The sequence below is a fragment of the Blastocatellia bacterium genome, from assembly GCA_035275065.1.
Taxonomy (GTDB): Bacteria; Acidobacteriota; Blastocatellia; order UBA7656; family UBA7656; genus DATENM01.
This window is the reverse complement of the sequence record DATENM010000102.1, coordinates 1-57,671: the sequence shown is the minus strand read 5'-3', so window position 1 is coordinate 57,671 and position 57,671 is coordinate 1. Positions and strand designations below refer to the sequence as shown.

General features: G+C 61.6%; 51 protein-coding genes and 1 tRNA gene (1 of these 52 running past the window's edge). 33 read left to right on the top strand and 19 right to left on the bottom strand.

What is annotated here, in order from left to right; genetic code table 11:
• From VJ464_22725 to VJ464_22685, 9 genes are all read left to right on the top strand, one after another.
• Positions 1–1,776 carry the 3' portion of a VWA domain-containing protein gene (locus VJ464_22725; protein HKQ07959.1) on the top strand. The gene continues 252 nt to the left of window position 1, outside the view, so the window shows 1,776 of its 2,028 coding nt (coding positions 253–2,028); its start codon lies off the left edge, out of view; it ends in the stop codon at positions 1,774–1,776.
• 91 nt (positions 1,777–1,867) lie between these two features.
• Positions 1,868–5,767 carry a DUF4175 family protein gene (locus tag VJ464_22720; GenBank protein ID HKQ07958.1) on the top strand — a complete coding sequence of 1,300 codons (3,900 nt, stop codon included), beginning with the start codon at positions 1,868–1,870 and terminating at the stop codon, positions 5,765–5,767.
• Positions 5,768–5,873: 106 nt separating this feature from the next.
• The gene (locus VJ464_22715; protein HKQ07957.1) at positions 5,874–6,998 is read left to right on the top strand and encodes a hypothetical protein; all 1,125 of its coding nucleotides are present in this window, start codon (positions 5,874–5,876) and stop codon (positions 6,996–6,998) included.
• A gap of 272 nt (positions 6,999–7,270) precedes the next feature.
• Positions 7,271–8,143, top strand: a complete 873-nt coding sequence (locus VJ464_22710; GenBank protein ID HKQ07956.1) for an FRG domain-containing protein — start codon at positions 7,271–7,273, stop codon at positions 8,141–8,143.
• Positions 8,144–8,194: 51 nt separating this feature from the next.
• Complete coding sequence (gene proB / locus VJ464_22705; protein HKQ07955.1) at positions 8,195–9,376, top strand: glutamate 5-kinase; 1,182 nt, start codon at positions 8,195–8,197, stop codon at positions 9,374–9,376.
• A gap of 82 nt (positions 9,377–9,458) precedes the next feature.
• Positions 9,459–10,784, top strand: coding sequence for a glutamate-5-semialdehyde dehydrogenase (locus VJ464_22700; protein HKQ07954.1), 1,326 nt, complete (start codon positions 9,459–9,461; stop codon positions 10,782–10,784).
• 25 nt (positions 10,785–10,809) lie between these two features.
• On the top strand, positions 10,810–12,309 hold the full coding sequence (locus VJ464_22695; GenBank protein ID HKQ07953.1) for an N-6 DNA methylase: 1,500 nt from the start codon (positions 10,810–10,812) through the stop codon (positions 12,307–12,309).
• An 84-nt stretch (positions 12,310–12,393) separates the two neighbouring features.
• Positions 12,394–13,146, top strand: a complete 753-nt coding sequence (locus VJ464_22690; GenBank protein HKQ07952.1) for a hypothetical protein — start codon at positions 12,394–12,396, stop codon at positions 13,144–13,146.
• A 576-nt stretch (positions 13,147–13,722) separates the two neighbouring features.
• The gene (locus VJ464_22685) at positions 13,723–14,142 is read left to right on the top strand and encodes a response regulator (protein HKQ07951.1); all 420 of its coding nucleotides are present in this window, start codon (positions 13,723–13,725) and stop codon (positions 14,140–14,142) included.
• A 57-nt stretch (positions 14,143–14,199) separates the two neighbouring features.
• Here the strand turns inward: VJ464_22685 and VJ464_22680 are convergent, their stop codons facing one another.
• The 8 genes from VJ464_22680 to VJ464_22645 form a co-directional block, all read right to left on the bottom strand.
• Complete coding sequence (locus VJ464_22680) at positions 14,200–14,796, bottom strand: hypothetical protein (protein ID HKQ07950.1); 597 nt, start codon at positions 14,794–14,796, stop codon at positions 14,200–14,202.
• Between the two features lie 64 nt (positions 14,797–14,860).
• A complete protein-coding gene (locus tag VJ464_22675; protein HKQ07949.1) occupies positions 14,861–15,925 on the bottom strand; it encodes a lysylphosphatidylglycerol synthase transmembrane domain-containing protein in 1,065 nt (354 codons plus the stop codon).
• A gap of 17 nt (positions 15,926–15,942) precedes the next feature.
• A complete protein-coding gene (locus VJ464_22670; GenBank protein ID HKQ07948.1) occupies positions 15,943–17,712 on the bottom strand; it encodes a glycosyltransferase family 39 protein in 1,770 nt (589 codons plus the stop codon).
• Between the two features lie 271 nt (positions 17,713–17,983).
• The gene (locus VJ464_22665) at positions 17,984–19,594 is read right to left on the bottom strand and encodes a PDZ domain-containing protein (protein HKQ07947.1); all 1,611 of its coding nucleotides are present in this window, start codon (positions 19,592–19,594) and stop codon (positions 17,984–17,986) included.
• Positions 19,595–19,657: 63 nt separating this feature from the next.
• Positions 19,658–20,383 carry a hypothetical protein gene (locus VJ464_22660; GenBank protein ID HKQ07946.1) on the bottom strand — a complete coding sequence of 242 codons (726 nt, stop codon included), beginning with the start codon at positions 20,381–20,383 and terminating at the stop codon, positions 19,658–19,660.
• 25 nt (positions 20,384–20,408) lie between these two features.
• Positions 20,409–21,038, bottom strand: a complete 630-nt coding sequence (locus VJ464_22655) for a sigma-70 family RNA polymerase sigma factor (protein HKQ07945.1) — start codon at positions 21,036–21,038, stop codon at positions 20,409–20,411.
• 245 nt (positions 21,039–21,283) lie between these two features.
• Complete coding sequence (locus tag VJ464_22650) at positions 21,284–22,312, bottom strand: homoserine dehydrogenase (protein ID HKQ07944.1); 1,029 nt, start codon at positions 22,310–22,312, stop codon at positions 21,284–21,286.
• An 80-nt stretch (positions 22,313–22,392) separates the two neighbouring features.
• Positions 22,393–22,608: a hypothetical protein gene (locus VJ464_22645; protein HKQ07943.1), complete on the bottom strand. Its 216-nt coding sequence runs from the start codon at positions 22,606–22,608 to the stop codon at positions 22,393–22,395.
• Between the two features lie 153 nt (positions 22,609–22,761).
• On the opposite strand from VJ464_22645, the gene VJ464_22640 reads away from it, so the two are divergent.
• Complete coding sequence (locus VJ464_22640; GenBank protein ID HKQ07942.1) at positions 22,762–23,664, top strand: fumarylacetoacetate hydrolase family protein; 903 nt, start codon at positions 22,762–22,764, stop codon at positions 23,662–23,664.
• Between the two features lie 14 nt (positions 23,665–23,678).
• Here VJ464_22640 and VJ464_22635 read toward each other — a convergent pair whose 3' ends face one another.
• Positions 23,679–23,906 carry a hypothetical protein gene (locus VJ464_22635; protein ID HKQ07941.1) on the bottom strand — a complete coding sequence of 76 codons (228 nt, stop codon included), beginning with the start codon at positions 23,904–23,906 and terminating at the stop codon, positions 23,679–23,681.
• Between the two features lie 164 nt (positions 23,907–24,070).
• On the opposite strand from VJ464_22635, the gene VJ464_22630 reads away from it, so the two are divergent.
• Both VJ464_22630 and VJ464_22625 read left to right on the top strand, forming a co-directional pair.
• Positions 24,071–25,135 (top strand): N-6 DNA methylase, encoded by a 1,065-nt coding sequence (locus tag VJ464_22630; protein HKQ07940.1) that lies wholly within the window; start codon positions 24,071–24,073, stop codon positions 25,133–25,135.
• A complete protein-coding gene (locus VJ464_22625) occupies positions 25,132–25,800 on the top strand; it encodes a hypothetical protein (GenBank protein HKQ07939.1) in 669 nt (222 codons plus the stop codon). The genes VJ464_22630 and VJ464_22625 overlap by 4 nt, the downstream gene beginning before the upstream one ends.
• Here VJ464_22625 and VJ464_22620 read toward each other — a convergent pair.
• Positions 25,797–26,621, bottom strand: coding sequence for a CbbQ/NirQ/NorQ/GpvN family protein (locus VJ464_22620; protein HKQ07938.1), 825 nt, complete (start codon positions 26,619–26,621; stop codon positions 25,797–25,799). The genes VJ464_22625 and VJ464_22620 overlap by 4 nt on opposite strands.
• 147 nt (positions 26,622–26,768) lie before the next feature.
• On the opposite strand from VJ464_22620, the gene mnmA reads away from it, so the two are divergent.
• From mnmA to VJ464_22605, 3 genes are all read left to right on the top strand, one after another.
• Entirely contained in the window at positions 26,769–27,887 is a 1,119-nt protein-coding gene (gene mnmA / locus VJ464_22615; protein HKQ07937.1) for a tRNA 2-thiouridine(34) synthase MnmA, read from the top strand.
• A 198-nt stretch (positions 27,888–28,085) separates the two neighbouring features.
• Positions 28,086–28,502 (top strand): nitrous oxide reductase accessory protein NosL, encoded by a 417-nt coding sequence (locus VJ464_22610; protein HKQ07936.1) that lies wholly within the window; start codon positions 28,086–28,088, stop codon positions 28,500–28,502.
• 100 nt (positions 28,503–28,602) lie between these two features.
• Complete coding sequence (locus VJ464_22605) at positions 28,603–30,981, top strand: cytochrome c biogenesis protein CcdA (protein HKQ07935.1); 2,379 nt, start codon at positions 28,603–28,605, stop codon at positions 30,979–30,981.
• A gap of 120 nt (positions 30,982–31,101) precedes the next feature.
• On the opposite strand, the gene hpnE is transcribed toward VJ464_22605, so the two are convergent.
• Genes hpnE through hpnC form a run of 3 tightly spaced genes read right to left on the bottom strand, consistent with a single transcriptional unit; the run spans position 31,102 to position 34,240 of the window.
• Positions 31,102–32,427, bottom strand: a complete 1,326-nt coding sequence (gene hpnE / locus VJ464_22600) for a hydroxysqualene dehydroxylase HpnE (protein HKQ07934.1) — start codon at positions 32,425–32,427, stop codon at positions 31,102–31,104.
• Entirely contained in the window at positions 32,424–33,299 is an 876-nt protein-coding gene (gene hpnD / locus VJ464_22595) for a presqualene diphosphate synthase HpnD (GenBank protein HKQ07933.1), read from the bottom strand. The genes hpnE and hpnD overlap by 4 nt, the downstream gene beginning before the upstream one ends.
• A complete protein-coding gene (gene hpnC / locus VJ464_22590) occupies positions 33,296–34,240 on the bottom strand; it encodes a squalene synthase HpnC (protein HKQ07932.1) in 945 nt (314 codons plus the stop codon). Before hpnC ends, hpnD begins: the two co-directional genes overlap by 4 nt.
• Before the next feature lie 396 nt (positions 34,241–34,636).
• On the opposite strand from hpnC, the gene VJ464_22585 reads away from it, so the two are divergent.
• Positions 34,637–35,026 carry a hypothetical protein gene (locus VJ464_22585; GenBank protein ID HKQ07931.1) on the top strand — a complete coding sequence of 130 codons (390 nt, stop codon included), beginning with the start codon at positions 34,637–34,639 and terminating at the stop codon, positions 35,024–35,026.
• 44 nt (positions 35,027–35,070) lie between these two features.
• Here VJ464_22585 and VJ464_22580 read toward each other — a convergent pair whose 3' ends face one another.
• Both VJ464_22580 and typA read right to left on the bottom strand, forming a co-directional pair.
• Positions 35,071–35,826 (bottom strand): hypothetical protein, encoded by a 756-nt coding sequence (locus tag VJ464_22580; protein HKQ07930.1) that lies wholly within the window; start codon positions 35,824–35,826, stop codon positions 35,071–35,073.
• Positions 35,827–35,956: 130 nt separating this feature from the next.
• Positions 35,957–37,777, bottom strand: coding sequence for a translational GTPase TypA (gene typA / locus VJ464_22575; protein HKQ07929.1), 1,821 nt, complete (start codon positions 37,775–37,777; stop codon positions 35,957–35,959).
• Between the two features lie 154 nt (positions 37,778–37,931).
• Between typA and VJ464_22570 the strand changes: the two genes are divergently transcribed.
• The 5 genes from VJ464_22570 to VJ464_22550 all read left to right on the top strand — a co-directional run bounded on the left by VJ464_22570 (position 37,932) and on the right by VJ464_22550 (position 41,247).
• Positions 37,932–38,528 (top strand): hypothetical protein, encoded by a 597-nt coding sequence (locus tag VJ464_22570; protein HKQ07928.1) that lies wholly within the window; start codon positions 37,932–37,934, stop codon positions 38,526–38,528.
• Positions 38,529–38,595: 67 nt separating this feature from the next.
• Positions 38,596–40,098 (top strand): Asp-tRNA(Asn)/Glu-tRNA(Gln) amidotransferase subunit GatB, encoded by a 1,503-nt coding sequence (gatB, locus tag VJ464_22565; protein HKQ07927.1) that lies wholly within the window; start codon positions 38,596–38,598, stop codon positions 40,096–40,098.
• Positions 40,098–40,700, top strand: coding sequence for a peptidylprolyl isomerase (locus VJ464_22560; GenBank protein ID HKQ07926.1), 603 nt, complete (start codon positions 40,098–40,100; stop codon positions 40,698–40,700). Before gatB ends, VJ464_22560 begins: the two co-directional genes overlap by 1 nt.
• 1 nt (position 40,701) lies before the next feature.
• Positions 40,702–40,971 (top strand): EutN/CcmL family microcompartment protein, encoded by a 270-nt coding sequence (locus tag VJ464_22555; protein ID HKQ07925.1) that lies wholly within the window; start codon positions 40,702–40,704, stop codon positions 40,969–40,971.
• A gap of 3 nt (positions 40,972–40,974) precedes the next feature.
• A complete protein-coding gene (locus VJ464_22550) occupies positions 40,975–41,247 on the top strand; it encodes a EutN/CcmL family microcompartment protein (GenBank protein ID HKQ07924.1) in 273 nt (90 codons plus the stop codon).
• Positions 41,248–41,270: 23 nt separating this feature from the next.
• Here VJ464_22550 and VJ464_22545 read toward each other — a convergent pair whose 3' ends face one another.
• Positions 41,271–41,480, bottom strand: a complete 210-nt coding sequence (locus tag VJ464_22545; protein HKQ07923.1) for a hypothetical protein — start codon at positions 41,478–41,480, stop codon at positions 41,271–41,273.
• A gap of 216 nt (positions 41,481–41,696) precedes the next feature.
• Between VJ464_22545 and VJ464_22540 the strand changes: the two genes are divergently transcribed.
• Positions 41,697–43,256 carry an HD domain-containing phosphohydrolase gene (locus VJ464_22540; protein HKQ07922.1) on the top strand — a complete coding sequence of 520 codons (1,560 nt, stop codon included), beginning with the start codon at positions 41,697–41,699 and terminating at the stop codon, positions 43,254–43,256.
• Positions 43,257–43,291: 35 nt separating this feature from the next.
• On the opposite strand, the gene VJ464_22535 is transcribed toward VJ464_22540, so the two are convergent.
• Positions 43,292–43,846 (bottom strand): hypothetical protein, encoded by a 555-nt coding sequence (locus tag VJ464_22535; GenBank protein HKQ07921.1) that lies wholly within the window; start codon positions 43,844–43,846, stop codon positions 43,292–43,294.
• A gap of 56 nt (positions 43,847–43,902) precedes the next feature.
• Between VJ464_22535 and VJ464_22530 the strand changes: the two genes are divergently transcribed.
• Positions 43,903–44,550, top strand: coding sequence for a hypothetical protein (locus tag VJ464_22530; GenBank protein ID HKQ07920.1), 648 nt, complete (start codon positions 43,903–43,905; stop codon positions 44,548–44,550).
• A 60-nt stretch (positions 44,551–44,610) separates the two neighbouring features.
• Here the strand turns inward: VJ464_22530 and VJ464_22525 are convergent, their stop codons facing one another.
• Together VJ464_22525 and VJ464_22520 are read right to left on the bottom strand one after the other, a co-directional pair.
• The gene (locus VJ464_22525; GenBank protein ID HKQ07919.1) at positions 44,611–45,180 is read right to left on the bottom strand and encodes a hypothetical protein; all 570 of its coding nucleotides are present in this window, start codon (positions 45,178–45,180) and stop codon (positions 44,611–44,613) included.
• Between the two features lie 90 nt (positions 45,181–45,270).
• Positions 45,271–45,344, bottom strand: a tRNA-Glu gene (locus VJ464_22520).
• Positions 45,345–45,898: 554 nt separating this feature from the next.
• Between VJ464_22520 and VJ464_22515 the strand changes: the two genes are divergently transcribed.
• From VJ464_22515 to VJ464_22470, 10 genes are all read left to right on the top strand, one after another.
• Positions 45,899–46,561, top strand: a complete 663-nt coding sequence (locus VJ464_22515) for a cytochrome c3 family protein (GenBank protein HKQ07918.1) — start codon at positions 45,899–45,901, stop codon at positions 46,559–46,561.
• Positions 46,562–46,608: 47 nt separating this feature from the next.
• Positions 46,609–50,070 (top strand): TAT-variant-translocated molybdopterin oxidoreductase, encoded by a 3,462-nt coding sequence (locus VJ464_22510; protein ID HKQ07917.1) that lies wholly within the window; start codon positions 46,609–46,611, stop codon positions 50,068–50,070.
• Positions 50,071–50,074: 4 nt separating this feature from the next.
• Positions 50,075–51,472 carry an NrfD/PsrC family molybdoenzyme membrane anchor subunit gene (nrfD, locus tag VJ464_22505; GenBank protein ID HKQ07916.1) on the top strand — a complete coding sequence of 466 codons (1,398 nt, stop codon included), beginning with the start codon at positions 50,075–50,077 and terminating at the stop codon, positions 51,470–51,472.
• A 21-nt stretch (positions 51,473–51,493) separates the two neighbouring features.
• Positions 51,494–52,042, top strand: coding sequence for a DUF3341 domain-containing protein (locus VJ464_22500; GenBank protein HKQ07915.1), 549 nt, complete (start codon positions 51,494–51,496; stop codon positions 52,040–52,042).
• A gap of 138 nt (positions 52,043–52,180) precedes the next feature.
• The gene (locus tag VJ464_22495) at positions 52,181–52,855 is read left to right on the top strand and encodes a cytochrome c (GenBank protein ID HKQ07914.1); all 675 of its coding nucleotides are present in this window, start codon (positions 52,181–52,183) and stop codon (positions 52,853–52,855) included.
• A complete protein-coding gene (locus VJ464_22490; GenBank protein ID HKQ07913.1) occupies positions 52,855–54,072 on the top strand; it encodes a hypothetical protein in 1,218 nt (405 codons plus the stop codon). The genes VJ464_22495 and VJ464_22490 overlap by 1 nt, the downstream gene beginning before the upstream one ends.
• Before the next feature lie 63 nt (positions 54,073–54,135).
• Positions 54,136–54,693: a hypothetical protein gene (locus tag VJ464_22485; protein HKQ07912.1), complete on the top strand. Its 558-nt coding sequence runs from the start codon at positions 54,136–54,138 to the stop codon at positions 54,691–54,693.
• A 65-nt stretch (positions 54,694–54,758) separates the two neighbouring features.
• Positions 54,759–55,682 (top strand): SCO family protein, encoded by a 924-nt coding sequence (locus tag VJ464_22480; protein HKQ07911.1) that lies wholly within the window; start codon positions 54,759–54,761, stop codon positions 55,680–55,682.
• Between the two features lie 2 nt (positions 55,683–55,684).
• Positions 55,685–56,785, top strand: a complete 1,101-nt coding sequence (coxB, locus tag VJ464_22475) for a cytochrome c oxidase subunit II (GenBank protein HKQ07910.1) — start codon at positions 55,685–55,687, stop codon at positions 56,783–56,785.
• Between the two features lie 100 nt (positions 56,786–56,885).
• The coding region (locus VJ464_22470) for a cbb3-type cytochrome c oxidase subunit I (protein ID HKQ07909.1) at positions 56,886–57,671 on the top strand (786 nt) is incomplete at its 3' end.

Sequence of the window (57,671 nt, the reverse complement as noted above, 5' to 3'; positions counted from 1 at the left end):
AGCACACAAACCAGTAGCGTCATCCTCATTGATGGGTCGTACAGCATGCGCTATGGCGATGTTTTCAACCGCGCACGGCAGGCGGCGCGCAATGCCATAAGCGACGCGCCCGCCGGTGAGCAGTTCGCCATCGTCGAGTTCTCGCGCAGCTATGATGTCGTGATGCCGTTGAAGCCGAGCCGCGACGAAGCGCTCGCCGCCGTCGCCGGTCTACAACCCGGGTTGGGCTCGACCGATTACCTGCAAGCCGTACAGGCCGCCATCTCTCTGCTCAAAGACGCTGGCGGGCAGAAGCGCATCCACCTGATCTCTGACTTTCAAGACGCCGGCTGGAATCGCGGCGCGCCGCCGGTCAAGCTGCCCGCGGACATCAAGCTCGTCCCCGTCGACGTGTCCGACGCGCAGCCGACGAACCTTGCCGTCCTCGAAGTCAAAGCCGACCCGGTCGTCTATCAGCAAAAGTACGCCGGCAAGCTGACGGCGCGCGTCGCCAACTTCGGCGCCGAGCCGGTGAGCAACGCGACGGTAGATTTCAAGCTCAACGATCTGACGGTCGAGCGGCGGCAGTTGAAGCTCGACGGCGGCGAACAGGGAGTCGTCGAGTTCAGCGGCTTCAATGTGCCTGACGGCGCTAACCGCGCTTCGGTTGAAATTAGCGGCGACGCGTTCACACTCGACGATAAATTCTATTTCACGGTGCGCCGCGAAGATCAGAACAAGGTGCTGGTGATTGACACGGCAGTGCGCGGGCGCGGCGAGAGCTTCTTCCTGCAACAATCGCTTGCCGCCGGCGAGAACAATCAATACGCGCTGACCGTCAAGACCGCGGGCACCACCAGCCCCGGCGAACTGGAAGCCTATCGCGTCATCATCGTCAACGACGCCGGCAGCCTGAGCGAAGGACTGGCGGCGGCGATCAAAGCGTTTGCCGAGCGCGGCGGCGGCGTCATCCTTGCCGCTGGCCGCCACACCGACGCCGCGGAATTCAACCGCGCCTTTGCCGGCCTGGCGCCGGCGCAGATCGGCGAGGTCGTGCAATCGCGCAGCTATGCGCTGATGAGCCAGATCAAGAGCGACCACCCCATCTTTGCGCCCTTTCAACGGGGCGGGCGGCTGGCTTCGACGCGAGTCTATGGCTACCACCGCGCCACGGCCAATGATGGGACGACGACCATCGCCGCGCTCGACGACGGCAACCCGATCATTGTCGAAGGGCTTACGGGACGCGGCAAAGTGTTGCTGATGACGACGACGCTCGACACCACCTGGAACGACCTGCCGCTAACGCCGATGTTTCTGCCGCTGGCGCGACAGATGCTCGAATACCTCGGCGGGCGCGCCCAGCCTGCGGCTTACACCATCGGCCAGGTGATCGCCGCGTCGGCCGATACGGATGGCTCACAGCCGGCGATTGATAACCCGGCGGGCGGGCGGCTGAACGACGCGCGGCAAAATCCGACGGGCGAGCTGGCGTTCGATGCCGCGGAGATTGGCTATTACAAATTCCGCTATCGCAACCGCAACGAATTCGCGGCGGTCAATCTCGACACCCGCGAGTCGGATTTTGCCAGGATGAATGTGGACGACTTTGTCGCCAGCCTGACCAGCGCGCCGGGCGACCGCGAGGCCCAGCCCATCCAATCGCCGCACATGACCGCCGAAGAGACCGAAGCGCGGCAGCGTTTGTGGCTGCCATTACTTTTGCTGTCACTGGCCCTGTTTGTCGCCGAAGCGGCGCTGGCGCGGCGCATCCGCCTTGTTAAGTTAGTCGGATGACGGCCGGGAACCTTGCGGGGGCGACAACGAAGGGTCGCCCCTGCAAAAGAAATTGTCTATACTCACTCCATCAGCGAGAGGAGAACGCGCGATGAGTTCACACGAAAAGAGCCTCAATCAGTTAATTGCTCAAGTTCGTTCGCGCATCCGGGCGCGGCTGGCGCTTCGCGGGCTGGCGATCACCCTGGCCGTCTTCGCCGCGTCGCTGGTGCTTGCGGCGCTGCTGGCCGGGCGCATACATCACAAGCCGGGCCTCTTGCTCCTGCTGCGGTTGCTGCCTCTGGCGCTGGCCTGTGCGGCGGGCTTGCTGTTCATTCTTCGCCCGTTGCGCGGGCGGATTGCCGACCGGCAGATCGCCCGCCTCATCGAAGAAAAAAGCGCGCTTTCGGATCGCCTGTCGACGGTCGTCGAGTGCAATGAGAATCTCGGCGGCGCGTCGCCGGCCATCGTCTCTCGTTTGGTCGAAGACACCGCCGCGCGCTGCTCGCGTCTGCGCCTCGATGACGTGGTTGATCCGCGGCAGTCGTATCTGTATGGCGCGGCCTCGATGGCGATCTTGCTGGTGCTGATGGGCTCGCTCTTTTTCGGGCCGTCGCCGCTCAGCTCCGGCATGAGCTCGCTTTACTCGATTGGCGACGTCATCGCCAACACCAAGACGATCAACGTGACGCCGGGGACGGCGCGGGCGCCGCGCGGCTCGGATCAAAAAATCAAAGCCCAGCTTGCAGGCTTTGACTCGGACAACGCGCAGGTCTTCATCCGCCGCAACGGCGCGGACGTTTACGAAGCGCACTTGATGGAGCCTGCACGCAACCCTAACGAGTTTCAGTTCGTCATCTTCAACATACAAGATTCGATTGGCTACTATGTCGAAGCGGGCGGCATTCGCTCTGACGAATACGAGCTGACGGTGGCCGACCTGCCGTTCGTCAAGCAGATCGATCTGCTGTTGAACTTTCCCGGCTACACGCATCTGCCGGCCAAGCGGATTGAGAACACCGGCGAGGTCGCCGCGCTCAAAGGCACGGTCGTGCAGGTGACCGCCAAGCTGTCTGCTACGGCCAAAGCGGCGCGCATTGTGTTGAACGACGGAACGAAGATCGAGATGGCCGCCGATGGCGAGAGCCAGTTCGTCGGCAGCCTGACGGTCAAACAGAACGGCACCTATCGCATTGAACTGACCAGCCTGGACGGCGAGCGTTACAACGGCTCGAACGAATTCGACATCACGCTGCTCGAAGACCACGCGCCGACGGTGACGATTGACAAGCCCGGGCGCGACATGAAGGTCACCAGCATTCAGGAGGTTTTCTCGCAGGTGCGCGCCGAAGACGATTTCGGCGTCACTTCAATTGAGCTTTATTATTCGGTGAATGGCGGCGAAGAGAAGCATGTCGCCCTGCAAGACCTGAAGACCGACACGCCGAAGACCTTGAGCGGCGCGCACACCTTCTTCCTCGAAGAGTTCGGCTTGCAGCCGGGCGATTTTATCTCCTACTACGCCAAGGCGCGCGATAACGGCGCTGATGGCGGACAGGCGTCAACCAGCGATATTTACTTCCTCGAAGTGCGCCCCTTTGACCGCGAGTTTCGCCAGGCGCAACAGCAGGGCGGCGGCCAGGGCGAGGGCGAACAGGACTCGAACGCGCTGACCAGGCGGCAGCGCGAGATCATCGCCGCGACCTTCCGCTTGCAGCGCGAGCAGAACAACTACACGCCGCAGGAGAAGGCCGAGAATTTCGGCGCCGTGACGCTCAGCCAGGAGAAATTAAAGACCGACGCCGACGCGCTGATCGAGCGCATCCACCGGCGGCTCGGTGACCAGCTCAACGCACAGCCGCAATACGCCAAGCTGGTTGAGTACGTGACGCAGGCCGCAAAGGAGATGACCGAGGCGATCCCGCAACTGCATAGCGAGAAGCCGAAAGAGGCGTTGCCGCCGGAGCAGCGGTCGCTGCAACAACTGCTGCGCGCCGAAGCTATCTTCCGCGAGATTCAGGTCGCCCGCGGCGAATCTCAGGGCAGTCAGCAGCAACAGCAAGAGCAGGACATGGCCGACATGTTCGAGTTGCAGCTCGACAAGATGAAGAATCAGTACGAGACCGTGCAGCGCCAGCAGGGTCAGCAGCAGAGCCAACAGCAGGACGAGATCGCCCGCCGGCTGGAGGAGCTGGCGCGGCGGCAGCAGCAACAGCTCGAACAGCGCATGCGCCAGCAACAGCAGGGCAACAATGGCGGTGGCGGCGGCTCGCAGCGCCAGCAACAGGAGATGCTCGATGAGGCGCAGAAGCTGGCGCGCGAGCTTGAGCGGCTAGCGCGTGACCGCCGCGACCCGAAGCTCGAAGAGGCGGCGCGGCAGCTTCAACAATCCGCCGACGAGATGCGCCGTTCGCAGGCGGCGCAGTCGCAAGCGAATTCACAGCAGGGCGGGGGCGGCGAGCAGCGCCAGATGGAAGCTCAGGCGCAAGCCATGCGCGCCCTGCAACGCATGGAGCAGGCAAAGCGGATGCTCGAATCGTCGCGCAGCACAGGCGGCCAGCAGAGCCTACAGCAGTTGCGCCAGCAGGCCGAAGAGGCATTGCGCAAGCAGGACGAAATCAGCCGCAAGGTTGACGACATGGCGCGCAACGGCGAGGGCGCTAACAGCCAGGAGAAGAAAGAGCAGGTTGCCGAGAGCAAGCAAGCACTCGCCGACAAGATGACCGGCCTTGAGCGCGACCTCGACTCGACGGCGCGCAATCTTGGACAGGACAAGCAGCAGGCGGGCGACAAGCTGCGCGAGGCGGCCAACGCCATTCGCAACAACCGCATCCCCGACCGCATTCGCGCCAGCAGCCAGTTGATCGAGAACGGTTTTATGGATCAGGCGCGGGACCGCGAGCGGACGATTCGCGGCAACATCGAAGAGGTGTTGAAAAACATCCAGGCTGCCGAAGGCGGCGCCGGTCGCAAGACGCAGGGCGAGAGCCTGGAAGACGCTTTGAACCGCGCCCGCGAGCTTGCTGATAATTTGGAATCGTTGCGCCGCAAGATGGAAGGGCAGAGCGGCGAGCAGTCGCAGCAAGGTCAGCAGCAAAGTCAGCAGGGGAATCAACAGGGACAACAAGGGCAAAAGGGGCAGCAAGGGCAACAAGGTCAGCAGAGCGGCCAGCCGCAAGGGCAACAAGGTCAGCAGCAGGGCCAGCAAGGCCGCCAGGGTCAACAGGCCGGCCAGCAGCAAAATCAGTCGGGCCGGCAACAGGCGCAAAGCGGCTCGCAGAGCCAGTCTCGCGGCCAACGCGGTCAGCAGGCGGGCCAGCAGCAAGGCCAACAGCAAGGCCAACAAGGTCGGCAATCCGGTCAGCAAGGACAACAAGGACAACAAGGTCAGCAGGGCGGCCAACAATCCGGTCAGCAAAGCGGTGAGCAGGCTAGTCAGCAGGGACAACAGGGACAGCAAGGCCAACAAGGACAACAGGGCCAGCAAGGACAGCAAGGTCAGCGCGGGCAGAGAGGGCAGCGCGGCGGGCAGCAGGGCCAACAAGGTCAGCAGGCCAGCCAGCAAGGCTCGCCCAGCGGCCAGGGCAGTCAGTCGAGCGAGTCCGCATCGTCTCCGGAGGCATCCGAAAGAGCCGGCGGCGGCCCGCCGCGCGCCAGCGGCGACCGGCAGACCGCCAGCGAGTTGCGCGAGCGCGTGAAGGACGCCGAAGAGTTGCGCCGCGCCCTCGGCCACAATCAAGACCTGGCGCGCGACCTCAACCGCATCACCGAGCAGTTGCGCAAAATCAATCCCGACGCCTTCAATGATCCCTCGCAACTGGCGCTGCTCAAGAACGAAGTCATCGAGCCGCTGCGCCAGATGGAGATCGAGCTGGCGCGCCGCCTTCAGGCCAAGCTCGGCAACAACGGCTCAGGGGCGCTCAGCGATGGCGATGCCCCCGACCGCTACCGCAAATTGATCGAAGAGTACTACCGCCGCCTGTCGGCGCGTTCGCCGGAGGCCAAACCCTAGAGCGGCGCTCGCTTGGATGTAGCGCAAGCTAACCGCTTGCGCATTGAGCGGCGCAAGCGGTTAGCTTGCGCTACGTGGCAAACGCAATACGGAGTTTTGAGTGGACATGAAACCAGGAAGAATTGTTTTATACCGCATGCTTCTCGCCTTCGTGCTGAGCGCGTTGCTGGTCACCGGCACCGCCAGCGTCAACGCTAAAGACCATAAGGCGTTTGCCGCGCTGTCGGCGCGCCTTTCAGAGCCCGGCGGTTACTTCGATTCCGATAACCTGATCTCAAACGAGACCTCCTATCAGCATGTGCTGATCAAGATGCGCGAGCTGGGCACTTCGGGAGGCGTTTATCTGGGCGTCGGGCCGGATCAGAATTTCACTTACATTGCGCGCATCCGTCCGCATATGGCGATTCTCATCGACATACGCCGCGACAACCTGCTGCAACACCTGCTCTACAAGGCGCTGTTCGGGCGCGCCCGCAACCGCGTCGAATACCTCTGCCTCTTCTTTGGCAAGCCCTTCCCGAAGTCGAAGGGCTGGGAGCAGAAGACGATCAAAGAGCTGGTCGATTACATGGACAGCACCCCTTCGGACACCAAGCTCTTCGAGAAGTACGCCAAAGACATTCGCAGCGACATACAGAAGTTCGGCTTGCCACTGACGCAGCAAGACACCGACACGATCAACAAGATTCATCGCGCCTTCTTCACCTCCGGGCTCGACATCCGCTATTCGAGCTATCACCGCCCGCCGCGCTCGATCTATCCGACCTACCGCGAGCTGCTGCTCGAACATGACCTGACCGGCCAGCAGAACAACTACTTCAACTCGGAAGACGATTTTCAGTTTCTCAAGAAGATGGAGGCCGACGACCTGATTATCCCGGTGGTCGGCGACCTGTCAGGGCCGCAAGCCGTCAAAACTATTGGCGCCTACTTGAAGGAAAACAAAGAGCGCGTCTCGGCCTTCTACGTCTCGAACGTCGAGTTCTATTTGCAGCGCCAGGGCACCTTCGACAAGTGGGTCGAGAATCTGAAGTCGCTGCCGATTGACGACCACAGCCTGATCATTCGCAGCTACTTCAACTACTATGCGCCGCCGCACCCGCAGGCCGAGCCGAATCACTTCAGCACGCAGTTGCTACAAAAGATCGATGACCTTATCAAGATGTGCGCCGCCGGCGATTGCGACCGTTACGAGGACATCGTGACGAAGAACTCCATCCTCCTGCGCTGAGCCTTTGCACACCTCGAAGAGGGCCGCCGGGCGCAGCTCGCCGGCAGCGCAGCGGCCCGCCCGTCCGGGCTTTTCCGGTGAGCCATGCGCCAACGCGCTAAGGTGTATGAGCAAGCAAGGGGGCGCACGCTCCCCATAACCGGGCCGGCTGTATCGCACAGCCGGCTCACTCTTTTTTCGACGAGCCCGGCTGGCCATTTCTCAATCGCCTTGTTTTCCTGCCGCCTTTCCATCCATACTTTTTCTGAATTTCAAATCAAGGTCTGAAGACGATGAATGGTGACTGTGTGCAAGAGATTCGCATCAATGATTGGCGCGATTTGAGCGAGCGGGTTTACGAAGGCTCGTGGGAGGCAGGGATTGCGCGCTTTCGCTCGAACGTCGCCTTCCGCGGATTGTCCGACGCGAATTACGCCTTGAAGAGCGGCCTTGTCCGCCTCGGCGGCTCGTCGGAAAAACTCGAAGGCCACCTGCTGCGGAACTTCCGCAAGTATGCGCGGCGCGACTCGGCGCCGGATTCGCTCTGGGATTGGATGGCGCTCGGCCAGCATCACGGCTTGCCGACGCGCTTGATTGACTGGACCTATTCGCCCTACGTGGCCATGCATTTTGCGACCGCGCGGCTCGAAGACTTCGAGATCGACGGCGTCATCTGGTGCGTAGACTTTGCCGCGGCCAACGAGCTGATCCCCAAAAAGCTGAAAGATGTGTTGCGCGAAGAAGGCTCGTACACCTTCACCGTGGATATGCTGAACAGCGTCGCCAAGACGCCGTCAGAGTTTGACCGGCTGGCGCATGAGCCTTTCGTCGTCTTCTTCGAGCCGCCGTCGCTCGACGACCGCATCGTCAACCAGTTCGCGCTCTTCTCGCTGATGTCGTCGCCGACCGCGGCGCTCGACGACTGGCTGATCCATCACCCGCAGCTTTGCCGCAAGATTATTATCCCGGCGGCGGCCAAATGGGAAGTGCGCGACAAGCTCGACCAGGCAAACATCACCGAGCGCGTTTTGCTGCCCGGACTCGATGGCTTGAGCAGCTGGCTGCGACGTTACTACACGCCGCGCACCCAGCCGATCAATCAGGAGAAAGCGCGCGAGGCTGCCGAGATGCTGGCCAAAGAGACCGCCGGCAATGAGTCGCACTGAAGCGCGCGGCTTGCGGGTTTTGGTCAAGCCGATAACCCCTGCATCCCCCGTATGAGCATGGCTAGCGAAGAACCGAGACGCATCATCAACGACGCCCGCCGCGTCGTCATCAAGCTGGGGACGGCGGTGTTGATGCGCGAAGATGGCGGGCCGGCGCTCTCGCGCTTCTATGCATTCATCGAAGCGATTGCCGATCTCAAGCGCGCCGGCCGCGACGTCTTGCTGGTGTCGTCGGGCGCGGTGGGGTTTGGGGCGCAACGCTTAAACCTGACGCGCCGGCCGCAACTGCTGCCGCTCAAGCAAGCCTGCGCCGCCATCGGTCAGGGCCGGCTGATGGCGCTCTACGCCGAAGGCTTTGACCGCCTCGGCGTCACCACCGCGCAGGTGTTGCTGACCGAAGAGGATTTTTCCAACCGCCAGCGTTACCTGAACCTGCGCGGCACGCTCGGCAAACTGCTTGAGCTGGGCGCGCTGCCGATCATTAACGAGAACGACACGGTAGCGACCGCCGAGCTGGAATCGGAAGAGGCCGCGCCACAGGTGCGCGTCAATTTCGGCGACAACGACAAGCTGTCGGCGCTGGTCGCCAGCAAGACCGAATCCGACCTGCTGCTCATCCTCACAGACGTCGATGGTCTCTACACGGCTGAGCCGAGCAGCAAGGACGCACGGCTGATCCCGCTGGTGTCGGAGATCACGCCGGAGATCGAAGCCCTGGCGCGCGGGCCCGCCTCGGCGTCAAAGGTCGGGCGCGGCGGCATCGGCACGAAGATCGAAGCCGCGCGCATTGCCGCCCGTTCCGGCTGCGCCACGGTCATCGCCGGCGGCAAGCTGCCGCAGATCATCTCGCGCATCTTTGCCGGCGAAGCCGTCGGCACGCTCTTTCTGCCGCAGTCGGGGCTGCCGGGCAAGCGCCGCTGGATCGCTTTCGCGACCACGGTGAAAGCGGCGCTCATGGTCAACGAAGGGGCGCGCCGCGCCCTGGTCGAGCGCAAGGCGAGTCTGCTTGCGGCAGGGGTGATCGAGGTGCGCGGCACGTTCGAGCGCGGCGATGTCGTCAGCGTCATCGATGAAGGCGAGCAGGAATTCGCGCGCGGCATGGTCAACTATTCGAGCGACGAAGCGCGCCGCATCAGCGGTCAGCATTCGACGCGCATCGATGAGTTGATCGAAGACCGCAACTACGATGCCTTGATCACCCGCGACAACATCGCCTTCCTTGAGACCCGGTGATGCATGTGGCGCAAGGCGGTTAGCTTGCGCAGCGACTCGCGCAAGCTAACCGCCTTGCGCCACACGGCAAACGTAATCGAAGATGACTTCAGTAATCGAAGCCGCACGAAAAGCCAAAGCCGCCTCGGCGCAACTCGCGCGCATGACAGGCGCGGCTAAGAACCGCGCCCTGGCGGCGATTGCCGGCGCGCTCGAATCTCAGGCCGAGGCGGTATTTGCGGCCAACCGCCGCGACCTTGAGCGCGCGCGTCAGCTCGTTGAAAGTGGCGAGATGGCTGAAGCGCTATACCGGCGGCTGAAACTCGACGAAGCGAAGCTCAGTGACATGGTGGCGGGCGTCCGGCAGGTCGCGGCGCTCGCGGACCCTGTGGGCGAAATCACCTATGCGATGGAGCTGGATGAGGGCCTGCGCCTCTATCGTGTGAGCTGTCCGATTGGCGTCGTCGGGGTGATCTTTGAATCGCGCCCCGATGCGCTGGTGCAGATCAGCGCCTTATGCCTGAAGAGCGGCAACGCCGTGCTGCTCAAGGGCGGGCGCGAAGCCGAGCATTCAAACCGCGCCTTGTTTGAAATCATCCGGGCGGCGGCGAAAGGCGCGGGCTTGCCCGCGGACGCAATGGCTCTGCTTGAACGGCGCGAAGACGTGGGCGAGATGCTCAAGGCGGAAGGCTCGGTCGATTTAATCATCCCGCGGGGATCGAATGCGCTGGTGCGATTCGTGCAGGAGAATACCAACATTCCTGTGCTTGGCCATGCCGATGGCTTATGTCATGTCTACGTTGACCGCGCCGCCGACCTTGAGAAAGCGTTGGCGATCACGGGGGATGCGAAGCTCGGTTACCCGGCGGCTTGCAACGCGGTCGAGACCTTGCTGGTTCACCGCGACGTGGCGCGAGAGTTCCTGCCGCTTGTCGCCCCTGCGCTCGCAGCGAGCGGCGTTGAGGTGCGCGTAGACCATCGCAGCCGGGCCATCGTCGGGCGCGAAAAAGTGAGCGAGGCAACCGAAGCCGATTGGGGCATGGAGTACTGCGACCTGATCCTGGCCGTCAAGATGGTGGATTCGCTCGACGAAGCCATCGCCCACATCAACACCTACGGTTCACGTCATACAGAGGCGATCATCACCGAAGACGCGGCGGCCTTCGAGCGCTTCTTTGCCGAAGTGGATGCGGCGGGCGTTTATTGGAACGCCTCGACGCGGTTCGCTGACGGCTTCCGTTATGGCTTCGGCGCAGAGGTCGGCATCAGCACGGCGAAGCTACACCCGCGCGGCCCTGTGGGATTGGAAGGGCTGGTGACTTACAAGTACAAGCTCATCGGCGCAGGCCATACGGTCACCGACTATTCCGGCCCAGGGGCCCGGCGCTTTACTCACCGGCGAATCGATGCCAGGACAGACAACGAATAAGTTGCAACCACAAACGCGACGATCAATGCGGCACGAGCGCGCGGCGCTCAGAGTCAAAGGCCAGTTCTGGACGCCTGAGTGGGTGGCCGACGCGATGGCCGCGTATGTTCTCGGCAATGGCGCCGACCATCTTTTCGATCCGGCAGTCGGCGCCGGCGCGTTGTTTCAGGCGGCCAGGCGAATCGCCTCAAAAGCCGGGAAAACCGTCACGCTTTATGGCACCGAGATTGACCCGCAGGCTATCGCGCAGGCGCAGGCGGGCGGCCTTTCATCTGCTGATCTGGCTGCGGTCGAGATGCGTGACTTTGCGATCAATCCGCCGGCGCGGCGATTCCGAGCGATTGCCGCCAACCCGCCCTACATTCGCCATCATCGCCTCTCCCACCAAACTAAGGCCCTGCTGCGACAGTTCAGCGCCGACCTGCTTGGCAAGCCTTTGGATGGCCGTGCAGGGCTGCATGTTTACTTTCTATTGCGGGCGCTGACTCTGCTTGAAGGCGGCGGGCGGCTGGCTTTCATTATGCCCGCAGACACCTGCGAAGGCGTCTTTGCGTCTGCACTCTGGCGCTGGATCACTGAACGCTTCCGACTCGATGCCGTCATCACGTTTGCTTCGGCGGCCTCGCCATTCCCCGCCGTCGATACGAATGCGGTCATCTTTCTGATTGAGAATTCGTTGCCGGTGACGCGCCTGCAATGGGCAGAGGTGACTGCCGCCGACCGCCACGCTTTGATAGATTGGGCGGCGTCGGGGTTTACCGAATCAAATGGCGCGGCACTGGCGGTGATTGAGCGTGAATTGAAAGAGGCGCTCGCGACCGGCCTGTCACGGCCTCCGGTGGCCACGGCCCACACGGGCGCAACGCTGGGCGATTTTGTGACCGTCATACGCGGCGTCGCGACCGGCGCGAATGAATTCTTCTTTCTCACCACACGGCAAGCGCAAGCCTTGCGCATTCCAGGCGACTTGCTGATTCCTGCCGTCGGGCGCACGCGCGATGTGACCGGCGATGCAGTGACCGAGGCGACGCTAAACGAGCTGGCGCGGAAGGGCAGACCGACATGGCTGTTTTCTCCCGATGGCCGCCCTCTCGATTCATTCCCGCCAGCGGTGCGCGATTACCTTCTGCAAGGCGAGCAGATGGGGATTCACCGGCGCACACTGATTGCCACGCGCCAACCCTGGTACAAGATGGAAACGCGCCGCGCGCCGCCATTTCTGTTTGCTTATCTTGGACGGCGCAATGCTCGATTCATCCGTAACTCTGCCGGGGTCTTACCCTTAACCGGCTTTCTCTGCATCTATCCGCGTCCAGGCCGAGAGACGGATAGCGAAAAGCTCTGGCAGGCGCTCAAGCATCCCGACACCGCCGCCAACCTGCGGCTGGTCGGCAAGTCTTACGGTTCGGGCGCGATCAAGGTCGAGCCGCGCGCCCTCGAACGCTTGCCCATCCCCGCGCATGTGCTGGCAGAAACCGGATTGCTTGACACACCGCGCCGCGAGCAACTGGCCCTGACCCTTTAGCGGCGCTTTCCGGGCCGCGCGTTGAAAGGCATGAGCCGCGATGCTAGGCTACCCACAGCCGTTAAGAAGGGAAGCAATGAATAGATGAATGCTTTATTAGAATCCACGGCGGCGCGGCTGGCGTCGCCGGTCGAGCGACGATTGTTTGCCGAATACGGCGCGCTGTTTGTGACGACGGCGACCCCGCCACCGACGATCATCTTTGCCGATGCGGCGGAGGTTGACGCCTTCCAGTTGACCTTGAGCGTCAGCCGCGCCCGCATCGGCGATTACGAGATGACTTTGCAGTCCGAAGCCCTCGACGCGCTGATCCGCGCCGCTTCAGAGATGAACGATCACGAAGGCCAGATCACGGCGCGGGCACAGGATTCCGGCGGGCGCTCTTATCAAGACACGCTGAATCTCTGGGTGCGCAACGTCACGCGCGGCCTCGAACACTGGGAAGCCGAAGGCCGAATCACAAGGGAGCGCGCCTCACATATCCGTCAGCTTGCGCCGGTCGAGCAGGTCGGTCTCATCCTGGAAATCGAGGCGAGCGAAGAACTCTATTTCGGCACCTTCTTCGACCGCTCGATTCTCTATTCGGTCGCCGCGCCGGGGGCGTCTCAGCATCTGTCGCTGCTGGCTTTTGACGTGGCCGAGTATCAGGACGAGCGCGTCGAGCAGGTCCTGGGCCGCTATGGCTGGTTTCGCACAGTGCCGAACGACCTGCCGCATTTCACCTACCTAGGACATAGCCAGGAGCGTTTGCCTGAGCTTGGATTGACATGCATAGAGCGACAGTACCAGGAGCGCGGCTACGCCTTCTGGGTTCCCGACCTTGACCGCCTGGGGTAATCCGACGCCGCGCGGCCGGTGGTGGCGGCATAAGTGTCTCACGGTTGAGCTATGAATGTGACGCGAATGGATTTTCGTCTCTCACCCAGAGTCGTATGGCAGGCGGTCGCCGGGCTGTAACAGAGCTTTTTTTCGTGTGAACGAGCAAGTTAGCGCCGTGCTTGGCGAAAAATCAGCAGCCGGGGCGGACTCTGGCACAACGGTTGATGAAGATAACCGCGAGTTCGGATTTTAATCTCGAACACTCACAAGCGTCCACAGCTCGCACGGTCGCATATTGAAAACTCTTATTGCACAAGACGTGGCGTAGCTAAGCGATTGTGAGAGGGAGGGGAGATGATCCCCTCCCTTCTTCATTTTGGCTCCCGAATCGGCCCTTCGTCCTTGATCTTTTGACCGCCTCCCCTGGCTTGTCGCCGCGCGCGAATCAATCGCAACAACGCCTATGGCCGAAGACCCAATCAGCGGGGACAAATTCTTGCATCTTCATTGCGACCCATAATGCCAGTACAGTTTAGCGGCGACTGGGAGTAGAATCATCTTAAGAGACGCGTGAGTGGTTAGGGACGAACGGGTATGGCCATGAACGAGGAACAGGGAAAGATACTGGTCATCGAAGACAATCGCGACTCGCGTGACATTCTCGCCAAGCTGTTGCGCATGAGCGGCTATGATGTGATCGCGGCAGGCGATGGGGAAGCCGGATTAGCGGCGGCCATCGGGCAAGACCCTGATCTAATTATCACAGACATCCATATGCCGAATATGAACGGCATCGAGTTCGTGCAGCGTGTGCGCCGAGATCACCTGCTCGACAAGACGCCGGTGCTGGTCGTCACCGCCTTCGGGGCGCATGTGGCGCGCGAAGCGATTGACGCCGGCGCGGACGCTGCCGCCGAAAAACCTTTCGATTTTGATGGCTTTCTGGTGACGGTCGGAGAATTGATTGCTAAACGAAAAACGGTGCCGGGCCGGCAGGTCGAGCCATTCACCTGAACCGCTCGCCAGAATCATCCGATGCCTGAAAGCTCCTGATTTGATAGCCTGCCGCGCTTACTGGCCCTGAGGGAGGGTCAGGGCAGCGCTTTTGGCTTCCTGCACGCGTGTGATGATCTTATAAAATAGCGGCTCCGGCGCTTCCGCCTCGCCGGGCTTCTTAGCGCCGCGCTTGATGACCCCTGCGTCTATCGTAAGCCTCCCGAACAACGATTCAATCGTCAGGAAGAAATGGGTCTTGTCGCCCGCCTTCTGCACATCGATGATAAAGGCCTTTTCATGCTTATCCATGAAGCGCGTGATCTTCGGCTTGCTGGCGGTGCCGACCTCTTCTTCATTGAGCGCGAACGCCTTGCTGGCGAGCAGCAAGTCTTCGAGAATCTCGATCTGCGGGCGGATGAAGGTTCCGGGCACCGAGCGGTTGTTGTTATCGGTCAGCAAGATGCTGAATTGCAGAATCCGACCGGCGACCGGCTCGATGTAAAAATCCGGCCCGCTCGGCAGCGGCGCGGCTTTGCGACTCAATTCGTACTGCTTATCCATCGGCATCTCGACGGGGGGCGATTTTGACTTTTGCGCCGACGCTGTCGCCGACAGGCAGACGAAGAAGGTGACGGTGATAACGGTTGCGAATGACTTCTTGATAATGCTCATAACCAGTGATACTCAATAAACGCCCGGCAAGCTGCGCGGTTGCGTTATTAGCAGCGGCGACGGCTCAGACAGTCGTCGGGCTCTCCTCCGCTTGCTCAGGCAGCGTCGAAAACGAAGCCCCCGACTTATTGCCGATCCCCGGGTCTTGCGAAGCCTCGGCTTCAAGCGTTTCGACGTCGGGCGGAATATGATCGGCCTTGCCGCTGCCGCGCGCGATGTAGACGATGCCGCCGGGCAGGCTGGTGATGGCGATGACGCCGAGCCAGAGGATCGAAAGCGCCAGCGCCTGGGGCCGTCCGACCCCCACGGAAGAAAACATCAGGATGTAAGAGGCTTCGCGCAAGCCCGTGCCGCCGACCGAAATCGGAATCATGCTGATCAAGCCGATGGCCGGTATGAAGACCATGTAATCGGCCAGCCCCGCCTCCGTGATGCCGATGGCCCTGGCGGCCAGCAAGTTCACAATGGCGCAGCCAACCTGCACGCCCAGTGATATGACCATCGTCGCCGTGATCATTCCCCAGCGATTGCGATAGACGTTCACCGAGTTGAACAGCCGCTCGACACGGTCGTCCACCCGTTTCATCTTGAACAGGCTCAACAAGCGGTGCAGCAGGTTGTAGGTCGGGCGGTAAAAAATCGCCAGATTAGCGGCCAGAAAACCGATGGCGATGAGCGCGAAGATCGGCACCAGCGGCACGCCGTTGATCGACATGCGCCCCGGCTCTGCGAGCAGTGCCGTCACCAGCGCGATCAACACCAGCCCGCCCATGCCGATGTCGCGGTCGAAGAAGACCGACGATGCCGAGGCGCTCAGTTGTTTAGTCTCCTTGTTCAGGTAGTAGACCTTAACGACATCGCCGCCGATGGCCGAGGGCAGGAAGAAGTTGAAGTACATGCCGAGAAAGTAATAGGCCAGGACTCTTGGAAACGGCACGTCCAGGCCCTGTGGCTTCAACAGCATGTGCCAGCGCCAGGTGCTCAACCCCTGGACGAGAAAATAGACCAGGACGGCGGCGGCGAAGTAAAGCGGGTTCGCCGTGATCAACTCTTTCCAGAGCAGGTTGAAGTCAACCACCCTCAGAAAGATGTAGGCCAGAATGCCGAGGCTAACGGCAATCTTCAGCACCGTGAACAGGGTTTTATTTATTCGGCGAATACCGCACCACCTTGATTTGTGATCAATAACAACTGGGGAGGCTCTTTCTTTTCCAGTATAGACTTCAACTTTACTTGAAAGACCGGACGGCTGGCAAGAACCCTCGCAGGCGTCGGCAATTGCGGCCTGAGCGCCTCGTATTCATCGGCGAGCATCACGCAATAGACGGCGCGGCCCGAACCCCAGGCGTCGAGCAGTTCTTCGGGCCGGTAATACTCGAAGACTGGCCGCCGCAGGTAGAAGACCATGCTCGGCGCGGCGTAGCGGTAATAACCGACCAGCGCGGCGGCGGGCGCTTCGGCTCGAACCAACTCGCAGAACGGGCGCACAGGCTTGAAGCGCTCGAAGTCCGCGAGCGTTCGTGCCACGAATACCAGGTTGAAGGCGACGGCGGTCAACGCCGTCACCAGCACCGCCAGCCGCCGGCGCTTGAACAGGCTGAGCGCCAGGGCGATCAAGCCGCCGGTGGCCGCGATGGCGCCAATCAAGCGCGCGCCGTCAAACTGGTAATCCGCCGCCGAGTGCGCGAAAAGGTAAAGAACGCCCAACCCGCTAGCGGCGATCAAGCCGCCCATCGCCGCCGCGCTCCAGCGCGCCCAGTTGCGCCACGGGCGGGCAATGTGAGCTTCGCTATTGGGGGTTTCGATGGCGCGCGCCAGAAAGGCGCCGACCAGCGCCGCCGCTGCCGGATAGATCGGCAGGATGTAGAGGTCTTCTTTGTTCTGTGACAGCGAAAAGAAGCCGACGGTCACCGCTACCCAGATCAGGCATAATCGTTCGAGGCGCGCGCTTGACGGCGCGCTCGCCTCATTCGCGTTGGCCTGAGTTGTCTCTACCCCTCGCTCTGGGTTGCGGCGCAAGCGTGCCATGAGCCGTGAGCTTTGCAGCCAGCCGCGGGCGGCAAGCAGGAGGACGGGAATGAGAAAAAGCGACCAGGGAAACATATCCCCCAAAACGACCGGGATATAAAAAAAGACGCCGCGGCGCGGCCCCCACACCGGCTGCGTGTAGCGCGACAGGTTGTCTTTCAGGATGAACGTGGAAATGTAGTGCCAGCCGTGCTGCTCGTAGATGGCCAGATACCAGGGCGAGACGATGGCGGCGACGATCAGCGCGCCGAGCGGCAGCATCATCTCGCGCCAGCGCCGCAGCTCGCGGTGCAGCGCCAGATAGATGACTACAGCCAGCGCCGGCAGCAGCGCCGCCGCAGGCCCTTTAGTCAACACCCCCAGGCCCACGGCCACATACATCAGGATGAGGTAGCGCTTTCGCTCGCTGGGGCGCGCTTCGGCGAGGGCGAAGAACAAGAGCGCCGCCGCCATCCACATCGCCATGTAGACATCGATCATGATGCGGCGCGAAAACATCAGAAAGCGCGGCGCAATGGCCAGGGCCAGGGCGGCGTATAATCCCGCTTCTGTCGAATAGAGCAAGCGCCCGAGCGTGAACGCCGTGACGATCATGAGGATTGCGCCCAGCGCAATCGCCAGCCGCTCGGCAGTCGCAGACACGCCGAACAGCTTATAGAACAAGGCGACCACCCAGTATGAAAGCGGCGGCTTGTTGAAGCGTGGCTGATCGTTGAAGCTCGGATTGATGAGGTCGCCCGATTCGATCATCCGGCGCGGCGTTTCGGCGTAGAAGGCTTCGTTGGCATCCCACAGTGACGATGCGCCAAGCCTCGTGAAGTAGGGAACCGCCGCCAGGCAGAGCAGGGCGACGAGCAGGAGATGTCGGCGATTGAACGAGCCAGTCATGAAAGAATCTGGTAAGTATCACATCGCCGTGGCCATCGGCAAGGACGGGGAGAGGGGCTGAGGATTAGGAGGCAGGAGGCAAGAGGCAGGAAGCAGTTTCCCCAGCTCCGTTAGGAGCGCGATGTTTATAGTCATCGAGTCGGCTTGTGCTTCAAGCTCCGTAGGAGCGGCATCTAGACATTTCGCCCCTTCGGGGCTCGGTTCTTTCTTATCTCCGGTGACTATAAACATGGCGTCCCTACGGGACTGCCCCCAGTCCCTAGCCCCTGTTTCACTGTTGTTCATTTCCAAAGCTGATCGAGAGCGGCTGATTGTTGCGGATGACCTTGAGGGTGATCTTGCCGCTTTTTGAATTAATCACCGTGAGCAGTTGTTCGACGCTGGTCAGCTCTTGCTCCTGAACGCTGACGATGACGTCGCCGGCCTTCAGGCCGATGCGCGCCGCCGTGCTACCCGGGGCCACTTCTTTGACCCACACCCCGCCCTTCGGCACTTTAAGGTAACCGGCGAGTTGCTCATTCAGGTTGCCGACGACGAAATCGCCGCCAATGATCTCTTTCGTCAGGTCGGGCCGCGGCGGCGCTGACGATTGGTGCATCATGTTTTCGATAGCGCGCAACGACTCGTTGATGTTGCGTATCTCGTAATCGATTTCGTTGAGCGCTTCGCCGGCTTCGCGCGAGGCCGTTTTGGCGGCCTCCTCTTTGTACTTGAAGTGGCGCTGGACCAATTCCAGCCGCCGCTTTTCGAGCTGTGCGCGTTGCACTTCGAGCGGCTCTAACTGCTGCTCGGAAGTCGAGAACGAATAGCGCCATTCGCTGTCGGCGCGCGCCCCGAGCGTCGCGGTGAACTCGATTGCCTGGTGATTGCGCGAGGCGTGAATCGTCACCTTGCGGCCCGCCGGCGACATCGACAGCAGGGCGATCAAATCGGCGGCGCTGACAATGTCAAAGCCGTCAACGCTGAGAATCACATCGCCCGGCTGCATGCCGCTCAACGCCGCGGGACTTTCGGGCGCGACCTGTCGCAAGATGACTCCGGCGCGGCTCGGCAACCCCGTCTGGTTGAACTCGTCGTCCGCCAGTTGCGCGATACTGTCGCCGCGCGCTCCCAGCCAGCCGGCGGGCACGAAGCCTTTCTTCTCCATCACACGGCGCGCGACGGTGTCGCGGATGAAGGTCAGCGGGAACAGGTAGGCGCGACCGAAGCCGGCGTACTGCGCGATGCCGACGACCTGATTGTCGGGGGTGACGACGACGCTGCTGTCGTTGCGTGACAGCAAGCTCCCGGAATAAACCGTCAGCGCGCCGCGCGCTTTCGCGTAGATGCTGCTTTGACCGATGCTGCCCTGCGCGACAGTGATTGCCGTTGTAAAGACCAAACGCGGGCCTTGCGTCGTCGTCTGCACCTGTTGCTGGATGTCTGTGCTGAGAATCTGCACGCGGGCGCCGGCGTTGAGCGCCCCGGCGGGCGCCAGCTTCGGCTGGCCGCTCTTGAGCGAAGCGACTTCGAGCAGGGCGAAGCCGGTGGCGCCGTCCATGCCGATCAGCCGTGCTTTGTGCGCCGAACCGTCTGCCGCCGTCACGTTGATGAGCGGCTCTTTGTCGAGCGGCGTCAGATTGACGAGCCGTGTAATCACGTGGCCCTGATCGTCAATCACCAGGCCGGTAGCGAAGTTATAAACGTAGGCCGGCGGCGACGCCGGGACGGCGATGCGCTCGTTGCCCTGGCGCTTCATCCACTCGACGTGCTTCTGAAAATCGACCGTGTGGACGACCGAAACGGTCCACGGGTTGGGCGGTGCCGAAGGCGACGGCGGCGTCTGCGCCGCGGCGCTCAGCGTGCAGAGGACGACGAAAAGAAGTACCGCAACTTTACTCATGAAGATAGAAAATAGACGACGCGCTTTGATGGCGTACTGCCGGGCCTGCCGGGCTCGGTTATCCTAAAACGACACAGGGACGGTGCGCGTGGTTTGCGGCTGCCGGCCCGCGTTGACATAAAGCATCGGCTGCGCGCCGACGCTGACGGTCGGCACGGTGACATCGCGCCCGCCATTTTTGCCGGGGATCAGGATCGCGCCACTGTCTACAAAAGCGGCGTCCACAGGAGCCAGCAGCGGCACGCCTGCGCCGCGTCGGATGGCGCGCGCGTGGTTGCCTGCATGTCCGTTCACTGCGGCGACCGCAATGACGCCGCGCGCTGTATCACGCTCCCCGGCTGCGTTATTCGCCGGAGCTTGGGGAGTGAAGAACTGCGATGGCAAGCCGTTTTGAATCGCGCCGGCGATCAGGCCAGAAGTGTTTGCCTGGGCTTGCGGCTGAATCCCGTCAACCGGCGATGCGCCAAACAGGCCGTTGTATTGCGCGACAAAGACGGCGACGGTGAGCGCCGCCGTCGCCGCGCCGACGCGCAGATAGAAAGCCGGGTTGAGCCAGGCCAGCGGCCGGCGCGCTTTGACCGCGGCGAGCCGCGCCTCAAGCACGGCGTTAAAGTTGGGTGGCGCAGTGACGCGCGCCGTCGCGGCGAGCAGATTGCGCAGCGCCGCGCGCTCGCTGGCAAAGCGGCGACATTCGCCGCAAGCATCCGTGTGCCGCGCGACTTCGATATCGAACAGCTCGACATCTTCAGTCTCGTCTATCCGCCTCTTGATTTCGCTACAGACTTTCATAACTCAACTCCAGAGCGGGTCACCCTCAAATGTACGCGCTCAATTTTTCCTTCAGCAGGTTGCGGGCGCGGTTGATGCGCGACTTGACCGTGCCTTCCGATAACTTCAGCACCTCGGCGATGCGGTCATAGCTCAAGCCTTCGACGTCACGCAGCACGATGGCGGCGCGGTACTTCTCCGGCAGTGACGAGATGGCGCGCGCCACAGCCTTGCGACGCTCGTCGCGGATGAGCGTCTCGTCCTGCAACGGGTTGGCGTCGGGCGGGTCCAGCTCAATGGCTTCGCCCTCGTCGTTGGTAAACGGCGAGAACAGCGACACCAGCTTGCGGCGCTTGCGGCGGCGCAATTCGCTGATGGCGAGGTTCGAGGCGATGCGATAAATGTAGGTCGAGAAGCTGTAGTTCGCCTGGTAACGCGACGCGCTCGTATAAATTCGGATGAAGGTCTCTTGCGCCAGCTCGACACTGCGTTCGTAATCATCAAGCATCCGGTAGATGAAGTTGGTGATGGGATTGCGGTAGCGGCGGACGATCTCCTGGAACGCCGCCTCGTCGCCATCACGGATAGCTTCCAGCAACTCGTGGTCGCTGGCCGCCTCGACCGAGCGGCTGCCGCTGAATCCTATCGCTTGCGCCTGAGAGATGACTGTGGCCATTCAGTCCGCGTTTCCTCTTTGGGTTGATCCTCCATCATTATACCCTTTCTCACACACGTCCGGCTAACCACAAAGTTCCGAAATGTTTATGGGGCGACAAGGGACAATATCCGTAGTCAGGAGTCAGGAGTCAGAATGGAAAAGGAAGGGGAGCCTAAAAGATAGAATAGAAGCGCCGGCGGACAAGCGTACTGGCTGCCGCCGACTTCCTTCTTCATTCTGACTCCTGACTCCCTTCCGCTTTGTCACTTGTCACTCGAATGAATGCGCAGCAGGTCGCTCAACAAGGCGTAGGCGGTCTGCGCGACGCCGGGATCGTCTTCGGTGAGGGTCAACTCGCCCATCAGATCGGTCTTGAGCGTTACGGCGTTCGACGCGCCGCGCGCCGCGCCCAATGGCGAGTTCAGCGGCAGGGCTTCCGGCACGACCGATAGACGCACACCGCTCGCGGTGCGCTCGCCGCGCGCCAGCAAACGAATCGCGCGGCCTTGATCTGACGCCTGGCGCAATTGTTCGACGGAGATGCCGCGAATACCTACTCGCGCGACATCGTTTGGGCGGGCGTCCGCATGCATCAAGACGTTGGCGAGCGCGACCGCCTTGACCGCCGCGTCCCAGCCGTCGATGTCGTAATCAGCGTCGGCTTCGGCGATGCCGCGCCGCACCGCGTCTGAGAGCGCCGCGTCAAACGACTGACCGGCTTCCATGCCGCTCAAGATGATATTGGTCGTGCTGTTGAGCAATCCGGTGAAACCGAGAATCTGTACGCCCTTCAGGCAGGATTCGACGAGGTTAAAGACCGGCGCGCCATCCATCACCGTGCCTTCAAAACGAAACCGCGCGCCGTTGTCGGCGGCAAGCGACCGCAACTCACGATAAGCGAAGGCCAGCGGGCCTTTATTCGCCGTGACGACGTGCAGCGAGCGCGCCAGCGCCCGGCGAATGTGCGAAGCGGCGGGCTCGCCGGTCATTGGATTGAGCGGCGACGTTTCAAAGATAACGTCAGCCTCGCCGCGGGCGATAACGCTAAAGGCATCATCCACCGCGACGACGCCAGGCAGCGTCGTCAGCGATTGGCCGCGCTCGACACATTCAGCCGCTTCGCAGAGATCGATCTCTGAAGCGAGAATGCAGCCGTGCCGCGCCGTAGCGATGCCGGTCGTCCGCGTCGTTAAATCATATCCCGCTTCGAGCCGCGCGCGGCGCTCCGCAAGGATGCGCGCAAACGCTCGTGCCACGTTGCCGAAGCCGATGAATGTGAGTCGCTGTTCCATCTATAGAAGTAAGGAGTGACAGGTGACAGGTGACAAGACGCAGAGACTCACGACGAACCTTTCTTGTCACCTGTCACTCGTCACCTTCCGAGCAGGTCGGATTCGGCGTAATCGCAGATGAGCCGCTCCGGGTCTTTGGCGTCGAACGATTCCCGGTCGAGCCACACCTTGACGCGGCCATCAGTCCTTTCACAGATGATGCGGTCGGCATGCACGTAATGGCCGGTCAACTGGCCATATTCGTTGAAGGTGTAGCCGGGAATCAGGTGACGGATTTCGCTGAAAGGGATGATCATTATTTTCTCCGAGATGATGTTGACGTGACAGCATAAGCGATGGCGGCAGCGCCGAGCAACCTGAAGACTTGACGGCAGCGCGCGCGCTTCGTCATCATCGCTTTCCTGCGGCGCAATCGGCTGGCGCCGACTAAGGCAGGCAACGGAGGCTTGATGAAACTTTTATCCATGAAGATCGGCGACGCCAACCACGCCGGCGTCGTCGTCGGCGATGAAGTGCTCGATGTGACGGCTTTGGCGGCGACCGGGGCCGCGTCCGCGGGCGAGTGGCGCGAATCACATCCGCGCCTGGAAGACGCGCTCGATCTCTATCGGCTGGGCGTCGAAAGGCTCTCGGCTCTGGTTGCCGCGCACAAAGAGTCGGGACCGCTTCTGCCTCTCGACTCCATAAAGTTGAATCCGCCGGTGTTAAGGCCGGGGAAGATTCTCGCTGTCGGCTTGAACTATGCGGCGCACGCCGCCGAGCAGAACATCAAGCCGCCTGAGTCGCCGCTGATCTTCTCAAAGAACGTCACCGCGCTGATTGCCGCCGACGAGCCGATTCAATTGCCGCACGCCAGCGAGCGCGTGGACTATGAAGCCGAGCTGGCTTTCGTCATCGGCAGGGAAGCGCGCTCGGTTAGCGCCGCAGACGCTTTCGATTATGTCGCCGGCTATACGATTGTGAACGACGTGACGGCGCGCGACCTGCAAGCGCGCGAAAAACAGTGGGTGCGCGCCAAAGGATTGGACACCTTTGCGCCGTGCGGCCCCTGGCTGGTGACGCAAGATGAGATCGCTGATCCGCACGCCCTCGATATCTCGCTGCGCGTCAACGGCGAATTGCGCCAGCAATCGAACACCAGCGATTTGATTTTCAAGATAGCGCAACTGGTCGAGTTCATCTCGCAGGATTTGACCTTGCGGCCCGGCGACATCGTCAGCACCGGCACGCCTTCCGGCGTCGGCGTCTTCATGGACCCGCCGATCTATTTACAGGGCGGCGAACAGATCGAGATCACGATTGCGGGCATCGGCCAGTTGCGCAACCCTGTGGCCGGTCGCGCCGCGCGTTAGGCGGGAAGAACGCGCTACAGCTCGCGTTCTTCTCTGAGCTTGCGGTAGATGTCTTGCGGGTTAGTGGTCGCCGGCATGGTTTCGACCACCATGTAATCGGGGATTTGAATATGGATCACATCGCCGAGCGAATTGGTGCGCGGGATTTGCCAGACAATGCCGTTCCAGGTCGCGAGGTCGAACGATTCGGGATCGTCCGGCGCTCCCCGCACTCTGATCCAAGCTTGCTGACCCTTGTTCATGATCGTCTGCCCACACCTTCACTCTAAATCATCGTTACCGGCGCTGCCACGAGATCGGGGCGAAAGAGCAATTACACAGTGCCACACCCGGCAAACGATTTCAAGAGGGTCTTTCGGCGCGCCGCGAGCTCTCGCCGCAAGCCCGCGCCAAACTACGCAATCCGATGATCAGGCAAACCGCAACCGATGACAAACAGGCGCTCGAGCGCAAGCTGCGCCGCCATGGCATTGAAGGCGAAGCGGCGTTTCGCCTTCTGGCCGCGCGTTATCTGAACGCGGCCGCTTGCCGTCTCTCTGAGCCACAGGCCGCACGCCTCAAAGGTTTGAAACCATCCCTGGCCGTCTTGCGTCGGGACGCCGGGCTGGCGCGTTTGCTTGACGAAGTAGTCGGCACAGACCGACGCGGCGAACGGCTGGCCGACTGGTATTTGCATTTCGTCGGGCGTCGATTCCGCGAAGGCTCAGGCAAGTTCTTCACGCCGCGCCCGGTCGCCGAAAGCATGGCGCGCTTGCTGCCACGAGTTGATGGGGCGGTGATTATGGACCCGACCTGTGGCGGCGGCGGTTTCTTGCTGGCCGCATCCGAGCGTTGGGGCGAGGCCCGTTGCCATCTGGTCGGCAACGAGATCGAGCCCTCACTCGTGGCGCTCACCGCCATCTCGCTTTGCCTGGCCGCGCCCGCACATCACCGGCGGACATTGATCGAAGCGAACCTTTATGAGTTCGCCGCGCCGCTCAGGCGATGGCGCGGCCGCGTCGATTACATTCTCGCCAACCCGCCGTTTTCGCTGTCGCTTGACGCGGTGCCGAGCCGTAGCCGGCTGTTCGCGCTCGGCTACCGCACGAGTGACGCGGTGTTTCTCGATGTCTGTTTCGAGCTGCTGCGACCGGGCGGGCGACTGGTCTGTTTGCTGCCGCATTCGCTGATCGTCAATGCCGAGTTTCGCAGGCTGCGCGCGGCGGTCGAAGAGCGTTGGCATATGCGTGGCGTCATCACACTGCCCGAAGGCATCTTTCACATGGCCGCCGGCACGACGGCGCGCGCAGACCTTCTCATCCTCGACAAGCGCGACCCACAGGCCGAGCGGCAATGCCATCAGGCCGTCTTTGCCAGCGCGCCCACAGCCGGTGTGCAGCTCAACCGGCGAATGAAAGATGGCTCGAATCAGTTAGCTGAGATCGTCGCCCGCGAGGACGTCCGCGAGGCCCTGGGCTTGAATGAAGGATGATGATGAACAAGCACGGCACACTATTCGTCCGCATTGTTGAAGAGCGACAGCGACAGCCGGCCATCTGGGACCCGCACCTTTACCAGTCGGCCAAAGCAAGCGCCCTTTTCGGCGATTATGTCGAGGTGCGCGGCCTGCGCCGTTCGGCCAGCGATTCGTCTTCGCCCTTTCGCCCGATTGAATATGGCGATATCAGCGGCGGCGATCATCTGACCTTCAGGCTTGAAGAAGCGAATCAACAAGGAGCGGTTCAAGTTGCGCCATCGAGGTTCTGCTTGATCGGCGAGCGGGCGTTGTTGATGGGGACGATGCGCGCCTATCTCGGCAACATCATCGTGACGCCGCGCGCCGCGTGGCTCGGACGCCGCGGCCCGCTCAGTTTTGCGGTGAAGTCCGAATTTGTTCAGCTCGTGCCGCGCGATGGGATGGTCTATTTCTGGTGGGCGGTTGGGCGTTCGGCGTCATTTCTCGCCAACCTGCCGGCGGGTGGCGGCGGCACGCGCCCGCGCTTGCAGCCCGCGACCCTGGCGGCCACACCTGTGCGCGTGCCTGAGCTTGAGCAGCGCGCGGCGCTCAATGCGCAGCTTGAAAAGAGCGCCGCCCGCGAGTGGCGCGAGTGGCACCGCCTGAGGGCAATTCTCGATTCGCTTGGAATGAATGCCTAGATTACGGTCGTGACGATCTCGCGCATCGAGCGTTGCAGCTCGCGGTCATCGGTGATGGGGCTGATGATGGCGACTTCGCAGGCGATGTGCGGCGCGATGCCGCTCGATACCAGTTGCGCGGCGTAGACCAGCAGGCGCGTCGAAACGCCTTCTTCCAGGCCGTGGCCTTTGAGGTTGCGCACCTTCTCGCCGATCAGCACCAGGTCGCGCGCCGTCTGCTCGTCGACGCCGCCCTCGTGCATCAGGATGTCGGCTTCGAGCGGCGGCGGCGGGTAATCGAATTCCAGCGACACGAAGCGCTGCCGTGTGGACTGCTTCAAATCTTTCAAGACGCTTTGATAGCCGGGATTGTAGGAAACGACCAGCAGAAAATCGTCAGTCGCTCGCAAGATGGTGCCGCGCTTTTCGACCGGCAGAATCCTGCGGTCGTCCGTCAGCGGGTGAATCAGCACAATCGTGTCTTTGCGCGCCTCGACCACTTCATCGAGATAGCAGATGGCGCCGGCTTTAACGGCGGTCGTCAGCGGGCCATCGTGCCAGACGGTCTCGTCGCCTTCGAGCAGAAAGCGGCCGACGAGGTCGGTTGATGAGAGGTCTTCGTGACAGGCAACCGTCACCAGCGGGCGCGACAGCCGCCACGCCATGTATTCGATGAAGCGCGTCTTGCCGCATCCGGTCGGGCCTTTGAGCATCACCGGCAGCTTGGCGCGATAGGCGGCTTCAAAAAGCTCGACTTCATCAGCGACGGCGAGATAATAGGGCTCGCGCGCCAGTGTGTACTTCTCGATGTCTTGTTCAACGGTCTTGTGTTTGGTAATCATCGTCCTGGTGTAAGACTGCGAAATTGGCTCTCCAGCAACCACTCGTGTATAATTTCAAACTTTAGAACCAGCCTGCGCCCCTGACTGTGCGCCATGTGAAAAAGGATCATAGCACTGGCTTGCGGGGCGGGCAAAGTATGAAGTGTTATGGCAAAGATCGCAGTAGCAATGAGCGGCGGCGTCGATAGCTCGGTGGCCGCCGCGATTCTCAAGAATCAAGGCCACGACCTTGTCGGCTTCACGATGCAGTTGTGGAATCAGCGGCGACGGCTGGCGCCCGGCGACGAGCCGCAACCGAGCCGCTGTTGCTCGCTCGACGATGTCTATGACGCGCGCCTGGTCGCCGAAGGTCTGGGCTTCCCGTTTTACGTTCTCAATCTCGAAGCTGATTTCGAGCGCGCCGTCGTGCGCCCGTTCGTCGCCGACTATCTCGCGGGCCGCACGCCGATTCCTTGCGTTTCGTGCAATACAAAACTGAAGTTCGCGCGGCTGGTCAGCACCGCTAGAGAAGTCGGCGCCACTCGCGTTGCGACCGGCCATTACGCGCGCGTGGAATACGACGAGCGGAGCGGGCGATATACGCTGCTTAAGGGGCGCGATCTCTCGAAAGATCAATCGTACTTTCTCTTCGAGATGACGCAGAAGCAATTGGCGCACGCCGTCTTCCCGCTCGGCAACATGACGAAAGCCGAGGCGCGCGAGATCGCCCGCACGCTCGGACTGGAAACCGCCGAAAAGCCCGAAAGCCAGGAGATCTGTTTCGTGCCCGATGGCAACTATGCGGCTTTCGTCGAGAAGTACGCGCGCTATGAGATGAACCGGGGCGACGACCGGACGCTTCAGACGGGCGAGATTACCACCGCAGAGGGCGAGGTCATCGGTGAGCACGGCGGTCTGCATCGCTACACGGTCGGCCAGCGCCGCGGGCTGCGCATCAGCTCGCCCGAGCCGCTCTACGTCGTCAAGATCGATGTGCCGCGCAATCAACTGGTCGTCGGCAAGCACGAAGCGCTGTACCAGTCATCGTTTACTGCCAACGGCGTGAACTGGATCGCCATTGCGCCGCCGACAGAGCCTGTGCGTGCCGCCGCGCGCGTCCGCTATCGCGCCGTGGAAGCGATGGCGACGATCACGCCGCTCGGCGCAGGCCGCGTGCGCGTCGTCTTTGATGAAGCGCAGGCCGCCATCACGCCCGGCCAGGCGGCGGTCTTTTATGACGGCGACCGCGTGGTCGGCGGCGGCTGGATTGAAGCCGTCGGCGAATAAGGCGACGCGGCGACGCGGGGAAAGAGCGACGCGGCGACACGGAGAAGCGGGGACGCGGCGAGGGATTTTTATATGAGAGCCTCTTTCTATCATTCGAGTCTTGCATCTGTCTCTGCGTCTCCGCGTCTCCGCGTCGCCGCGTCGCTCCTGTTTCTCGTCTTTTGCCTTTCCGCGTGTGGGCCGTCTCGCCCGGCGACGGTGAAGGCGGACGCCGCGACGGGCAACTGCCCTGTGTGCGGCATGCAGGTGAGCGGCGCGGACGAGACGACGGCAGAGATTTATTACAACGACGGCACCAAGCTGATGTTTGAATCGCCCGGCGATTTGCTGGCGTTTTACACCGCGCCCGCCAAATACAAGGCGGCGGCGGCGCAGCAGGAACGCGCCAACATCGCGCGAGTCGTGTTCAAGGATTATCAAACGCACCAGCCTGTGGATGGGCGGCAGGCGGCGCTCGTTTATGGCAGCCGCGTCGAAGGGCCGATGGGGCCGGATTTCTTGGCTTTCACGAAGCGCGCCGATGCCGAGACCTTTGTTGCGGCAAACGGCGGTAAGGTGATTGGCTTAAACGAAGTGACGCCGGAGATAGCGCAAGCCACCGGGCACGGCCATTAGATAATTGTCCGGTGTAGCGCAAGCTGTTAGCTTGCGCATGGGCGTGCGCAAGCTAACAGCTTGCGCTACAAGTGAACGGTTCTGAATTGAGAGTCGGTCTATGATGAGAAAAGCATTCTTCGGACGAATAGGATTGGCGCTGCTGTTATTGCTGCCGGCATCGCTCCTGGCGATGGCGCAAAGCGGCGGCACGGCGGCAACGGGGGCGCGCGGCAGCGCCGGCGTCGTCAAAGCGCAAGGCTATGTTTCGACCGACGCCATTCGGCCCGGCGATAAATTCAAAATCGCCGTCGCGCTCGACATCGCCGAGGGCTATCACGTTCAGGGACACCGGCCGTCCGCAGGGCTCATCGCCACTGAAGTCCAGTTCGAGCCGGTCGCCGGCATCGCCATCAAAGAGCCGACCTATCCCGCGCCCAAGTACATCAAGCTCGAATCGCTCGGCCTCGGCGATGAGGCGCTCGCCGTTCACGACGGCACGATCTATGTTGTGGCCGACGCCGAAGCCGATAGCTCGATCAGGCCGGGGCCGCTTGAGATTCGCGCCCGCTACACCGTGCAAGCTTGCAATGACCGCGTTTGTCTCGCGCCCGACACCCTTGATCTCGCCATCCCTGTAAAGGTCGCGGTGGCTACGGCAGCCGTCAAAGCGGCGAATGCCGATGTCTTCGCGAAGGCCGCGGCGCAGCCGGCGTTCGATGCTGCGGCCAGCCGGAATGCGGCGGGCGAGTTGACGCAGTTCGGCGGCGGTGGCTCGCGTTCGAGCCTGTTCGACAAAGGCATCGTGACGATTCTCGTCGGCGTCTTTCTCGCCGGACTGGCGCTGAACCTGACGCCGTGCGTCTACCCGATCATCCCTATCACCATCGGCTTCTTCGTCAATCAGAACGCCGGCGCGGCAAAGCCGCGACTGGGCCGCACGTTTGCGATGGCTTCGATGTATGTCATCGGCATGGCGGTCACCTATTCGATTCTCGGCGTGATTGCCGCCAAGTCAGGCGGCCTGTTCGGCGCGGCGTTGCAGAACCCCATCGTGCTGGTGGCGCTTGCCTGCGTGATGCTGGCGCTGTCGCTGTCAATGTTCGGCGTTTATGAAATTAAAGTTCCCGAAGCCTTGAACCGCTTTGCCAGCTCCAGCACGCAATCTACGAGCGGGCTGGTCGGCGCGCTGGTGATGGGGCTAACGATGGGCATCGTCGCCGCGCCGTGCATCGGCCCGTTCGTGCTGGCGCTACTGGTCGAAGTCGGGGCGCGCGGCAGCGCCGCGTATGGCTTCCTGCTCTTTTTCGTGCTGGCGCTCGGGCTCGGCCTGCCTTACTTGATTCTCGGCACCTTCTCCGGCGCGATCAAATCGCTGCCGCGCTCGGGCCTGTGGATGGTGACGGTGCGCAAAGTCTTCGGCCTGGTGCTGATCGGCATGGCGCTCTACTTCTTGATGTCGCTGATGGGCCGCTGGACGACGCTCGTCTTCGTCATCTTCTTTGCGCTCTCGGCGCTCTACCTGATCTTCTACGAGTCGGGTAAGGCAAAGCCCGCGCAGTTCGCCTGGCTGTTGCGCGTGATCGGCATTGGCGCGGCGGCGGTCGCCATCTGGCTGGTCGTGCCGAAGAAGGTCGAGGCGGAGATCGAGTGGCAACCTTACAGCGAAGCGGCGGTTGCCCAGGCTCAACGCGAAGGCCGCGGCGTCATCATTGATGCTTACGCGACGTGGTGCATTCCGTGCAAAGAGCTTGACCAGGCGACCTTCACCGAAGCGAGCGTCAAGCGCGAGGCCGAGCGCTTCGTGACCTTAAAGCTCGACCTGACCAGCCCAGAGAAGGGCTCGGAGGCGGCGCGCGCCAGAGATAAATTCGGGGTTCGCGGCGTGCCCACGGTCGTCTTCATTGACGCGACAGGCCACGAGCGCGATGAGCTGCGGCTCGAAGGCTTTGAAAAGCCCGCGCTCTTTCTCAGCAGAATGAAGCAAGTCCCAGGCGGCCAGCCCGCGGCGACGCAGATTGCTAAAGCCCGCGCGGACGATAAAGCGCCGCTCTCGGATGCGACCGCCGACGGCGCAGGCGGCGCGCTGCCGGCATTGAGTCTCAGCTTGTTAAGTAGCGGCGCGCTCAACACCGACCAGTTGCGCGGCAAGGTGACGGTGATCAACTTCTGGGCGACGTGGTGCGTTCCCTGCAAAGCAGAGATTCCGATGTTCAACCGGTTCATCACAGACTACAAAGCGCGCGGGTTGGAAATCGTCGGCATCTCGCTGGATGAAGAAGGCGCGGCGAAGGTCAGGCCGTTCGTTAAAGACAACCCGATGAGCTACACCGTCGCTATCGGCGATAAGCAGACCGCCGCCGCGTTCAATGTCGATGATTCGCAGTTGCCTGTGACCTTGATTGCCGATAAGCAAGGGCGCATTCGTTATCGCCACCTCGGCCTGCCGAAGTCGAACGACGAGTTCGAATCGAAGATCACCGAGTTGCTCAACGAATGATCGGTTATTATTAAACCGCAGGATGGCTGGAGATGTGCTTCGCACGCGGCGGCCGCGGAGGAACGCAGAGGCTGAATCAATCCTCTGCGTTCCTCCGCGCCCTCTGCGGTTAACCTGCCTTCAGACAGCCGCCAGGATATTTGCCGCGGTGTGGCCGCTTAAGACGGCGCTCTCGATGGTGTCGGGCAGGCCGGTCGCCGTCCAACCGCCGGCGAGAATCAGGTTCTCAATCGAAGTTCGCGGGCCGGGCCGCAAGGTGTCTGATTCAACCGTGTGCGACAGGGTCGCCTCGCGCTCTTTGACGATGCGACTGTGCAGCAAGCGGGCGTCGCGGCTTTCAGGCAACAGCTCGTGTAATTCGCCGAGCGCCATCTCGACAAGCTGCTCCTTCGTCCAATCGACAAAGTCATGCGCGGCGCTGATGATGACGGCGAACTGATTGGAAGATTCCGTCGGCTTGACGATCAAGTTCTTATTAAACAGCCACTGGCTGCGCGTGCCGATCAAGCCGGCGAACTGCCGATCAAAGACGCTGCGATCAAACCACAGGTTGATCGAGACAATCGGCGCCGCCCGCAATCGCTCAACCGCCGCGAACTCTCCGGCGCGCAATGCTTCAGGCAGCATTTTCAACAATGGCGCGTGCGGCACGGCGCTGATCACTGCGTCGGCGGCGAGGCGCTCGCCGCTTTTAAGCTCAACCTCGACAACCCGCCCGCCTTCGATCACCAGCCGCTCGACCGTCGCGCTGGTCTTTATGGTGCCGCCGCGCGCTTCGATGAATCGTGTCGCGCCTTCGGTGTATAGCTCGCTCAGGCCGACGCGGGCAATGCCGATGCTGGTGGCTTCGCGCCCGCCGCCGAAGGCTTCTTTCAGCACCACCTTGAGCATCGCCGCCGACGCCACCCGCGGGTCTTCGTTGAGCGTGGCTATGGCCATCGGATACCAGAAGCGCTCGCGGATGCGCTCGGATTGGCCGAGGCGCGCCAGCCACTCTTTGACCGTCTGCGGCGCTTTGCCCTGCCCGTTTCGTTGAATCGCCCGCCCGACGCGAACGACGCCGAGCTTATCGCCGAGCGTCAAGCCGCGCATTCGCAACAGGCCGGCGACCGCATGCAAGGGCGCGGGCAAGCGCGGGCATTCGAACGAGGTGTAGCCTTGCTGGCGATCCAGAAAATCGACCCGCGGGCGATCTTGAAAGGCCAGCCGGTCGAGGCAGCCGATCTTTTTCAAGAAGGCAATCGTCTGCTGATAACAGCCCATGAAGAGATGCTGGCCGTTATCAACGACGTCGCCGGTCTGCTGATCGATGAACGAGTAAGCGCGACCGCCGAGGTGGCCGCGCCGTTCAAGCAGGGTCACCGCCGCGCCGCGCTCGCTCAGCGCAACGCCCGCCGCAAGGCCGGCAAATCCGCCGCCGATGATGATGACCCGCCTGGCCGTCATGACTTCTTGAACTTGCTCCTGAGCCAGATTTCGAGGGCGACCTTCATGCGCCGCTTCTTCGAAACCGTCAGGCGGTTGCGGAAGACATTGAACTGCACGCCGGGCATCTGTTCGAGTATCTCGCGATAGATCGTCGCCATGATCTCCGCGGCGAACATTGAAGGGCGGTCGGTTTCGGGCAGCGAGGCGGCGGCTTTCATGAAATACGACCGCGCCCGCTGATACTCGTGCTTCATGAGCTCGATAAACGGCTGATTGTAGCGGTGCGCCCGCAGGTCGTCGGCCGTATAGCCGAAGCGTTCGAGGTCTTCGAGCGGCAGATAGATGCGGCCGCGCTGAATGTCTTCCTTGAGGTCGCGCAGGATGTTCGTCAGTTGCAAGGCGAGGCCGAGGTTGACGGCGTATTCGCGTGTCCGGGCGTTCTCGTAGCCGAAGATTTCAATGCAGATCAGCCCGACGGTCGAAGCGGCGCGGTAGCAGTATTCGCGCAGGTCAGCGAACGATTGATAGCTGTGCCACTTCAAATCCATCTCCATGCCGTCAACCAGGTCGAGGAAAGGCTGCTTCGGCAGATCGAACTCTTCGACCGATTCCATCAGCCGGTCGCCGAATGCAGTGGTCGGCGTGCCGCGATAAATGAACTCGATCTCGTCACGCCATGTCTGTAGCTCGGCGTAGGGGTCGCGGCCCTGCGGGTCTTCGTCAACGATGTCGTCGAGCAGGCGCGCGAAACGGTAAACCTCGGTGATCGCGCGGCGCTTGGCTTTTGGCAGCAGCAGAAACGAATAATAGAAATTCGATCCGGCAGCGCCGGCCAGACGCCGCGGCGCGGCGAGCACGCGGCCCAGAGTTGTTGAAGCGTTTGAGCTCATCGGCGGCGGAAGATGGATTTGCTGGCGGCGTTGAGCGCGACGCGCAGCTTGTCGGTCGTGGTAATCACCGGACGGCGGGTGAAGACGTCGAAGCGCGCGGCTTCGATGCGGTCAAGGATGCGCGTGCCTCCCGTCCAGACGGCGCGCAGCTCAAGCCCGAGGCGGCCGCTGACGGTCAGGCAGAGCGGCTTGCCATGGATGAACAACTCGCGGGCGCGTTTGACTTCGTGCTGCATCAGCGCGACGAACTTTTCTGTCGCCGCCTGGCGCTCGATGTCTGCGATGGTGAGGCCGAATCGCGCCAGGTCTTCGGCGGGCAGATAGATGCGGTCTTTGGCGAGGTCAATGGCAAGGTCCTGCCAGTGATTCGCCAGTTGCAAGGCCGTGCAGATGTCGTCCGACCAGCGGTGCAACTGCTCGTCGCGGTAACCGAACAGCAAAAGGATCAACCTGCCGATGGGATTGGCCGAGCGGCGGCAATAATCGATCAGCTCGACCTCAGTCTGATAACGTCGCTTGGTGACATCCTGTGAGAATGCCGAGAGCAAGTCCTCAAACAGGGCGAGAGGGAGATCGAATTGCCGGCGCGTTTCGGCGAGGGCGATAAAGATGGGATGGGTTGCCGGCTCACGCTCAGAGGCGCGCAACAGGCGGCGCCACTCGTCGAGTAGCGCCAGGCGCTCGTCATTGCTGTGCGGCTGATCATAGCCCTCGTCGGCAAAATCGTCAGCCGTGCGCGCGAAGGCATAGATGGAATAGAAATGCTTGCGCAGCGGGCGCGGCACCAGCACCGAGCCGACAGGGAAATTCTCGTAATGCGCGCGCGCCAACCGCTCGCAGAACTTGTAAGCCGCGGCCACCGTCCACTGCCCGGCGGTGATCTGCGGGCCCTCTATCGCAGCCGCGAGCTGACTCGATATCGTCTTTACGCCTGTGCTCATCGGTAATTCGAAAGCGGGATGCTATTCGCCAATCTCAAGGTTAGATTATATTGGCTTCGGGCTGATGAAGAAAGCGGCGATGGCATTGATGAGATATTGATGAGATGTGGAAGGGAATCTAAACACAGAGGCACAGAGCAGTACAAGAAATATCGAAAAGAGGGCATGACCTCTACTCCACGCCTTCGAGGAATGTCAATTACCAATAAAAACTGATTGCTTTGCCTAACAGGTTAAGATATAGTGCCGCGCCGTGGGTTGTAAGATAAACGAATCATCAAAGGAGATAGAGATGGCAACTGCTAAAAAAAAGGGGGAGAAGAAAGCCTCCAAAGATGGGGCGAAAAAGGGTGAGACCAAAAAGAGCGGGACTCATTCCGGAGGAGCAAGGAAGTAGTGAAACTTGAAGACTCCAGAGAGAACTATTACTTTTTCACTGGTAAAGTCAGCGATATTGTAAGGCAGCTTGGGCTAGCGGGTATAGGTTTGGTGTGGGTTTTCAAAATAGACGTTGGCGGAAGGCCAGTTGTCCCACCAGATTTGGCAACGGCTGCAAAGTGGATCGTCATAGGATTGGGATTTGATTTACTGCAATATGTTTACGGCGCTCTAGCGTGGGGTATTTACAACAGGTACAAAGAAAAATCAGATATAGACGTAGATACTGAGTTCACAGCGCCTCCGCAAATTAACTGGCCAACCAATACTTTCTTTTGGCTGAAAGTAGGGGCGATACTAACTGCGTATGTATACATTCTGAAGTTTCTGGCGACTTATATCGGCTAGAAGTGCGCCCATCGGCACCCGCCCTTCAAACAGAGCCTCTATGTTTATTTCGGTTGAAACAGCGGCGCATTGACGGTCGCCGGCTGGCCCTTCAAATCCTGAGCGTGCAGGCCATTGATGTCGGCGTAGAACGACAGCCGTCCGCTCTTGCCATACGCGACCGGCACCGCCGTGACGTTGAACGAGGATTGATCGGCGCTCAAGGTCATCACGAAGCGATAGCCGTTGACCAGGCCGCTCTCCATCTCCTTCGGCACGCCGCCGAGGCGGATCAATTCGGCAAGCGAGGTGGCGCGGCCCGGGTACTTGCGCCCGTAGAGAACCTCTGCGCCGATGATGTGCTGAAGGATATCGACGGTTTCGTCTTCGTTGGCAATCATTCGGGCGTTGAAAAAGTAAGCGCGGCCCTGCTGCTTGACCTCCGCGAGCGCGCCTTGATCGCCCACCAGCCATTCGCCGCCGACGTGTATGAGTGCGACCACCTGCGGCTGCTCATTGTCGGCAAACTTCAGCATGACGATTGCGGTGTCGCCTGTGACCTGCTCGCCCTGCGGCTCGATGCGGTCGGGAATCTGCGCGAAGGTGCGGGCAAAGTCGGGCTCCAGTTCTTGCAGCTCGGCTGCCGATAAGCCTTCGACCGCGCCGCGATAGACCGAATGGCGGAAGCCTTCGACGTAGCGTTTTTCTTTTAGCGCGCGGTAGAAATTCAGCGCCGCCGCGGTTGGCGTCTGCGCCTTCTGCGCCGCGGCCACACCGGCGCTCAAGGCCATGATGATCAGCGTGCTAATGATCCTTTTCATCAACTACTCCGGCGATAATTTCTGGGGAGGCGATGCTGGGGGGAGCGGCTTAGACTATACAACTCCGTGCCGCGCCTTTCAAGAATCAAAGCGGCAGCGCGAGCCCGCGGGCTCGCGCTGCCGCTTGCGGCTATTCGGTGGCGCGGCCTTTCGGTCGCTGATTTGAGGCGAGAATCTTCTTGCGCATGCGGATCGAAGCGGGCGTCACTTCGACCAGCTCGTCTTCGCGAATGAATTCAAGCGCCTGCTCAAGCGACAGCTCGCGGAAAGGCACCAGCCGCATGGCTTCGTCGGCGGTCGAGGCGCGCATGTTGGTCAGCTTCTTCTCTTTGACGACGTTGACGTCGAGGTCTACGTCACGGGCGTTCTCGCCGATCACCATGCCTTCGTAAACCTCTGTGTTCGGCTTGACGAACAGCTCGCCGCGCTCTTGCAGGTTATAGAGCGCGTAAGTCGTCGCCGTGCCCGAACGATCCGCCACCAGCGCCCCTGTGATGCGCTGCGAGATCGTCCCCTGCCACTCGTCCCAGCGCAGGAAGATGGTGTTGATCAGCCCCGTGCCCTTGGTATCGGTGAGGAACTCGCTGCGAAAGCCGATCAGGCCGCGCGAAGGGACTTCAAACTCCATGCGCACGCGGCCCGTGCCGTGGTTGACCATCTTCATCATGCGTCCCTTGCGCCGGCCCAGCGCTTCGGTGACGATGCCGATGAAGGTGTCCGGGCAATCGATCACCGCCAGCTCGATGGGCTCCAGCCGCTTGCCGCCTTCGTTGTGAGTGATGACTTCGGGCTTCGACACCTGTAGCTCGTAGCCTTCGCGGCGCATCATCTCGATAATGATGGCCAGCTGCAATTCGCCGCGCCCGGACACTTTGAAGGTGTCCATCGAATCGGTGTCTTCGACGCGGATGGCGACGTTGGCGAGCGCTTCTTTGTCGAGCCGCTCGCGGATTTTTCTGGACGTGACGAAGCGGCCTTCGCGGCCCGAAAAGGGCGAGACGTTGACGCCGAAGAGCATCGAAATGGTCGGCTCGTCGACGGTGATGCGCGGCAGCGGGCGCGGGTCGTCGGCTGCCGAGACGGTCTCGCCGATGTAGATGTCTTCAATGCCGGCGAGCGCGACAATCTCACCCGCCTCGGCGCGGTCAATCGGTGTTTGCTTCATGCCCTCGAAGGCGTAGAGCTTCGACACGCGGGTCTTCTCGACGCGGCCATCCAGCTTGCAAATGCTGATCTGATCGCCGACCGCGACCGCGCCGGAAAAGATGCGCCCGATGGCCAGCCGCCCGACATAGTCGTTGTAATCGAGATTCGCCACCAGCATCTGCAAGACCTCTTCGCGCGGCGGCGGCGGCGGCGGGATCGTCTTGATGATCTCGTCAAACAGCGGGCGCAAATCCGTGCCGTCGCCGTCCAGGCTCCGCTTGGCGATGCCGTCGCGGGCGATGGCATAGATGACGGGGAAGTCCACTTGATCTTCGCTGGCGTCGAGATCGATGAACAGGTCGAAGACTTCGCTGACGACCTCTTCGGCGCGGGCGTCCTGGCGGTCTATCTTGTTGATGACGACGATGGCCGGCAGCTTCTGCGCCAGGGCTTTCGATAAGACGTAACGGGTCTGCGGCAGCGGCCCTTCGCTGGCGTCTACCAACAGCATGACGCCGTCTACCATCTTCAAAACGCGCTCGACTTCGCCGCCGAAGTCCGAGTGGCCGGGCGTGTCGACGATGTTGATCTTGACCGGGCCGTAATGCACCGAGGCGTTCTTAGCCATGATGGTGATGCCGCGCTCGCGCTCCAGGTCCATCGAATCCATCATGCGCTCGACGGTCGCTTCGTTCGAGCGGAAGAGGCCAGACTGTTTCAGCATCGCGTCAACCAGCGTCGTCTTGCCGTGGTCAACGTGGGCGATGATGGCGATATTGCGTATATTCGGTATTGCTTGCACCATGTCCTCCATTTCGCTCTATGGCGAAACAGGTATGATAGCAGATTCGTGGGCTTCGTGTCAGGCAGGCGCGCCAATCAAAGGATTACATCGCCCGCCCTTGCTGGTATAATCACGGTAGCAGTGGATCAACGCGGCGCATCGGAGTGAGCAGGTTTTGGAATCGCTAACCATAAAACGCCAGGGCAGCTACTTCTACACACGCTCGTACTGGCAGGTGGTGTTGCTGTTGACCGTCATCTATGGCGGCCTCGGCGCGGTGCTGGCGATTCTCACCGAATCCGACCTCGACGACGTGCTCGAAGAGATCATCTTTCCCATCCTCGCCTTCATCCCGGTCTTGCTGATGTGGCTGACGTACGCGTTGATGCTCTTTGCTTTCAAGCGCGACGCCAGAACGGCGGTCGAAGTGAGCCCCGACGGCATTCGCGAAACCGCCAGCGGGCGCGAGCGCCAGTTCATCCCCTGGGCCGGCGTGCGCGAGATCGAGCTGGATGCCGATTGGCTGGGCGGCGCAACGCTCAGGGCGCGCGGCAACTTTTCAGAGATTGCCATCTCGAACGTCGATCTGGTCATCACACGGCCCATGCGCCTGTGGGAGATGCATCGCGCCCTCGGCCACAACGGCGACATCGTCAGCCTCTTCCTGCGAATGAAAGAGGCGGCGCCGCAGGCCGCGCCGAAGATGAACGCCCTGGCGCGCAAGCGGCTGAACCGCTATGCGCTGGCCGCGGGCGACGCCGGCAAGCAGTGAAGACGGCCCGCGCTTATCAATCCGCGAATCGATTTGCTATACTCCCCTTCCATTCGAGAGTCGATTTATGACGAGCCCCGCGAAAGAGATTCGAGACAAATACGAGCCGGTCATCGGACTGGAGATCCACGCGCAGTTGAAGACCGCGTCGAAGATCTTCTGCGGCTGCGCGGCGCAGTTTGGCGACGAGCCGAACGCCAACACCTGCCCGGTCTGCCTGGGATTGCCGGGGGCGCTGCCGGTCTTGAACCGTCGCGTCGTCGAGCTTGCGGCGAAGGCGGCGCTGGCGCTCAACCTTGAGATCAACCGCGAATCGATCTTCTCGCGCAAGAACTATTTTTATCCGGACCTGCCCAAAGGCTATCAAATCTCGCAATACGACCGCCCGTTTTCCGAGCGCGGCTGGGTCGAGATTCCCACAGCCTTACGCAACGACAACGGTCAGCCTCTCGCCTGGCAAGCGAAGCGCTTTCGCATCACCCGCCTGCACCTTGAAGAAGACGCCGGCAAGTCGCTGCACGAAGGCATGCCGGACGCGGCGAAGTCTTATGTCGATCTGAACCGCAGCGGCACGCCGCTGGCCGAGATCGTTTCGGAGCCTGATTTCCGCTCGTCGTGGGAAGCCTACGATTACATGCAGTATGTGCGGCGGGCGCTCGCCTACGCCGAAGTCTGCGACGGCAACATGGAAGAAGGCTCGCTGCGCTGCGACGCCAACGTGTCGGTGCGGCTGAAGGGCGCCGCACAGTTCGGCACACGCGTCGAGCTAAAGAACATCAACTCGTTCCGCTTCCTGCAAAAGGCCATCGAGTACGAGATCAACCGGCAGATCGCCGCCCTTGAAGCCGGCGAGCGCATCACGCAAGAGACGCGGCTGTGGAACGAGAACGAGGCGAAGACTTTTCCCATGCGCTCGAAGGAAGAGGCGCACGATTACCGCTACTTTCCTGAGCCGGATTTGCCGCCGCTAAGGATCAGCGACGCGGAGGTTGAGGGCTACCGCCGCGGGCTGCCGGAATTGCCGGAAGCGCGCCGCCGAAGATTTGTCGAAGAATATGGCCTGTCAGCCGAAGACGCGGCGCTGCTTACGGACTCGCGAGCGATGGCCGATTACTTTGAAACGGCGGCGCGGGCGGCGGGCAACCCGAAGGCGGCGGCCAACTGGATACTCAACGAGCTGGCGCGCGAGCTGAAAGCGAGCAACATGGGAATTCAGGCCGCGCCGGTTGCGGCTGAGAATTTGGCGGCGCTCGTCAAGCTGATCGATGCGGGCACAATCAGCGGCAAGATGGCCAAAGAGGCGCTCGTTGAAATGTACCGCAGCGGGCGGGCGGCGGACGAAGTGGTCAAGGCGATGGGCGGCGGTCAGGTGACGGACGAAGCCGAGATTCGCCGGCTGGCCGAGGCGGCGGTGGCCGCCAATCCGGAACAGGCGGAGCAGTACCGCGCCGGCAAGACTTCGCTGATGGGCTTCTTCGTCGGCCAGTTGATGAAAGCCAGCGGTGGCCGCGCCAATCCGCGGGCCGTCAATAAGGTCTTGAAAGCGATTCTTGATTCAACCGAGGTTTGATGAGAAACAGATTGGGAGTGTGCGCCTGGCTGTTGGTGGCGGCGCTGGTCGCGTCGTCGTGCAGCCACCGGGAAGACCCGAACGAAGTCGCCGTGCTGGATACGAGCTATGGGCAGATCGTCATCGAATTCGAGACGGCGGCAGCGCCGAAGAACGTCGCCAACTTCAAGAACCTGGCGCGCGATCATTTTTACGATGGCACCAAGTTTCATCGCATCGTCAAGATCGAAAACCGCATCGTCGCCATACAGGGCGGCGATCCGAATACGATCAACGGCGACCCGGCGACCTGGGGCATGGGACAGCCCGGTCAGAAGAAAGTCGCGGGCGAGTTTTCGAAAACGCTCAAGCATGTCGGCGGCACGGTGTCGATGGCGCGGGTCTCGAATGATCCCGACAGCGCGACCAGTCAGTTCTTTATCTGCACGGCGCCGAACCCGCAGTGGGACGGGCAGTATTCGATCTTCGGCAAAGTCATTCAAGGCATGAATGTCGTCGAAGCCATCAGCCGCGCACCGGTCGGTCGCAATGGCTCTCAGCCGCTCGACCCGGTCGTCATCAAAGGCGTGCGCCTGGTCAAGCGCAGCGAGATCGGACTTTGATATGCAACTGGCACGGGTCATCGGCACAGTCGTGGCGACGGTCAAGAACGAGCTGCTCGAAGGGCGCAAGCTGCTGGTGATCCAGCCGCTCGACGCTAGCCTACAGGCAGCCGGCAAGCCGATGATTGCCATTGATTCGGTGGGCGCGGGAACGGGCGAAATCGTTTTCTGGTGTCGCGGCAAAGAAGCGTCGTTCCCTTTTATGCCGGTCGAAGTGCCGACCGACTGTACCATCGTCGGCATTGTCGATTCAGTCTTCAAGCAAGAGTGAGATATGTTACTGGCAAAAGTTGTCGGCAACGTCGTTTCGACGCAAAAAGACCCGCGCTATGAAGGCGGGCGGCTGATGATCGTGCAGCCGATTGATCCCGATGGCACGCCGGCTGGCGAGGAGATGTTGGCGCTCGATGCCGTGGATGCGGGCGTCGGCGACACGGTCGTCGTCGTAAGAGAAGGGTGGTCGGCTTCGACGGCGGCAACCGGGCAGCCGGGCGCGGCAATAGATTCGGCGATCATCGGCGTGGTGGATGAAATAGAGGAGCGATAACAGGCGCAAGCGTTATGGCGGATTCAACCGAGGAAATGACCCGGCGAATACTTGAAAGCGTCCTGCGCCAGCTCGAAAGCGGCGCGGCGCGAGCCGCGACCACACCGGCGATCAATCCCGCGGATCATCAGAGCGCGGGCGGCGCGCCGATCATCGTCATCCTGCTCGGCGAACAGCGGGCGACGAACGCGGCCCTGCCCGTCGCGGCTCAACAATCCACTTGCGGGTGTCAAAATAACTCTCCCGACATAAGCAAAAATTCGCTACAATCATTACATCCGGGCCTGGAGCGGTTCGATCTGCGCCGAGACCATGCCGCATCCAACGCTCCTCGCAGGTGTGATCTGGAACCTGACCGTGATTGTGTGGGTTCGGGCGCATGTGAGATGCGCGGCTATTGATGGGTTGTGCCAGCCGCGCTGAAGGTCTCGGGCGTCGCAGGGGGAGCTATGGTGAAGCCAGCCAGCCTGACATTGCAAGATGACAAAGGCGAAGCGCGCGACCTCGATGTCGAATCGGTGCCGTTTCGCATCGGGCGTCTTGGCGCGAACGATCTAAAGCTCGACAACCCATACATCTCGCGCCATCACGTCGAGATCACGCTTGAGGGCACGACCTACCTGGTGCGCGACCTCGGCAGCACGTCGGGGACGTTTGTCAATGGCCGCCAGGTGAAGCGCTCGAAACTGAAGGACGGCGACCGCATACGGCTCGGCAGAGCGCACGGCGTCGAGTTCGTTTTTCACAACGACCGCGACTGCGAAGCCGACGAAACCATGTCCGACGATGAAGACGGGCTGCAACCGGTGCGCATCATTCAACCGCAGGACGCGCGCTTTCTCAACACCGCCAAGCTGCCCGACTCGGGGGCGCTCTCTGACCAGACGGTCAACACCCTGCGCTCGCTCTACGAGTTTATGGGCGATCTGCTGACCGTGCATTCGGCCAACGAGCTGACCAGTAAAGTCGTCAGCTTTTTGCAGCAATCCCTACGAGCAGATCGCTGCGCCGTGCTGTTGTTCGATGACGACAAGGGGTGCCTGGAAGTCGCCGCGGCAAGCGGCGACGCCTTCACGCCGAGCAGCAGCGTGACCAGCCGCGTCTTCGACGATAACGTCGCGGTGTTGAGCCTCGACGCCAGCGCCGACGAGCGCTTCAAGGCGGGCGACTCGATCCGCTTCCAGTCCATCCATTCGGTGATGTGCGCGCCCATCGGCTCGAAGACGCGCGCCTGGGGCGTTTGTTATGTGGATAACACAACGCCTGAGCGGGCCTTCCACGACGAAACGCTCGACTTTCTGGCGGCGGTGGCGCATCACGCCGGGTTGGCGCTTGAGAACATCTACCTGCTCGAAGAGCAGCGGCGCTCGCTCGAAAGCTTCATCCGCACGCTGGCCGCCTCGCTCGACGCGCGCGACGACAACACCGCCGGCCATTCGGCGCGGGTCGGCGCGATCAGCATGGGCATCGCCCGGCGCATGGGATTGAGCCCGAATGATTGTCGGCTGATCTACTACGCCGGCTTGCTGCACGATTATGGGAAGATTGGCGTGCGCGACGATGTGTTGTTGAAGCCCGCGCAGTTGACCGCCGAAGAGTACGCGCACGTCAAAGAGCACCCGATGCACACCTTCAGGCTGCTTTCGAAGATGCGCTTTCCCGAAGACCTCGCCGAGATTCCTTTCGTCGCGGCGGCGCACCATGAGCGCTGGGATGGGACAGGTTACCCGCACGGCCTGAGCGGCGAAGAGATTCCGCTGGGCAGCCGCATCGTCGCGGTGGCCGATGCCTACGACGCGCTGACGGAAGACCGCTGCTACCATGAGGGCTGGGAGCCCGCGCGCGCTGTCGTCGAGCTGACGCGCCGCTCGGGGACTTACTTCGACCCCACAGTGATAACCGCCTTCACGGAATACTTCGAGAGAGAGATGATGCCTCGCATTGATGATCTGGCGGCGCGCCGCCAGGAGGTGAAGACCCTGATAGAGGTGCCGGTCGAAAGCCGCTAAGTCACCCACGTAAATATAATGGCTGGTCTATGTGATCAGAACGTTTCGCGCCGCTCCTTGGTGAAGCGGACGAGCAGGTTGATGATGCGCGCCAGTCCCTCGACGACCGCCAGCCCTGCGCGGTCCTGCCGGTGAAAGACCGCCGTGCGGGTCTCGTCCCCGGCGCGATAACGAATCAACAAAACATAATCGTGCTGCTTCTGCTCTGTGGGACCGGGCTTTTTCTTAAAGAACCAGGACATGCCGAAAGGCAGGATCAGGAATCGCCAGAGCGGTGTAGGCGGCGGCGCGGCTTGTGTGGTAAGCGAGGCATCAACGGTGGTGGCATCGATGATGACCGGCGCATTGATGCGCGCGGTGCGGCTGCCGGGCATCTGCTCGCTGACCTCGATGCCGCTGGCGTCAATCAACAGCCGCACAGGTTGAGGATCGTCCAGGCGTTCGAGCCCATCCAGATAATCGACTTCAACGCGCGTCGCCTCGAACTGCGACGGCGCGCCCCGGTCAATCATCGGCAGGCCGCACCAGATACAGCGCCGCGCCGCCGCCGCATTTGCGCGCCCACATTCCTGGCAATAAGCTGGTGTCATGCGTTCTCGATCATTCAAGCGACGGACGCGCCCGCGTCGAGATTATAGGAATGAGCGTGAGCAAACTTCAACGGTTATTATTCTGGTTGGCCTGGGCGGTCGCCCTGGTGTTGCTGGGCCGCTTCAGTATTGACTTCATCAAAGAGATGCCGGCGTGGATAGCCGCGCCGTTCGTCTTGCTGGTTGCCGCGGCGCTCGGCATCGCCGCAATGAACCTCGTCGCCGGCGAGCGAGCGCCTGCCGGGCACGAAAGGACGGGCGCGGCGGGCGTGGTCAGGCTTCTGTTGATGGCTTCGATTCCGCTCGGCTTTATCGCCTCGTCGCTCGACTGCACAGGCCTGAGTCTGGTGGGTTGCACGCCGTTTTGCACCTTCATCAAGACAATCTGGATTCCTGTGCTGGCCGTGGGCGGCGCGGCTTATTTCTGGTGGCGGACGCCGATAATGATGACGCTGCTGTTGCTCGGCAGCGCCGTGCCGCTCGCGCCGCACTGCTTATGTTTCAATCCCGGCAATGGCTGGTGGATCGAGCGGCTGGGGGCGAGCCCCACCTGTTACGCCTGGGGCTTCGTGGTGAGCCTGATCGCGCTCACCGCGCTCGGGGCGGGGAAGCGCGTGTGGCCGTCGCTGCTCGTCAATGGCGCGATTATCGGCGGCGCGACGGCCTTCTTCGTCGGCCATCATTACTTTCATTTTCCGTGGTAAGCGCAGGCCACGATGCGGAGGCGACTCAACGGATCGCCTCCGCTCGACGAGCGCCCGCTTCTATTTGCGCTCGCCGAATGAGCGGGCGAAGAGGTCGCCGATGGCGCGGCGGCCATTCTCTTCGAGCTGGCGCGTGCCTGTGCCGCTGAAGTGGATGTGCTCGATGACCGGCAACTGATCGCCCGCCAGCTTGACCCAGTCGCGCTGATCCCACTCGAACCAGGCGTCCTGCTGTTGGTCGAAGACGTAGAGCGGTTTGTTACAGAGCTTGGCGAACTCGGCGCCCCAGCCCGTCCCGCCTTTGACCGTCTTGTCTTCGAGGATTTCGCCGATGACATAAATCTCCTGGCTCTTATTGATCTGATACCAGATGCTTTGCAGGATTTTGCGGAAGGTCGGGCTGTCGGCATAGCGGCGGTTCATCAGCTTCGAGACGTATTCGAGGCTGACGTCGCCGGCGAGCAACTCTTCGTGGTTGAGATAATGGAGGCCGCGGGCGCGGACGATGCGGTGGCCCTCGAAGGTGTAGTTGACCTCTTCGATGCCGAAGGCTTCGGCTTGCGCGCCGAACTCGGCTTCGGCGCCCTGCGCGCCGCCGCTGAAGAGGATGCAGTCTTGTCGATTCAACATGTCTTACTTTCCCTTTCTGATGATTTCGTGATGATCCTTATAAAATGAAAAAGGTAGAGCCGCGCCGGGCGACTCTACCTCAGTGACCAGTACCGCTAACGGGACTCGAACCCGTAGTCTCTGCCTTGAGAGGGCAGCGTGTTAACCACTTACACCATAGCGGCAGACGATGCGCTCGCGTTTCAAACATACGGTGCGGCGCTGCAAAGAGCTGGCGAAGTCTTAGTATACCTAGCGTCCACGGCATTGGCAATGCTCGCCTGATTGGCACTCATCGGGCCGAAAGACGAACGCGCTTATAAACACGGGCCGGGGTATTAAATCACTTGATTTCTTTTTTTATAAAATTTCATACCGCAAAACTGCAAATCCGGTTTGCCCTTTTAGGGGTTGAATGGTTATATATCAGAATTCAAGCTTCACCGTTCACCAGTTGCATTGATGAAGTTTGCTGGTTGTTGCGCTTGTGGCTAAAACAGGAAGGGCGCGACGGTGCGCCGGAATGATGTTTAACCCGAAGTCGCAAACTTAGCGCCGGTTATCACGCAACCGTGGTCAAGACCGTGGGAACACATTCATCTCAACTCGGCAAGCATCCCTGGCTTGCAGCCGCAAATCCATCTGTAGTCAGTCGTCAGTAAGTCTCGCGCCGGGCCCGCTGAGCCGCGTGGCCAGGAGCGACGTGTGGTCGAGAGTCCAAGACGGGGTTGATTAGACAATGAGCCAAGTCTTTCATCGCAGCATGAACGTCGTTTCCAAGGTCAGCGCCATCGGGGCGGTTGTCCTGATTGGCGCGATCTTCTGGTTTATGGATGCCTGGTCGCGCTCCGGCTACAACACGCAGGCGTTCGTGTCGCGCGTCCAGCCCGTGCAATTCAGTCATAAGCACCACGCCGGCGACGACGGCATCGATTGCCGCTACTGCCACACTTCTGTCGAAACCTCGGCGACCGCCGGCATCCCGCCGTCGAAGACCTGCATGAATTGCCACTCGCAGATCTGGTCGAATGCGCCATACCTTGAGCCGGTGCGCGAGAGCTTTCGCTCGGGCCAGCCCATCAAGTGGGTGAGGGTGCATGATCTGCCGGACTTCGTCTATTTCAACCACTCGATTCATGTCAACAAGGGCGTCGGCTGTTCGACCTGTCACGGGCGCATAGACCAGATGCCACTGGTGATGCAGGTGCAATCGCTACAGATGCAGTGGTGTCTCGACTGCCATCGCAACCCGGAAAAGGTCCTGCGCCCACGGGATCGCATCTTCGACATGAGCTGGGCGCCGGGGCCGGACCAGGACCAGCAGGGCAAAGAGCTGGCAGAGAATGTCTATCACCTGCAAAACACGAACGTCCTCACCAGTTGCAGCACCTGTCATCGCTAAGCGTTGAGAACGCGAAACGCCTAGCTGATTGAGGAGATCATCAAGCAATGAGCGAGCTTGTTCAACTGAAGGGCTTGACCGGCAAAGCGGCGGACGACGCGCACCACGATGACGCGCACCACGATCAGGCGCATCATGATGGCGGGCATGACGATCACGCCCGCCATCATCACGGACATCACCATCACGATGACGCGCACGCCCACGACCATAGCGCCGCCGCGACCGATGCTTCGGCCGCGCTTGCCACACTGCGCACACGCCTGAGCGGCAAGAGCGGCAAGGCGTACTGGCGCAGCCTCGAAGAGCTTGCCGATTCCGAGCAGTTCTATGAGGCGCTGCATCGCGAGTTCCCCGAAAACGCCTCGGAGTGGAACGACCCCGTAGGCCGCCGCCGCTTCATGCGCTTGATGGGCGCCTCGCTAGCACTCGCGGGGCTGACGGCCTGCACCAAGCAGCCGCCGGAATACTTCGCGCCTTACGCCAAGCAGCCCGAAGAGGTGACGCTTGGGCGGCCGCTCTTTTTCGCCACCGCCATGCCGTTTGCCGGCAGCAGCATCGGTCTGCTCGCCGAAAGCCACGAAGGCCGCCCGACGAAGATCGAAGGCAACAAAGACCACCCGGCGAGCCTCGGCGCCACCGACCTCTTCGCGCAGGCGTCGGTGCTCGACCTCTATGATCCCGACCGCTTGCAGACGCTCACCTACATCACGGACCCTGCGACCTGGGGGGATTTCATCAATGCGGTGCGCGCCTCTGTGACGCAGCAGCGCACCCCTGAGATTGGCGGCTCCGGATTGCGCATTCTTTCGGAAGTCGTCACGTCGCCGACACTGACTTATCAGATCAAGTCTTTGCTCGCGGAAATGCCGAACGCCAAATGGCATCAGTATGAGCCCGCGGCCTCCGACAGCGCCCGCGAAGGCTCGCGGCTCGCCTTCGGCCAGTACACCAACGCCGTCTATCGCTTCGATAAAGCTGATGTCGTGGTCGCGCTCGATGCGGACTTCCTGTCGTGCGGCGCGGCAAGCGTCCGCTACGCGCATGACTTCGCCGAGCGCCGCCGCCTGAACGAAGAGAAGCGGGATATGAACCGCCTCTACAGTATCGAAAGCTCGATGACGCTCACAGGCTCGATGGCCGACCATCGCTTGCCTGTGCGACCGAGCGAAGTCGAAAGCATCGCCCGCGTTCTCGCCGCCAAACTCGGTGTCGCGGGCGGCGGCTCTGCTACGACTTCGCACGACGCCTGGGTGAATGCCGTCGCCAACGACCTGCGCGGCAAGCGCGGCGCCAGCATCGTCATTGCCGGCGACACACAGCCGCCAGTCGTTCACGCCCTGGCGCATGCGATCAATCAGTCGCTCGGCAACGCCGGCAGCACAGTGCTATACACCGAGCCGATTGAAGGCAACCCGGTTGACTGCAACGCCTCGCTCAAAGAGCTGGTCGCGGACATGGACGCGGGGCGCGTCGATACGCTGTTGATCCTTGGCGGCAACCCTGTGTTTACGGCACCTGCCGACCTCGGATTCAAAGAAAAGCTGAGAGACAAGGTGCGCCTGCGCATCCACCTGACCTCGCACATCAACGAGACCGCCGAGCTATGTCAGTGGCAGGTCAACGAGGCGCATTACCTGGAATCGTGGAGCGACGCGCGCGCCTTCGACGGCACGGCGGCGATCATTCAGCCGCTGATTGCGCCGCTTTATAACGGCAAGACGGCGCACGAAGTGGTTGCCGCTTTTTCAAGCCAGCCTGACCGCCGCAGCTTCGACATCGTTCGCGATTACTGGATGCGGCGCTTTGCGGCGGGCGGCGAAGAGCCGCCGGTTGCCGTCGCTCGCGCCGCCGCGCCGGCGACACCGCCGGGCGCTGCGGGCGCGACGGGCGGGACAGCGGCGCAGCAGGTAGCGAGCCGCGCCGCCGCGAACGCTCAGGCGGGACAGACACAGGCGACACCCGCGCCGCCCGCCGCGCCGCCGCCGCCCGCGGTTGACGCACAGCGCTTCGAGGCGCAGTGGCGAAAATGGCTGCACGACGGCGTCGTCCCGAACACCGCCGCCAAGCCGCGCGCCGGCGCTGCGGGCGCGAACCTGCCGCCACCAACCAATCAATCGAGCTCGGATTATGAAGTCGTCTTCAAGCCCGACCCGACCGTTTACGACGGGCGCTTTGCCAATAACGGCTGGCTTCAGGAACTGCCCAAGCCGATCAGCAAACTGACCTGGGACAATGCCGTTTATCTCAGCCCAAAGACGGCGGTGACGCTCGGCATCGGCAAAGAGAAGGACGGCATCGGCCACAACGACACGGGCTGGACGGGCGGCGATTTCTACGCAGACATGATCGAGCTGACGCTCAATGGGCGCACGCTGGTCATGCCAGCCTGGATTCAGCCGGGCCACCCTGACGGCGTCTTCACGGTCTTTTATGGCTATGGCCGCACGCGGGTTGGCCGCGTCGGCGAAGGCACGGGCTTTGACGCCTACGTGCTGCGCGGCAGCGACGCGCCGATGTTTGCCACAGGCGTCAAGGTGCGCAAGACCGGCGACACCTACAGGCTCGCCGCCACGCAGCTCCACCACATGGTTGATATGTCGGGCGTCGGCACCACTAACGACCTGGCGGCACGCGACATCATCCGCTCCGGGACGCTCGAAGAGTGGAAGAAGAACCCGTCGCTCAATCGCGAAGAGTACGACGCCAAGCAGCCCGGCCACGCGGGCGGCAAGCCGGACCTGGAAGGTGAGCGCGAGCCGAAGCTTTATCCCGAATACGAGTACTCGAAGGGCTACCGCTGGGGCATGTCGATTGACATCAACTCCTGTGTCGGCTGCTCGGCCTGCGTTATGGCTTGCAACGCCGAAAACAACATCCCGGTCGTCGGCAAGGAACAGGTGATGCGCAGCCGCGAGATGCACTGGCTGCGGGTTGACAGCTATTATCGCGGCGACGAAGTGAACCCGGAGACTTTCTACCAGCCGCTGCCCTGCCAGCAGTGCGAGAAAGCGCCGTGCGAAGTGGTCTGCCCGGTGGGCGCCACCGTGCACAGCGCCGAGGGCCTCAACGACATGGTCTACAACCGCTGTGTCGGCACGCGCTACTGCTCGAATAACTGCCCGTACAAGGTGCGGCGTTTCAACTTCCTGCTCTACCAGGATTTCTATACAGAGCCGCTGAAGCTGCTGCGCAACCCGGAGGTCAGCGTGCGCAGTCGCGGCGTCATGGAAAAATGCACCTACTGCGTGCAGCGCATCCAGCGCGCCAAGATCGATTCCGAGCGCGAGGGCCGCAAGGTGCGCGACGGCGAGGTTCAGACCGCCTGCGCCCAGGCATGCCCGACGCAGGCGATTGTCTTCGGCGACATCAACGACCCCAATAGCCGCGTCGCCAAGCTCAAGGCGCAAGAGCGTAACTATGACCTGCTGGCCGAGCTTGGCACACAGCCGCGCACGACCTATCTGGGCGCGGTGAAGAATCCGAATCCCGAACTAGGGGGAGCCTAAGCGTATGTCGAAGTTTCCGCATGACACGATGGACATCAGCGACGAGACGATCACGCCGGCGGCGGTCATCGGCCCGGGGCAGACCTTTGGCACGGTGACCGACAAGATTGCCAGCCTCGTGCTGACCGGCCACACGCCGAGATTCTGGTACATCGGCTTTGGCGTCGCCTTCCTGGGCATGGGCATGATGTTGGCAACCATCGTCTACCTGGTGCTGACCGGCATCGGCATCTGGGGCAACAACATCCCGGTCGGCTGGGCCTTCGACATCATCAACTTCGTCTGGTGGATCGGTATCGGCCACGCCGGCACGTTGATCTCGGCGATCCTCTTGCTGCTCAAGCAGCAATGGCGCACCTCGATCAACCGCTTCGCCGAAGCCATGACGCTGTTTGCGGTGGCCTGCGCAGGGCTGTTCCCGCTGCTGCATACGGGCAGGCCGTGGCTCGCCTACTGGCTCTTTCCTTATCCTTCGACGATGGGGGTCTGGCCGCAGTTTCGCAGCCCGCTGATCTGGGACGTCTTCGCGGTCTCGACCTATGCGACCGTATCGGCGCTGTTCTGGTACGTCGGCCTGATACCGGATTTAGCGACCCTGCGCGACAAGGCGAAGAAGAGAGGCGTCAAGGTTGCCTACGGCATCTTCGCGCTCGGCTGGCGCGGCTCGGCGCGGCACTGGGCGCGTTATGAAACCGCTTACCTGTTGCTTGCGGGACTGGCGACGCCTCTGGTGCTTTCTGTGCACACGGTGGTGAGCTTCGACTTCGCGGTGGCGCAACTGCCGGGCTGGCACACGACGGTCTTTCCGCCCTACTTCGTCGCCGGCGCCATCTATTCGGGCTTCGCGATGGTCTTGAGCCTGGCGATCCCGATGCGCAAATGGTACGGGCTGGAATCATTAATCACCGAGCGCCACCTGAACAACGCCGCCAAGGTCATGCTGGCGACGGGGATGGTGGTCGCCTACGGCTACCTGATGGAAGCTTTCATGTCGTGGTACAGCTCGAACACCTTCGAGCAGTTCATGATGAAGAATCGCGCCCTCGGTCCTTACGGCTACATGTACTGGCTGTTGATTCTCTGCAACATCCTGCTGCCGCAGATGCTATGGTCGAAGCGGGTGCGCCTGAACATCCCGCTGCTGTTCGTGCTGTCGATTGTCATCAACATCGGCATGTGGCTTGAGCGTTATGTGATCATCGTCACCAGCCTCTACCGCGACTTCCTGCCGTCGTCGTGGGGCGCTTACTCGGCGACGAAGTTTGACTTCACGATGTTTTTCGGGACCATCGGTTTCTTCCTGACCCTGATGTTCTTATTCGTACGGTTCCTGCCGGCGATTTCGATATTCGAGATTCGCTCGATCTTGCCGCAGGCGAAAGTGAAGTCGCACGAGGCATGAGCCGAGGAAAGGAAAACGGACATGATAGATGGAGCAGGGAAGCGAGGGTTGTACGGCTTGCTGGCGGAGTTCGACAACCCGACCGACGTGGTGCGCGCCGCCGAGCGCGTCTATACGGAAGGCTATCGCCGGATCGATGCCTACAGTCCATACCCGATTGAAGAGTTGAGCGAGGCCATCGGCTTTCACAAGAACCGTGTGCCGCTGGTGGTGTTGATCGGCGGCGTGCTCGGCGCGTCGGGCGGCGCGGCGCTCTGCTACTGGGTGTCGGCCATCGCCTACGCCGAAAACATCGGCGGGCGGCCATTGTGGAGCTGGCCGGCATTCATCCCCGTGGCCTACGAGTTAACGATCTTGCTTGCGGCCATCTCGGCGGTCGTCGGCATGATCTTGATGAACGGTCTGCCGCAGCCGTACCACCCGGTCTTCAACGCGCCGCGCTTCGAGCTGGCGAGCCGCGATCACTTCTTTCTCGCTATCGAGGCAGCCGACCCGAAGTTCGACCTCGCTCAGACGCGCGCCTTCCTGGCGACGCTGGGCGCTAACGAAGTCGTTGAAGTGCCATTCTAGAGTGGCGCAGGAAAACCGTAGCCGTGTGGATTCAGCAATGAATAGACAGAACATCAGACAATCGAAGCAGCGACGCAGACGGCACCTGCTTTTTGCCTTTTGCCTTTTGCCTTCCTGTCCGCCGCCTGCCGTCAGGACATGCACGACCAGCCGAAGTATAAGCCGCTGCGCGAAAGCATCCTGTTCCGCGACGGACGCAGCTCGCGCCCGCTCGTAGAAGGCACGGTGGCGCGCGGCTTCCTGCGCGAAGACAGCGAATACTACACCGGCAAGGTTGGCCAGAATCCACAAGGCAGCGCCCCCGCCGCGCAGCCGATGGGCGCGACCGGCACGACCACCGATACACAGCGCACCGCTTCGAGCCAGACGGGCCAGGAGGCGCAGGCCGGGACGTCGCCCGCGGCCACGGGCGAGTTCGCAGGCTTCACGACGACCTTCCCGATCCCGATTGACCGCGCCGCGATTGACCGCGGCCAGGAGCGCTTCAACATTTTCTGCGCCGTCTGCCACGGGCAGCTCGGCGACGGCAACGGCATGATTCCCAAGCGCGGCTATCGACAGCCACCGACTTATCATCAAGACCGATTGCGGCGCGCGCCCGTCGGCTACATCTTCGACGTTGCGACCAACGGCTTCGGGGCGATGCCCGATTACGCGTCGCAGATTTCGGTAGATGACCGCTGGAAGATCGTCGCCTACATTCGCGTCTTGCAGTTGAGTCAGCAGGGCACCGCGGCGGACGTGCCGGCGGGCCAGAAGATCGGCATCCCCGCGGAAGCGGAGGGCGAGCAAAAGCAAGGAGAGCACAAGTAATGATCGAACTGAAGGAGGTCGCCGCCCCGAATGTCGAAGGTTTCCGCGGTCGCGTCGTGGTCGTCGCCGGCATTGGGATCGCTCTGGCCATCGTCGGCTGGGTGGTGAACGAAGAGCAATTCTACCGATCTTACCTGCTGGCCTATATGTTCTGGCTCGGGCTGACGCTCGGCTCGCTCGGCCTGTTGATGATACAGCATATGACGGGCGGCGCCTGGGGCATGGTGGTGCGGCGCAACTGCGAAGCGGTGGCGCGGCTGTTTCCGCTGATGGCGCTCCTGTTCATCCCCTTGCTTGTCGCCGTGCTGCGCCAGAAGCTCTACATCTGGACGCAGGACCCGTCGCTGTGGTCTGCCGAGATGCACGGCGCCATCGATCAGAAGGCGCATTACTACCTCAACGTGCCATTCTTCATCGTCCGCGTGGTGATCTACTTTCTGATCTGGTGGCTGTTCAGCTCGCTGTTGAACCGCTATTCGCGCCGCCAGGACGAGACCGGCGACCGTTTCATTTCTAAAACCATGTCGAAGATCAGCGGGCCGGGCATCGTAATCTGCGGCCTCATGATCACCTTTGCGACGATTGATTGGACGATGTCGCTCGACCCGACGTGGTTTTCGACGATCTGGGGCATCATCTTCATCGGCGGCCAGTTGCTCTCGGCCATGTCGTTCTCGATCATCGTGCTGACGATCCTGTCAAACGACGGGCCGCTTACAGGCGTTGTCAAGCCGGCGCACTTCCACGACATGGGCAAGCTGACGCTGGCGTTCCTGTTGCTGTGGGCCTATTTCTCGGTCTCGCAGTTGATCATCATCTGGTCGGGCAACATTCCCGAAGAGGCCAAGTGGTATACGCGGCGGCTGGGCACGAGCTGGAAGGTGGTCGGATTGGTGCTGGTGCTGCTCCACTTCGCTATCCCCTACCTGATGTTGCTGTCGCGCGACCTGAAGCGCCATTCACGCCGCTTGATCTGGCTGGCGGTGTGGATGATGATCATGCGCTACGTTGACCTCTACTGGCTGTTCGGGCCAGAGATGCACGGCTCAATTGAAGGCCGCGCCGTGCCGCTTACGGTGAGCTGGCAAGACATCGTGATGTGGTTCGCCATCGGCGGCATCTGGTTATGGTTCTGGGCCGGCGAGCTGCGCAAGCGCCCGCTGCTGCCGTTGAAAGACCCGTTCCTCGAAGAGGGGCTGCACCCCAGTCATCACTAGCCCTGTGGCGGCAAGGCTTGGACGGCGAGCGGTTTGTTACAATAGGGAGAAGAGGCACTGGATATGGCTCATCGAGATAAACTGGATACTTCTTTCATCAAGAACCCGGACGTTGCCCACGAAGAGAGCGACGTCAACATTCGCCCGATTGCCTGGTTCATGGTGTGGCTGACGGTGGCCACGGCGGTCGTGATGCTGCTGATGATCGGGCTCTACCGGTTTCTCGATAATCAGGCGACGAGGCAGGACGAGCGGCAGCGCTCGCCGCTCGCGGGTGAGCGCAACCCGATCCCGCCGGGGCCTGTCTTGCAGCTGGCGCCGAACGCCGCCGGCCAGATCAAGCCGCCCGAAGGCAACAACACCCCGACCGCGGAGTTTGATCAGGCGCGCCGTGAAGAGAGATTGAAGCTGGAGAATTACACCTGGGTGGATGAAAGCAAGGGCGTCGTCAGCTTACCGATTGACCGCGCCGCCGACCTGGCTCTTGAGCGCGGCCTGCTGAAATCGAGGCCGCCGGCTGTGACCTCAACACCCGCTGCCAGGCCCGCTTCCGAAACCCCGGAACCCGGCAGACTGCAACAGGGGCAGAGCGACCGCAAGCAGGGCGATGAAAAACACTAGGTGAAGGCAAAAGGCAAAAGGCAAAAGGCAAAAGTTAAGGAGTTGCATTGCAGCAAGATTTAGTTATGAAGTTGACCACGAAGCGACATCAATCGAATCAGAATCGCAGCCGCATCAGGCGGGCAATCACTTTTGCCTTTTGCCTTTTGCCTTTTGCCTTTTGCCTTTCGCTCGCGCCTCTGGCGTTAGCGCAGAACTGGGAGACCAGCGGGCCGCCCAAACAGGAGCGCGTCGCCAACAGCAAGCCGAAGCTTTTGGAAAATGTCGGCATCGATCAGCGGCTCAACCAGCAGGTGCCGCTCGACATAACGTTCCGCGACGAGTCGGGCAACACCGTGCGGTTGGGCGATTACTTCGGCGACAAGCCGGTCGTCCTCTCGCTGGTCTACTATAGCTGCCCGCAGCTTTGCAGCCAGGTGCTCAACGGCCTGACCGGCAGTCTCAGCACGCTCCGGGACTTCAGCATCGGCAAAGAGTACACGGTGCTGACGGTGAGCTTTGACCCGCGCGAAAAGCCTGAGCTTGCGGCCAAGAAGAAGAAAACCTACGTCGATTGGTATAGGCGCGAGGGCGCCGGTGCGGGCTGGCACTTCTTGACCGGCGACCAGGAGCAGATTGACCGGCTGACCGAGGCGGTCGGCTTTCATTACAACTGGGACCCGGCGACGCAACAGTTTGTCCACGCCAGCGGCGTAATGCTGCTGACGCCCGACGGCAAGCTGTCGCGCTACTTTTACGGCATCGAGTACTCGGCCAAAGATTTGCGGCTCGGGCTGGTCGAAGCGTCGAACGGCAAGATCGGCTCGGCAGTTGATCAAGTCTTGCTCTACTGCTTCCACTATGACCCTGAGCAGGGCAAGTACGGCTTTGTGGTGATGAACCTGATACGGCTCGGCGGGGCGATCACGCTGGTGGGCGTCGCCGCGCTGATCTTCATCATGCGGCGCAAGACCGCGCAGCGCCAGCGCGAACTGGGAGGGCTTGTTTAGTTATGCAGATACCGGTGCCGTTTTCTCCAGACCAGGCTTCGTCCTACGCGAACGACACAGACAACCTGTACGCCTTTCTGTGGACGCTCACCATCGTCTTCGGCCTCGGCCTGGTGATAGCCGTCTTCTTCTTCGCCATCAAGTACCGCCGCCGCTCTCCCAACGAAGTCGGCCACCCGGTCGCGGGCGCGATCAGCCTGGAGCTGACCTGGACGATCATCCCCTTCTTAATCTCGATGGGCATCTTCGTCTGGGGAACCGAGCTCTATTTCAAGATCTATCGCCCGCCCGCCAATGCCAAGGAAGTCTACGTCGTCGGCAAGCAGTGGATGTGGAAGATTCAGCACACCGAAGGCCAGCGCGAGATCGACGAGTTGCATGTCCCTGTCGGCACGCGCATCAAGCTGATCATGACGACCGAGGACGTGATTCATAGTTTTTATATCCCGGCTTTTCGCATGAAGCTGGACGTGGTGCCGGGCCGTTACAGCAATGTCTGGTTCGAGCCGACGCAGGTCGGCAAGTACGAGCTGTTCTGCGCCGAATACTGCGGCACCAGCCATTCGGGGATGATCGGCTCGGTCTACGTCATGGAGCCGGCGGATTATCAAGCCTGGCTCTCAGGCGGCACAGGCGAGGGGACGCCGGCGCAGCAGGGCGAGAAGTTATTTCAGCAGCTCGCCTGTAGCAGTTGCCATCTGGCGAGTGGGCAGGGGCGCGGGCCGCGCTTGCAGGGCGTCTTCGGGTCGACCGTCGAATTGGCCGACGGCTCGAAGGTGGTGGCGAACGAGGATTATGTTCGTGAATCGATCCTCAACCCGCGGGCCAAAGTCGTCGCTGGCTTCCAGCCGATTATGCCGACCTTCCAATCTCTGGTGAGCGAAGAGCAGGTCTTGCAACTGGTCGCCTATGTGCGCTCGCTTACGCAGGAAGGGCAGGGCAGCAATGCGGGCGGCGCGGCGGGCAGCACGACCAGCGGCACGGCAACCGGCAGCGCGGCCAGTGCGCCGGCCAGTGCGCCGGCCAGCGGCACCGCGACGCCGCCAACCACGCAGAGCAAGGGTAACGCCGGTCAGGCCCCGAAGCCGAAGCCGAGACCGTAGATGTGGCGCAAGCTGTTAGCTTGCGCAGTGACTCGCGCAAGCTAACAGCTTGCGCCACAGGGCGCGCCGTGAGGCCGCATTAATCGCAAGGTATTCGATTATGAGCACAGAAGCCGAAGTCATTGTTCCGCCGGTCAACTATCTCAACGCCGCCTACGGCGTGAAGTCGTGGCTGCTGACGAAAGATCATAAGCGCATCGCCTTGCTCTACCTGGCGACCGTGACCTTGTTCTTTTTCGTCGGCGGTCTCTTCGCCGCGGGGGTGCGGATAGAGCTGCTGACGCCGAAGGGCGACCTCTTGCAGTCCGACACCTATAACCGTTTCTTCACCATGCATGGCATCGTCATGGTTTTCTTCTTCCTGATTCCGTCCATCCCGGCGGTCCTGGGAAACTTCCTCATCCCGATCATGATCGGGGCAAAAGACCTGGCCTTCCCGCGCATCAACCTGCTGAGCTGGTACATCTATGTCCTCGGCGGATTGTTCACGATCCTGGCCATCGTGCTGGGCGGCGTTGACACCGGCTGGACGTTTTACGCGCCTTTGAGCACGAACTACGCCAACGGCAACGTGCTGCTTGCGGGGATCGGCGTCTTCATCACAGGGTTCTCATCTATTCTGACGGGGCTGAACTTCATCGTCACGGTGCATACGATGCGAGCGCCGGGGCTGACCTGGTTTCGGCTGCCGCTGTTCGTCTGGTCGCATTACGCCACCAGCCTGGTGATGATCCTCGGCACGCCGGTCATCGCCATCACCGTGCTGTTACTAGCGCTAGAGCGCATCGCCCACGTCGGCATTTTCGACCCGGCCCTCGGCGGCGACCCTGTGCTGTTCCAGCACCTCTTCTGGTTCTACTCGCACCCGGCGGTCTACATCATGATC

Excerpts from the sequence above, each read along its gene's own strand:
- VJ464_22535 (HKQ07921.1), bottom strand. The coding sequence starts at position 43,846 with ATGACACCAGCTTATTGCCAGGAATGTGGGCGCGCAAATGCGGCGGCG.
- VJ464_22640 (HKQ07942.1), top strand. The coding sequence starts at position 22,762 with ATGAAACTTTTATCCATGAAGATCGGCGACGCCAACCACGCCGGCGTC.
- VJ464_22515 (HKQ07918.1), top strand. The coding sequence starts at position 45,899 with ATGAGCCAAGTCTTTCATCGCAGCATGAACGTCGTTTCCAAGGTCAGC.
- VJ464_22525 (HKQ07919.1), bottom strand. The coding sequence starts at position 45,180 with ATGTTGAATCGACAAGACTGCATCCTCTTCAGCGGCGGCGCGCAGGGC.
- VJ464_22650 (HKQ07944.1), bottom strand. The coding sequence starts at position 22,312 with ATGGAACAGCGACTCACATTCATCGGCTTCGGCAACGTGGCACGAGCG.
- hpnC (HKQ07932.1), bottom strand. The coding sequence starts at position 34,240 with ATGAGCACAGGCGTAAAGACGATATCGAGTCAGCTCGCGGCTGCGATA.
- nrfD (HKQ07916.1), top strand. The coding sequence starts at position 50,075 with ATGTCGAAGTTTCCGCATGACACGATGGACATCAGCGACGAGACGATC.
- VJ464_22680 (HKQ07950.1), bottom strand. The coding sequence starts at position 14,796 with ATGAGCATTATCAAGAAGTCATTCGCAACCGTTATCACCGTCACCTTC.
- typA (HKQ07929.1), bottom strand. The coding sequence starts at position 37,777 with ATGGTGCAAGCAATACCGAATATACGCAATATCGCCATCATCGCCCAC.
- VJ464_22625 (HKQ07939.1), top strand. The coding sequence starts at position 25,132 with ATGATGATGAACAAGCACGGCACACTATTCGTCCGCATTGTTGAAGAG.
- VJ464_22710 (HKQ07956.1), top strand. The coding sequence starts at position 7,271 with ATGAATGGTGACTGTGTGCAAGAGATTCGCATCAATGATTGGCGCGAT.
- VJ464_22540 (HKQ07922.1), top strand. The coding sequence starts at position 41,697 with ATGGTGAAGCCAGCCAGCCTGACATTGCAAGATGACAAAGGCGAAGCG.
- VJ464_22690 (HKQ07952.1), top strand. The coding sequence starts at position 12,394 with ATGAATGCTTTATTAGAATCCACGGCGGCGCGGCTGGCGTCGCCGGTC.
- VJ464_22480 (HKQ07911.1), top strand. The coding sequence starts at position 54,759 with ATGAAGTTGACCACGAAGCGACATCAATCGAATCAGAATCGCAGCCGC.
- VJ464_22620 (HKQ07938.1), bottom strand. The coding sequence starts at position 26,621 with ATGATTACCAAACACAAGACCGTTGAACAAGACATCGAGAAGTACACA.
- coxB (HKQ07910.1), top strand. The coding sequence starts at position 55,685 with ATGCAGATACCGGTGCCGTTTTCTCCAGACCAGGCTTCGTCCTACGCG.
- VJ464_22510 (HKQ07917.1), top strand. The coding sequence starts at position 46,609 with ATGAGCGAGCTTGTTCAACTGAAGGGCTTGACCGGCAAAGCGGCGGAC.
- VJ464_22660 (HKQ07946.1), bottom strand. The coding sequence starts at position 20,383 with ATGAAAGTCTGTAGCGAAATCAAGAGGCGGATAGACGAGACTGAAGAT.
- VJ464_22670 (HKQ07948.1), bottom strand. The coding sequence starts at position 17,712 with ATGACTGGCTCGTTCAATCGCCGACATCTCCTGCTCGTCGCCCTGCTC.
- VJ464_22560 (HKQ07926.1), top strand. The coding sequence starts at position 40,098 with ATGAGAAACAGATTGGGAGTGTGCGCCTGGCTGTTGGTGGCGGCGCTG.
- VJ464_22695 (HKQ07953.1), top strand. The coding sequence starts at position 10,810 with ATGCGGCACGAGCGCGCGGCGCTCAGAGTCAAAGGCCAGTTCTGGACG.
- VJ464_22630 (HKQ07940.1), top strand. The coding sequence starts at position 24,071 with ATGATCAGGCAAACCGCAACCGATGACAAACAGGCGCTCGAGCGCAAG.
- VJ464_22665 (HKQ07947.1), bottom strand. The coding sequence starts at position 19,594 with ATGAGTAAAGTTGCGGTACTTCTTTTCGTCGTCCTCTGCACGCTGAGC.
- proB (HKQ07955.1), top strand. The coding sequence starts at position 8,195 with ATGAGCATGGCTAGCGAAGAACCGAGACGCATCATCAACGACGCCCGC.
- VJ464_22700 (HKQ07954.1), top strand. The coding sequence starts at position 9,459 with ATGACTTCAGTAATCGAAGCCGCACGAAAAGCCAAAGCCGCCTCGGCG.
- VJ464_22500 (HKQ07915.1), top strand. The coding sequence starts at position 51,494 with ATGATAGATGGAGCAGGGAAGCGAGGGTTGTACGGCTTGCTGGCGGAG.
- VJ464_22635 (HKQ07941.1), bottom strand. The coding sequence starts at position 23,906 with ATGAACAAGGGTCAGCAAGCTTGGATCAGAGTGCGGGGAGCGCCGGAC.
- hpnD (HKQ07933.1), bottom strand. The coding sequence starts at position 33,299 with ATGAGCTCAAACGCTTCAACAACTCTGGGCCGCGTGCTCGCCGCGCCG.
- hpnE (HKQ07934.1), bottom strand. The coding sequence starts at position 32,427 with ATGACGGCCAGGCGGGTCATCATCATCGGCGGCGGATTTGCCGGCCTT.
- gatB (HKQ07927.1), top strand. The coding sequence starts at position 38,596 with ATGACGAGCCCCGCGAAAGAGATTCGAGACAAATACGAGCCGGTCATC.
- VJ464_22645 (HKQ07943.1), bottom strand. The coding sequence starts at position 22,608 with ATGATCATCCCTTTCAGCGAAATCCGTCACCTGATTCCCGGCTACACC.
- VJ464_22550 (HKQ07924.1), top strand. The coding sequence starts at position 40,975 with ATGTTACTGGCAAAAGTTGTCGGCAACGTCGTTTCGACGCAAAAAGAC.
- VJ464_22685 (HKQ07951.1), top strand. The coding sequence starts at position 13,723 with ATGGCCATGAACGAGGAACAGGGAAAGATACTGGTCATCGAAGACAAT.
- VJ464_22490 (HKQ07913.1), top strand. The coding sequence starts at position 52,855 with ATGATCGAACTGAAGGAGGTCGCCGCCCCGAATGTCGAAGGTTTCCGC.
- VJ464_22605 (HKQ07935.1), top strand. The coding sequence starts at position 28,603 with ATGATGAGAAAAGCATTCTTCGGACGAATAGGATTGGCGCTGCTGTTA.
- mnmA (HKQ07937.1), top strand. The coding sequence starts at position 26,769 with ATGGCAAAGATCGCAGTAGCAATGAGCGGCGGCGTCGATAGCTCGGTG.
- VJ464_22715 (HKQ07957.1), top strand. The coding sequence starts at position 5,874 with ATGAAACCAGGAAGAATTGTTTTATACCGCATGCTTCTCGCCTTCGTG.
- VJ464_22580 (HKQ07930.1), bottom strand. The coding sequence starts at position 35,826 with ATGAAAAGGATCATTAGCACGCTGATCATCATGGCCTTGAGCGCCGGT.
- VJ464_22720 (HKQ07958.1), top strand. The coding sequence starts at position 1,868 with ATGAGTTCACACGAAAAGAGCCTCAATCAGTTAATTGCTCAAGTTCGT.
- VJ464_22495 (HKQ07914.1), top strand. The coding sequence starts at position 52,181 with ATGCACGACCAGCCGAAGTATAAGCCGCTGCGCGAAAGCATCCTGTTC.
- VJ464_22555 (HKQ07925.1), top strand. The coding sequence starts at position 40,702 with ATGCAACTGGCACGGGTCATCGGCACAGTCGTGGCGACGGTCAAGAAC.
- VJ464_22485 (HKQ07912.1), top strand. The coding sequence starts at position 54,136 with ATGGCTCATCGAGATAAACTGGATACTTCTTTCATCAAGAACCCGGAC.
- VJ464_22655 (HKQ07945.1), bottom strand. The coding sequence starts at position 21,038 with ATGGCCACAGTCATCTCTCAGGCGCAAGCGATAGGATTCAGCGGCAGC.